Here is a 57,671-nt window from a genome sequence, read left to right as displayed (position 1 = left end):
TTCTCTTTCAGCTTCGAATAAGATAAGTTCTGCTTCTTTACGAGCGTTTTGTTTCAAGCGATCTGCTGCTTCTTGAGCGACTACAATCGAACTGTTTAATGAGTCTTGCAATTGTGCAAAGTACTCATTTTTTTCTTTTGATGCTGCTAAGTCTTTCTTAAGTTCGTTGTTCTCCGCAATCATCTTTTCAAAGTCCGCAACAATTATATCTAAATAATCATTAACCTGATCTGAGTCATATCCGCGAAACTTCGAATTAAATTCTTTATTTAATATTTCGTTAGGTGTTAATACCATGAATTTACAAATCCTTTCAAATATATTCAAGTTATGTAATTTACTTTAAAAGTACATTGACGTTTAATCGATAATTATCTTTCTTAGTCATACCCTCAATATCATTGATCCAGAAGCGTCCAAACTTACGTAATGAAATGATATCATTGATACCAATCTCAACGTCAGGTCTCTCCATTGGAACGAAATTCACTTTCACATCACCTTGTGAGACTGAATTTTTCGCACGCTGTCTAGAAAAATTATAGACTTTGCTTAATAAAGTGTCAAGCCGTAAAGAGCTAGAAATTACATGCTTTACTTCCCATTGTTCTTGTGAGGTTAATATATCATCAAATGATAACTCTTCCAATTGAACTCCAACATTCGCGATTTTAGTCACTTGAGTTTTCAAATAGTCACTAATTGATGCATCAACGAGTGCATGCCAATTCGTTCCATCTGTAATAATATCCCCAATGCGCTCTCTTTCAATTCCAGTTGAAATAAAAGTTCCAAGAATTCTACCATGCGTTAAATTTCCAAATTTTTCTGGATACTTAATGTTGAATAGAACGATCGTAAAATCTTCATCATTCGGTTCATAATACTGCGGATAAATACAGGCTTGTTTACGTTCCGCACCTTCATAACCACCTCTGAAAATAACTGAAATCTCATCTCGGCTTGCGACAAGTTGTTCAACAATCATCTTCTCTCGCGGGGTTAAAAATACAGTTGTATAAGGCGCATAAGTTAAATCTACTTGATCTATCCAACCGAATACTTTATCAATAAACGGTTGCTCTTCGGGTCGATAATGTTGATATATATCATCTGACATTTAATTCACCACATTTTTAAAATAATATTGCTGCCAATATCCAGATTAAACCATCTCGGATAAATCGTAAAACAAAAATCGCAATAATAACATTGAAACTAATGCCCCCTAATGGCGGGATGAATCGATCAAATATATCCAAATATGGTCGTGCTAATTTAACAATAAATTGTCCTAAGGCACTTTCACGGGCACCTGGTAACCATGATAGTAGTGCGTATACGACTAAAACCAGTGTATATGCCTGAAATAAATTAGAAACTAAGCTCAAAAGGCCCAACTATAACACTCCCTTAAATTCTTATCTTATGAATTATAACATAAATTTTTACTTATTGATAAATAAAAAGAGGAACCAATACTGATTCCTCTATTATTTTGATGCCTTAGCATCCTAACTCTTTATTAACGATGACGTTTACGGAAAAATGGTGGCGTATCTAATTCATCTGAATCATTTACTTCACTTTGACGACTTCCAGATCCATCCGTATTTGGACGTTCAAATTGACGTTTAGGTTTAGAGTCTGCTTCAGTTGTATCAACGTCACGTGTGTTTGTTTCTCTATTTATGTCCCAATCACTGAATAAATCACGCTTTTGTTGACGACGTGGTGTTGGTTCGTTTGATTGGCTTGGTGAATCTGGTTGTTGTAGACTTTGAGCTGGTTGAGTTGATTCTGCTGAAGATGACGGTGTATTGAATGAGCGTCTTGGTGGTGTGCTCATTTTATTACGATCAGTCTTCTCATTCTCAATACCAGTTGCGATTACAGTAACAATAACTTCGTCACCTAAATCATTATTGATTGACGTACCGAAGATAATGTTTACATCACCACTTGATGCATTGGCAACAATATCACTTGCATCTTGTGCTTCGAACAAGCTTAAGTCTTCTCCACCTGTAATGTTTAATAAGATTTGTTCTGCACCATCAATAGATACTTCTAATAATGGTGATGAGATAGCTTTCTTAGTTGCTTCAGCCGTACGGTTCTCACCTGAAGATTGGCCTACACCCATTAATGCAGTTCCTTGATCCTTCATTACAGTTTTCACGTCAGCAAAGTCTAAGTTTACGTAACCTGGTGCTGTAATTAAATCAGAGATACCTTGTACACCTTGACGTAAAACATTATCTGCTTCACTGAATGCTTCTAACATTGGAGTTTTACGGTCTACAATTTCTAATAAACGGTTGTTTGAGATAATTACTAATGTATCAACCGCGTCTTTTAAGTTTTTCAATCCTTCAGCTGCAAAGCGTCCACGTTTTGGTCCTTCAAAAGTAAATGGACGCGTTACAACACCTACAGTTAAAGCGCCTAAGTCTTTAGCAATCTTAGCCACGACCGGTGCAGCACCAGTACCAGTACCTCCACCCATACCAGCAGTAACAAACACTAAGTCTGCTCCTTCTAGTACTTCGCGAATTTGCTCTTCACTTTCTTCAGCTGCTTTAAGTCCAATTTCAGGTAATGAACCTGCACCTAACCCTTTAGTTACTTTTGGGCCTAATTGGATTTTGATTTCAGCATCTGAACCTTGTAATGCTTGAGTATCCGTATTTGCAACAATGAATTCAACACCTTGAACTTCATCTTTAATCATACGATTAACGGCATTTCCACCTGCACCACCTACACCAATTACTTTAATTACTGCGCCTTCATATCCCATTGTTGAATCGAATGATAATTCCATTTATATTCCTCCTGTTTATCTATCAAGTCTTAATCAAAAAATGTTTGGAAAAAGTCACGGACTTTTGCCGTTATGCCATTCCCATTACTTTGATCAGTAACAGGCTCTGAATAGTTATTCGCTTCTTCATCTTGCGAATAGTCATCATAGTATGCCGCATCTTCATAACGATAGTCGTCATCAAATGAATTATATTGTTGATAATCATCTTGTTGATTTGAACTAGGCATAGTGTCTGGCATCGTGCGTTGGTCGTTTGCCATTTGGTTTGTCTCGTTAGCTGGTTGACGACGTTGACCGCCGAACAAGTCACCTGATTGTTGACCTCGTGCCGCTTGCCCTTGGTTACGGCCACTAGATGGTGCCGGACGTCTTTGTCCACCTTGTGGCGGCATAGATTGTCTTGGGGCAGCTTGTGAAGGAACTGCAAAAGTTCCTTGAGCAATTCGATGCACATCATCAAGATTTGCAGCATATTCGATCATTCCAAGGCTTGTTGTATAGATTGGATTACGCATTCCCATTTCTTCAGGAATAAATAAGCGAACTTTGCTTCCAAAGTATCGTTTAGCCAAATCTAAGACCCCTGGTAAAGACACAGCTCCACCTGTCAGGACATACCCTCCAGGTAAATCAAGTCCATCGACACGATTCAATTCTTCATATAATGTTTCAAAGATTTGCACTAAACGCGCTTCGATGATTTCAGCAAGATAATGTTCATCTACCCGGACAGGTTCTTTCTTTCCAACTGTTTCAACTGGGAAGTACTCATCGTCAGTAGTTTGACTTGCGATAGCAAAGCCATATTCACGTTTGATTCGTTCAGCAGAATCAAGTGACGTGTTTAGAATAACTGAGATATCTTTTGTAACGAAATCTCCACCCTCTTGATCCACGAATGAATATTTCATTTGGCCGTCGTACATAATTGATGCACTTGATTGGCCACCACCCATATCAACAACCACTGTTCCGAACTCTCGCTCATCTGCTGATAAGGCTACGGATGCAATTGCTTCTGGTTGAACGACAAGTTCACTGATTGATAAACCTGCTTTTTGAACACAGCGTCGAATATTATGGATGATTGTTCTAGGTCCAGTAATTAAGCGCGCATAAAGTTCTAGGCGAACCCCGATCATTCCTCTTGGATCTTTAATTCCATTGAATCCATCGACGATAAATTCTTCAGGAATAATTGAAATAATCTCTCTTTCAGGAGGAACTGAACGAACTTTAGCTGCATTGATTACATTCTCAACGTCTAGGGCTGTTATTTCTCTATTATCGCTGGCAACAGCAATCATACCGTGGCAATCTTCTACCATAATTTGATTACTTGGAACACCAACGATCACTTCGTTAATTTTTACATTTGCTTTGCGTTCTGCTTGAGAAATGGCTCTTTGAATCGAGTTGACTGTATCATCTATATCGACGATAACCCCACGACTCAATCCACGTGATTTTTCATTTCCCACACCGATAATATTAATATTTCCATTAATATACTCAGCGACAACGACTTTAATTGAGGTCGTACCAATATCTAAACTAACAAAAATTTCTTGATTTCTCATTTAGGTATTAACCCCCTTCTGGCTAATTATTTTTCTATATTTTGTTTAATTTTCTTCAATTTCACATTACCTATATTAGCACAAACTTCATTTTAATAGAAGAAAAAAAGATAAATGTAAAAATAATTACATATAACTTATCTTAATTATTATCAAGTTTGACACTATTAGCAGAATTTTCTGCTGGTGTGAAGTATGCACCGACTTCAAAATTAATCACTCCGGTTTGCCCGTCTAATTGTCTTATAATATCCGGATAATATTGTACTTTTTGAGCAAAAGTCGAAATTATGGCATTTATGGTATTTCCATCTTCCATTTCAACAACTATGGCGTTCGGTTTATTTTCGTCATCAGCGGAAGTAACGGTCTCCATCATAGCTAATATATTTGGATCAATTTGACGTAAACCTTGTGCAACTTCCGTCAGTTTACCACTTGTATCGAAGCCGATTAATTCTGGTAATGCTTCATTGGCTATATTTGCTAATTCTTGGTTTCCGGATACATTCAGAATCTCACCGTTATTCAAGACTGGATGGTAACCATCTTGGTTAATTAACCCCACAAGGTCATGTTCGACGACATTAATTTCTAATTGTTTCCAATCAGGTCGATTAAATACGACACTTTCAATTAAAGGATTTTCCTCTTTAATTGTCGCTTCAATCTCTTGTCTTTGGCTCATTACTTCATCTACTTCATCGAATTTATATATTCGAGACGATCCTTTTACAAACGTTTTCGGAACAAGCTCGGTTCCCGTGACGACTAAATTATTCACTTTATTAAACGGCATTAATTTCCAACCCGTCACTAGCATTGTTAGGTATATTAATGCAAAAACCGCAAATAGTACAGTCTTACCCTCTGGCAGGGTCGCATTAGAACTCTTGTTCATCTGTCTATTGACCTTTTGGTGCAAGTTATAATACCAATTGGTTCGACTACCTTGAGGTTGGTTTCTTCGAGAAGGTTTATTGCCAGAGTAATTTCGATTAAAGTTCTGATTTCTGTTCAGATTTTGATTTCGCCTTTGATTCAAATTCTGATTTTGCTGTCTAGTTGCTCTCTCACGAGTGTTTGATTGGGGTTCGTCAAAGTTTCGACTATTTGGTTGATTCGCACGACTATTAGATTCATTCTGATCGCGTCTGTACTCATCCATTTGATATACTCGTCGCTGTTGAACAGGACCTGACTGAGGAGGTATCGGATGAATAACTTGATTCGGTTGATACTGTTCTTCTCGGTTCCGGTTCCCTTCAGCTTGTGTATGTTGAGTCCGACTGAAATAATCTTGCTCAAGTTCATCGCGATTTGTTATGCCGCTTTGCTTTGGTATAATCGGATTTCCATTACTATCGATGCGATAGTTTCCACGAATCGGTTGAGATGGTTCGTTTACCGGTCTAGATTGCCTTGTTTCAGGACTGTTTGATTTCCGATTATTTGGCGTATTTTGAGGCCCTGTTCGATAATTTCCTCGCCGCTCATTATTACTCATAGCTTTCACCTCCTCGAAAATATTTAGTCTTAATTATTTATTAAATAGATTCAACTAATTTAATAATATCATCTATTGCATGTGGCGTACCTAATTTTTTAGCATTTTCTGCCATTTCATTTAATGCTGTTTGATCTAGTATCATTCGGTCAATCGTATGAACTAATTGACTTGAGTCAAGTTGACTTTCTTTTATCATTTCAGCAGCCTGATTATTCACTAATGCTATGGCATTCATCTCTTGATGATTATTCGTAACATATGGACTAGGAATTAAAATACTAGGAAGTCCAAGTGTTGTCAATTCTGCTAAGGTCGTTGCACCACTTCTGCAAACGACTAGATCAATTCTTTGAAATAGTGCTGGCATGTTATCAATGTATGGAACTATTTTAACATTATTAGGTATTTTAATCTGGTTGTCTTCTATATAATTCATCCATTCTGAATGATGAACTGAACCTGTCCCAATAATTACCTGGTACTCTTTCTTAGCAAAGTCTTCGATGGATTCTACAGCTGCTTTATTAATAGCTGGCGCACCACGACTACCTCCAAATATTAGTACCGTTGGTAATTGATCATTAAAGCCATAATTTTTTGATAGAATATGCTCATCTTTAGCATAGTTTGTTACTTCTTGTCCTCTTGGGTTTCCAGTAAATGCCACTTTTTGACTGACTTTTGCAAAGTCATTCTCAACTTCATAAAAAGACGTCGCAACTTTATCTACAAAGCGACTTAAGAATTTATTAGTTACTCCTGCGACACTATTTTGTTCATGAATCAGTGTCGGAATACCTAATTGAGTTGCCCCATAAAGGACAGGTGCACATACGAAACCGCCAGTTCCAATGACTAATTCAGGTTGAAATTCTTTGATTAATTTCTTCGCTTTTTGTGTGCTCGTTAACATTTGCCAAGCGACTTTAATATTATCTAGCGATAAACTGCGTTTTAAACCAGATATTTCAATGGATTTAAAGTCAATATTCGCTTTTGGAACAATACTTGCTTCGAGACCTTTGTCTGTACCGATGTATAAACATTCTAAGTCCGGATTGAGTTCTTTCATTCGATTATAGATTGCAAGAGCTGGATAAATATGTCCCCCAGTCCCTCCACCAGATAAGATGATTCGATTGATTTTCATAATATGATACTCCTATTCATCCGTATATGGTTCTTCTAGTAATAATTGTTCAATGGTATCGATATAAACGTCACCACGAATTTCAAAGTTTTGATATTGATCCCAGCTCGCACAGCTTGGTGATAATAAGACGACTTCACCTTGTCTTGCTTCACGGTAAGCTTTTGATGTAGCTTCTACTAAATCATCAAAAATTTCAATCGAGTTAACGCCCGCAGCTTTAAAGGCTTTTGCCATTTTGTCTTTGGTTTCACCGTAAAGATAAGCTCCTGATACGTTCTTAAGAAAGGGTATTAACTCATCAAATTCATTACCACGATCTAAGCCACCACCAATAAATCGAATGGGTTGCTTGAAACTATTTAAAGCAGTAATCGTAGCGGTAATATTGGTAGCTTTTGAATCATTGTAGAAACTTCGTCCACTGACATTAGCTACCGGCTGAATTCTATGACGCATCCCTTTGTACTCTCTGACTATGTTAGAAATTTCTTGGTTCGAAATGCCTTTTATTTTTGCAACTGCCACAGCCGCTAGGACATTCTCGACATTATGGCTACCAGGAATTTGAATATCTGATAATGGTATAATTTGCTCTTCTTTAAAGTATATCCATTCACCTTCAACATAAGCACCATGCGATCGGACAAACTCATCGATTATTTCAATTGAGAATGGAATAAGTTGCCCTTTAAATTCTTTAACCCAATGATGTAATTCAGCATTATCATAACGATATACGATTTGGTCATCCTGTGTTTGATTGGCTAAAATCTTTAATTTGGCTTTGGCATATTCTTCACGTGTACGATGATAGTCCAAATGAGCTTCATAAATATTGGTAATGACCGCAATTTCAGCGTGAAATTGTTCAGTTCCAGCTAATTGGAAACTAGATAATTCCATGACGATGTCATCATCTTTTGTCGCTTGATCAATAACATCTAAAGTTGGGATGCCAATATTTCCAGCAAGGTAAGCATTCCCTTTTTCTCTTTCAGTTAATAATTCTCTCAGTAAACTTGTTGTCGTTGTTTTACCATTACTACCTGTAATACCTATGATCGATGCCTTACTAAATCTTGAAGCAAGCTCAACATCTGTATAAATTGGGATGTTTTTTTCAATCGCTTTTTGTAAAAAAGGAATTGAATAAGGAATCCCGGGGTTTTTGATAATCATATCAAAATACTTATCAAAGAGTTCTAAAGGATGCCCACCATCGACGATTTGGACGCCATCTTCTAAAAGCAAAGTAACCGACGGGTCTTGTGATAGATCCCCTCGGTCATTAATCGTTACATTTGCTTGTTGTTTAACTAGGAACTCAGCTACACTTTTCCCTGTTCTTGCGTAGCCTAACACTAGTATTTCTTTGTCTGATAAATTCTCGTTCGTTCCCATTCTAAAAATCGCTCCCTATTAAAAGATAAATAATGCAATCAATGCACTAATTAATCCGACAGCCCAAAATACATTTACCACTTTTGATTCACTCCAACCAAGCATTTCGAAATGGTGGTGAATTGGTGCCATCTTAAATATTCTTTTTCCTCGAGTCTTGAAGGATAATACTTGAAGCATAACACTTACTGTTTCAACTACAAAGACAAAACCAATAATTAATAAACTCCATGGATTATTAAGTACGGATGACATCACTGCCAGTCCTGCTCCTAAGGCAAGTGAACCAACGTCCCCCATAAAAATCTTCGCTGGTTTACGATTAAAGATTAAAAATCCAACTAACGATCCAACTACAATCAATGAAGCTGTTGCTACAGTTGAGTTCCCTTCAGCTGCGGCGATAAAGTAATACGCGCCATACGCAATAATATTTAAGCCGGTCGCTAAACCATCTAAACCGTCCGTTAAATTCACTGCATTTGAAAAGCCAGTAATCCAGATAAACATGAATAATCCTACTAACAGAATGTTAGAGATTTCAAAACCAAAAAATGGTATGAAAATATGTTGATTTGTTACCATGGCAATTAATGCAATAACAAAAGCAAATAATAATTGTGTTAAAAACTTCTGTTTAGCAGTTAACCCTTCATTTCTTTTTTTGAAAATACTTATAAAATCATCAATAAAACCAATGGCTCCAAATAATAAGAACGCTAGCCAAATCATCCAGAACTCACCTGAGTAAGACGTTTGGATAAAGCCAAAGATTAACATCGCAAATAAAATAGCTAGGATAAATACTGTTCCTCCCATAGTTGGTGTCCCAGTTTTTACTTCATGCCATAATGGGCCATCTTCCCGTGTTGTTTGACCTAGTTTCTTTTTATTAAAGTATTGGATGAAAAAAGGCATCGCAATGACTGTTAATAAAAAACTAGTCACGATTGGTAAGATAATATTCAATTTTTCGTTCACTCCTTAGTTTTTATAACTGTTTACGATGGATAGCATCAATAACTGTTTGCACTTCATCGTAAGGTATATTGTCGTTTCCAATGACTTGGTAAGGTTCTCCACCTTTACCCGCGAATAAGACAATATCATTTTTTTGAGCAATGTCAATGGCTTGTTGTACTGCTACTACTCTATCTTTTATAATTGAATAAGGTTTATTATCATTATGATGTAAACCAATCATTTCATTGACAATTTTTTCTACTGGCTCAAACCTTGGATTGTCAGCAGTGAATACAATTTCATCCGCATACTTAAATAAGATATCTCCTAATGGTTTCCGCATCCCACTATCGCGGTTTCCGCCACTATGTCCCATCAAGGCAATGAGTTTTTGATCATCTGTTTTATGTTCAATGAGTTCTTGCATTACTCGTTCAAGTGCATCGGGTGAATGTGCAAAGTCAACAATCACTTCGAAATCTTGTCCTTCATCAACAACTTGCATACGTCCAGTGACACCAGTAAAATCTTGAGTCGCTTTCAGAATATCATCTATTGTATATTGGTAATATTTACTCAATGTTAAAAATGCTGCCAAATAATTCGAAACGTTGTAAGATCCACGCATCGGTATTTCTACTGTAAATGACTCTTTTTTGTAATCAATAATAAATTCAGTCTTACCATTTTTCTCAGTAATTGAATGTGCATAAGCTGTAGCTTGAGGATGCTCTAAACTATATGTCACAATATCGGCACTAGTTACTTCTGCCATCGTCGTATGGTATGGATCATCCATATTTAATATTGCAAGTCTTGGTCGGTCATTATGGAAACTTTGTCCTAAATGACTAAACAAAAGACTTTTCGCATTTGCATAACCTTCCATAGTTGAATGGAAGTCCAAATGTTCTCGTGTTAAATTCGTAAAGATGGCACAATCAATATCAGTAAACGATAAGCGTCCTAAAGCTAATGCGTGAGAAGACGCCTCAATGATAGCATCTTCACAGCCTGTTTCAACCATTTCATTGAATAATCTCTGCATCTCTAAAGCATTCGGTGTTGTATTTACTGCAGGATAATATTTGTCCCCTACTTTATAATGCAAGGTTCCAATCACACCTGTCTTACGATCGAGACTTTCGAGTAATTGACTAATCATATTACTCGTTGTTGTCTTCCCATTAGTCCCAGTTACCGCAACAACATTTAGCTTTGTTGACGGTTCATTGTAATATTGGTTTGCAAGTATCGCTTGAGTACGGAAAGTTGATGTTACTTGCACGATGGTTGCATCAAGTTGCTCTGGCTCTTGGGGCAAATCTTCAACAATGATTAATTTTGCTCCCTTGTTAATTACGTCTTCAATCGCTTGATGCCCATCAAAGTTCTCGCCTTTGATAGCAATAAAGCATGAATTATTTTCTACTTTACGCGTATCATTTACTAAACTAGACACTTCAGTTTCTAAATACTGCGTATTAATTATATGTGCATCATATAATACGTTTATTAATTCTTTTTGTTCCATCGTAGTCCTACTTTCTATTCATAAACTGATACATATTCCACAAAAGGTCTAAATATCTCAGCTAATATTTGCGATCCCATTAAATTATGATCATTGGTTGGTCGTTTCATTGAGAAATACAACATATATTTCGGATCCTCGGCCGGGAAAAATGAAACAACTGAGAAATAATAATCATTGGCACCTTCTAAATAACCTAAGCCATCTGGATTGGCAATTTGTGCCGTACCTGTTTTAGCTGCTATCTGAACGCCAGGCACACTATATTCTTGAGCTGTACCATAATCTTCATTCACAGTATTAACCATTAAATCAACGATATGGTCAGCTGCTTCTTCTGAGATTGGTTGATTAACCTCAATTGGTTGAAATTCATCATTCTCTCCAATGCCGTTAAGGTATTGAATTTTCATCATTTTCCCATCGTTAGCAATCGAAGTGAATGCTTGCAATAATTGAATGGGTGTTGTCGCAAATCCTTGTCCGAAACCAGACATGGTTGCAGAAACCGGATTATCAAACTCTACTGTTCCTGTTGCTTCATTTGCCAATCCTGATCCCGTTGTTTGACCGAAACCAAATTCAGATAATTGAGTCGTCCATTTATCTATGCCGATACGGCGAATTAATTCGACAATTGTCACATTACTTGATCTAGATAATCCTTCATCAAAAGTAATCGGTCCCCAACCGTACAAGTTATAGTCTCGAACCGTCACATCTTCAATTTCTGTTGAACCGGTCTCAACTAATTCATCGGGTTTATAAACGCCCATATCATAAGCTGTTCCTTGTGTTAATATCTTCATGGTTGAACCTGGCTCATAAACTTCTTCAACCAATTGGTTGGTCCATTGCGTCTCAATTCCTTCACGAGTATTCAACTTAAATGTCGGTCTTTGAGCAGCTGTTAATAACTTACCAGTCTCAACTTCGACCAAATAAGCACTCATCTCTTCAGGTTGATACTTATTATATGAATAATCAAGTAACTCTTCCATATAATGTTGGAGTCGGCTATCTAAAGTTAGATAAATATCTTCACCCAATAATGTTCGCGTTCTTTCAACCAGGTCAGGATTATTTTCAATGGTGTTTTGCCCACTTAATTCAGCATCATAAGCTGATTCAATTCCGATTTGCCCAGTTAAGATATCCGCTGTCGGCATCCAAGAATTATTCTGTTCTTGCTTCGACGCATAGCCTATCAGATGTGAACTGAAGTAATCGTTCACGTATTGTCTGGAACTTTGACTTACAAAATAAACTCCTGGTAAATCCTCTTCTTCAATGGCATCGCGAGTTTCTTGACTCATATTACTACCCGCTGTACCAAATTCAACTTGAATCGCCTCATAGTTTAATAGTATATCCAAGACCTCATCACGGGTCATATCAATATAATTACTTAATACTTTAGCAGTGTAATCCCTGTCTTCAACTGCGTCGTAGCCATTACCCCCTTGCAATACTGCATACATGGAATAAGAAGTAGTATCAATCGCAATCGGCTGACCTTTAATGTCATAAATCGTGCCACGTTTTGCTTCGATGATACTACTTCTTGGGTCTTGTGAATCTTCGATATATTCTACTAAATCCTCACCATGCGAAGACTGTGTTACGTTTAATTGAAAGAAGCGTGCACCTAACAAAATAAATGTTATAGCTGCGACGCCTATTAATAATAATATATTTAAATTAGAATGATTGCTTTGTTTTTCGCTCATCTCTCAACAGTCCTAACTCTGTCTTTCTCAATAGTCATATTGTTGCTATCCGCTGCTTCTTTAATTTGTTGATAATTGAATTGGTCAGTAATTTGACTATTTAAAATATCAGTATTAGAACGGTATTCTGTAATAGAATCTTCTAAATTATTGATTGAACGTTGTTGCTCAATAATATCCACTCTAATAAAGAAACTAGCCATGATTGCTCCAACGGCTATTATACTACAAAGAGATAACCAGATTGTTTCAAATTTAGATAGCTTTCTTTTCTTTTTGGAAACATTATTTTCTTGTTCTTCAAATGGTTGATCACTTGCTGGTACACTATAGTTTGGCGAGGCAACAGATTGAGAATTATCATAATGATTTCCTAATTTCCGTTCAAAATATTGCTCTTCATTATAATTTGCCTTTTCTAATAGTTCTGACATCCGAGGCCTCCTAAATCCTTTAAATCTATTCTTTAATTGTCGTACGTTCGATGACTCTAAGTTTTGCACTTCGAGCTCGATTATTATGTTCTAATTCTTCAGAGTCAGCAGTAACTGGTTTTCGGTTAATAAACTTATATTCCGGTTGTTGCTCTGCTGGCAGTACTGGTAAATTAGGTGGTGTTTCTGGTGGCGTTGACTTCTCTCTATATAACTGTTTGACTAAACGGTCTTCTAAAGAGTGGAATGAGATAACACTCATACGTCCACCAACTTTTAATAATTTCAACCCTGCTTCCAGTGATTCCTCGAGTGCGCCTAATTCATCATTCACAGCGATACGAATTGCCTGAAAAGTTCGTTTAGCAGGATGTCCACCTGTTCTTCTAGTTGCAGCCGGTATAGCTAACTTCACAATTTCACTTAATTGTGTTGTCGTTTCAATCGGTGCTTTTTCTCTTTCTGATTCAATGGCTCGAGTAATTCTCTTCGCAAACTTCTCTTCCCCATAACGACTAATAATTCTTATTAAATCATTGAAATCCCACTCATTCACAACTTCGTAAGCACTAAGTTCTTGAGTTTGATCCATTCTCATATCTAAACGTGCTTCTTGATGGTAACTAAAACCACGTTCAGCAATATCTAATTGTGGAGATGAAACCCCTAAGTCATAATAAATACCGTCAACATAATCAATATTATATTCTGCTAAACCTTGCTCGATTTCTCTAAAATTACGATGAATAAAAGTTACTTTACCTACTTCTATCTCTTCTGCTAATACAACTTTTGCATTGTCAATGGCTGTCATATCCTGATCAAAGGCATATAAATGTCCGCGTTCTGATAATTGAGATAATAAATACTTAGCGTGACCTGCTCCCCCCAAGGTGCAATCTACATAAGTTCCATTCGGATTAATCTCTAACATATCAATTGTTTCATGCAATAGAACTGTCTCATGTTCAAATGACATTCATAATCCCCCCGTTTCTAAAATCCAAAATCAATCATGTCTTCTGCGATATCCTCAAAATCTTCTTCAATACTATCTGCAAATTCTTCCCAACGTTCGCTACTCCAAATCTCGATACGATCTGATACGCCGATCACACGACAGCTCTTATCGATTTTAGCGAAGTCTATAAGTGTTTTAGGTAAATTTATTCGCCCTTGCTTATCTACTTCTACTTCAGTGGCAGCTGAGTAAAAGAAACGAGTAAATTTACGTGCATCTTTTTTTGCTAAAGGTAATTGTTGTAATTTTTCTTCAATAGTTTCCCAATTTTCGAGTGGATAGCCGAATAAACATCCGTCTAAACCACGAGTAATAATAAAGTTATGACCTAAATCTGGACGGAATTTTGCTGGCATAATCAGTCGCCCTTTTACGTCAATATTATGTTGATATTCACCAATGAGCACGACTATTACACCTCCTCCATTTTAGTTAATTTCATTCTACCACATCCCTCCACTTCGTACCACTATTTACCAAATTTAAACAAAAAAAGAGCCGAAACTCTTTCGAGTAACGGCTCTAAACAGCTTATTATCAACCTTTGTTAAAGGTGTGGGCGAGTGGAAGATTAGTGGGGGTATTTTCCTACTAAAAGTATGTATAAGCTCTTAAAAGGACTAAACCAACTAAGAAAGCTGAAAACATTTTGGATATTAATTGACTAGCAGGCATATAGTATTCTTGAAAAGTAAACATATCAATGCGTTTGATATAGTCATATAATTGCAAACCTAGGGCAAATGCCGTTATAAAAAGTATGAATGCGATCAGACTAAAACCAAAGATTAATTTTGAAAAAAGATGAATTAATGTCAACCAAAGTGGTAATAGCAAAATAGCTAAATTCAATGGATACTTATCAAAAAACTTCAAATATGATTTCAAGTACTTTTGAACAACAAAAATAATGATTACTGGAACAATATATAAAAGTAATTCCGATAACACGAACTCATTTGTCATTAAAACACCTCCACTTTCAGCTTAATTTGCTTTATTTCTCAGTCCCTTAATTATACACAATTTGACAAGCAACTTTAATCATTTCTAAAAGGATAAACCGAATCTTTTAAAATAAAAAAATCGAATGAAAATCATGAGCTAACTTTTACACTGATTAGACCTAGTGTGTTAAAAACCTTTGATTTATCATTCGATCAATTCATTTGTTTATTTGAAATATTCTGTCATCTTATAAAGTCAAGAATATGTTGCCATGTATCTTGATTTAACACTTCCCAGTAATTTCCGTCACCTATAATGGAATATCCAATAAATAAACCAATAACGAAAAACAAAACGATAAATAATAAAAATAATATTACTTTACCAAGTGTTTTTAAGACGGTTAATAAAACATTGTCTTCAATATATTTATCTGACATATTTCGATCCCCTATCGTTAGTTTATCCAATGAGACGGCGTTTCAATCTTGAGAAATAGCGTGCGACTTTTTGTCGCCAAGATAGATTTGTCCGTTGTAATTTACCAGATTGAATTAAATCTAGCATAATACCTGTCCCTATCGCTACACAACTCATAGGTTGATTGGCACGAATGGCAGAGACATTTAAATACTCGGATAGAAAAACGTCTATAGAACCGATTAATGCTCCCCCGCCTGTAAGTAGTATTCCTTTTTCCATAATATCAGACGCAATTTCAGGTTGCGTGTCTTCAAGCAGTTCTTTAGCTGCTCTAGCTATCATAGCTAATTGTTCATGAATTGCTTCATATATTTGGTTCGATGTGACATTAATTGATTTTGGTAGTCCGGAAACTAAATCTCGACCTTTTAATGTTTTAGTCTCTAATTGAGCTTGATTCTCAATGAACACTGCTGAAGCTAAATCAATTTTAATTTGCTCCGCAGACCGTTCACCAATGAGCAGTTTGTATTTATCTTTGAAGTATTGAATTATACTAGCGTCAAAATCATCCCCAGCAATCTTTAATGATGTACTTTGAATAATGTCGCCACCTGAAATTATTGCAATATCAGAAGTGCCACCGCCGATATCAATAACCATATTCCCTGAGGGATCTAGTAAATCAATTCCAGCGCCAACTCCCGCCACTTTGGGCTCTTCTTCCATAAAAATCTTGCCGCCACCTGCTTTTTCAATCGCTTCAACAAGTGCTGTTTGTTCAATCTCACTTATATTCGATGGTCGACAAATAAGTACATTTGGCTTTGTAAACCATCTCTGTGAGTGGATTTTTTGAAAGAAAAGTACAAGAAGTGCTTCTGCAATATCATAATCTGCAATCACGCCACCTTTTAATGGCTTTATGATTTCAATCGAATCTGCTGTTCTACCAATCATTTCATACGCTTCATTACCAATAGCGATGACTTCTTGAGTCTGCTTATCTAAAGCAACGACTGAAGGTTCATTTAATATGACCCCTCGACCTTTAAGATGAATCAAAACATTCGCAGTACCTAAGTCGATTCCGATATCTCTGCTCATGTATTTTCACCCATCTATTTTCTGTACTTTAAGCGAGTACTTTAGTTTTATTAGATTCAGAAACAATTGGTTGAATTTCTACACGTTCAATATTAGCACCTAAGTTAGCTAATTTCTCATGGAATTTATAATATCCACGGTCTAAGTTTTTTAATTCTGAAACGCGAGTTAATCCCTTCGCTACTAAACCAGCAATAATTAATGCGGCTGCAGCTCTTAAGTCAGTTGCTTTTACACTTGCACCACTGAATTCAGTTGGTCCATACATAACAGCAGTCTGACGCTCAATTGTAAATTTAGCACTCATACGACGTAATTCTTCAAAATGCATAAAGCGATTCTCAAAGACTGTCTCTGTTAGAGCACTGCTTCCACCAGCCAATAATTGTGCAATTGACATTTGTGCTTGCATATCTGTTGGGAAACCAGGATAAGGAAGTGTCTTAACATCTGTTGCTTTTAATGTTTTTGGTCCTTTAACACGGATTCCATTTGTATATTCTTCAAACTCAACACCCATTTCAGTTAATTTACTGATTAATGGTTTGTTGTGATCGCGAATGGCACCTTCAACAAAAACATCCCCTTGTGTTACAGCGGCTGCAACAATGAATGTTCCTGCTTCAATTCGGTCAGGAATAACAGAATGCTTCACACCGTGGAGTGATTCAACACCTTTAATTTTAATCATTTCTGTTCCTGCGCCGACAATTTTAGCACCCATTTTGTTAAGGAAATTAGCTAAATCAACGATTTCTGGTTCACGAGCTACGTTTTCGATGATTGTTTCTCCTTCTGCTAAGACTGCAGCCATCATAATATTCTCAGTCGCACCCACACTTGGGAAATCTAAATAGATTCTTGCACCTTTTAATTTAGATGCTGTTGCTTCTACGTAACCAGCTTGGCTGTTAATCTTAGCACCAAGTGCTTCAAAGCCTTTTAAGTGTAAGTCAATGGGTCTAGTCCCAATGGCACACCCACCCGGCATAGCTACTTTTGCATGTCCAAAACGAGCTAATAATGGACCCATGACTACAATTGATGCTCTCATTTTACTTACGAAATCATAGTCAGCGATTGTTTTAACTTCACCAGTCGCGTCAATTTTCATTTCGTTTGCTTCTTCGTTAAATGAATTTTCTACTTGAATATTCGTTAATAATTCATTAATTGTCAAAACATCAGATAAAATAGGTACATTCGTTAGTTCAGTCACACCAGTTTCTGCCAAAATTGATGCTGCTAAAATAGGTAAAACGGCATTTTTTGCTCCCTCAACCTTTACCGTACCTTCTAGGCGATTTCCACCTTGAACAATAATTTCTTGCATTTTAAAATAATCCCCTTTAAGTATTTTGTCGCATTGGAGCTTACGACAAAAAAATATAATATTTATAGAAAGCTACTCAAAAATATATTTTGAAGTACCTCAATGATCGTCAGTACGAACGAACCTGCTACATGTCCAACTGCGATACTAACTAATATACACGCGTACTGTGCCATGTAATATTTGCGCTCAGAAAAAAACTGACGCCAATTAATATCTTTAAAGACCATATAACTCAATAGGATAAACGTAAAACGGACAACAAGTACTGCCATACCATTAAAAATCGCCATACTACGCCCACCTTTCTAGTTCGGAATTATCATAGCATAAAATCAAATTTAATTAAACAGATTTATTTTATCCAAATTCCAGACTTGTCAAAATTAAATTTTAATAAAGATAAGTGTAATAATTCAAACATTGCTCTTATAAGTTTACAACTACCCCTTTTACAAATATTACAATTTCGCCATTTAATCAAATTTAAGTAATTCTTAACTTTCTTTGACTTAAATTTTACTAACAAACAAATTTTAATATTCTTAAATTGAATCTGAATACGCTATCATATTCTTGGCTAGTTAATAATATTATTTTATACAAAAAACTAGAACAAATGATGAATTGTTCTAGTTTAATCTTAAATTATTTTGTTGTTATTTCATTATAGTATCTACGGTGATCATCAATGCGATCTAAGTAGAACCCTGGATGAAGTGTTTCTTTATTTTTGACAACTTCGATGACTCCATCTTCATTAGAAAGTGTTTTTTCGAAATTCTCTTCATAAGCTTTGATATCTAGTCTTTCTCGTCGATTTAAGTGTAATAACGTACCTTCTTTAGAAATATTTTCTTTGAAGCCTGGTTGTAAAGTACCTGTGAATAATTCTGCAACCGCACCAGATCCATAACTAAACATCCCGATTCTTTGTCCTTCTTCAAGATTGTCATCGAAGTTCAGTAAAGAAATTAAGCTTAAGTATAATGATCCTGTATAAACATTCCCAACTTGGCGACCAATAAAAGTTGAGTCTTGATAATGACTAAACCATCTTTCAACTAACTCTGGGTTAATATTCGTTTCTTCTTTGTTCTCTAAAGATTGCAGACATTTACGTCCCATCTTTGTAAATGGTAAGTGGAATGAGATGGCTTGTAAATCACTTAGGCGTTCAGGGTAACGTTTTGCATACTCTTCTATAATCGTATTGAACATTTCAATGTATAGTTCTGTCGAGTATTTACCTTGTACATATGGTACTTCGGCGTATGACGGACGCCAGAAGTCGAACTGATTTTCTGTCAGACTTAGTGTTTCGCTATCTAATGCTAAGATGCGAGGATTTGCAGTTACTAACATGGCAATTGCGCCTGCACCTTGAGTCGCTTCCCCACCCGAGTTGAGTCCATAGCGTGAGATATCTGACATTATCACTAAAACTTTTCGTTCTGGGTTCAGCTTTATGTAATTAAATGCAGATATAAGTCCTGCTGTTCCTCCGTAACAAGCATGTTTCACTTCGTAAGCTTTAGAAAAAGGTTGAATACCTAGCATTTGGTGAATGTAAGTCGCAGCTGATTTTGAGAAATCAAAACCGGATTCTGTAGCGAAGATAACTTGATCAATTAATTCTTTATCTTCTTTAGTTACAATTTTGTTGGCTGCATTTGCTGCCATAGCAACGATATCTTCTTCAATGGTTGGTACAGCCATTTTCTCTTGCCCAATACCAATTAAGAATTTATTTGGATCAATGTCTCTAGCTTTTGCTAATTCAACCATATCAACGTAGTGATTTGGTACGTGAAATGTAATTTGATCGATTCCTACCTTTACGATTTGAATCCACTCCTTCTCTATCTCTATTTCCGTATTCCGTCTAAAATCTTTCTTGCTGTATCCCGGTTCATTTGCCCAGCTTCACTTAACTGAGTCACAACAGCCGGTATTTCTTTTATTGTTGCGCCTACCTGCATGGCTAAAGCACGTGCTTGCATGCGCATATGTCCCTTTTGGATGCCTTCACTAACTAAAGCTCTCATAGCAGCAAAGTTTTGTACGAGGCCAACAGACGCGATGACATTTGATAAATCTTTAGCTGATGTGATATTGAGCATTTGTAAGGCAAGTTTTGCGGTTGGATGGGATGATAATGTACCGCCAACAGTAGCAACTTGTAACGGTATCTCAATGCTACCTTCTAACATTTCATTTTCATAATTTACTTGCCACTTAGTCAGTGAACGGTATTGCCCGTCTTTGACCGCATAGGCATGAGCGCCTGCTTCAATTGCTCTCCAATCATTTCCAGTTGCAATAACTACGGCATCAATTCCATTCATGATTCCTTTATTATGTGTTGTAGCACGGTAGGGATCTAACCAAGCATAGTCTGAAGCCATCTCAAGACGCTCTGCTAAACTAATCGCTTCGTCTTTATCATTGCTTAAGCGAGCAAATGGTACTTTGGCTGAAGCAATAGTTAATGCCTGTGCTTGGTAATTGGATAATATACTCATTAAGACTTCACCTTCAATGATGGATTCCATCGTTGGAGAAAGTGCTTCTAAGACAGTATTAATCACATTAGCACCCATAGCGTCACAGGGATCAAGTGATAAATAAATACTGATGTAATTGCGATTAGGATGCTCTTTCTCTTCAACCCAAATATCTCTTGGCCCCCCGCCACGTCTGACCATGGACGCACTTGCTTGAGAAGCAATGTCGAGAAGCTTCGCCTTATTCTCTTTAATAATCTGTTGAATTTCAGCCATAGATTGTTGAACTGTCATAATAATTTGTCCAATTAGCAGTCGCTCTTTCGTTTCCGCCTGAATATTTCCTAGTAATTTAGCTCCAAAACTGGCCGCTGCAATCACAGATGGCTCCTCTATTGCCATCGGAACTACATACTCAGCATTATTCACTTTAAGATTAACTGCTACACCTAGAGGTAAATGATAATTAAATAAATAATTTTCTATCATTTGATTCGCATAGGCTTCCGGCAACATGGTATCCGCTGAATTAATAGATAAACCCAGCCATGATTCCATTAATTCTAATCGCTTGGATATCGAATGCTTGTAAAAGCCTGAGAAAAATTGCCTTTGATCCATATTACTGCTCCTTCAAATTGATATTTTTGATTTATTTAGTCAATCATCTTTGTAGACATTAAAAAACGAATATAACTATTAAGATGGGGTACAAAGTACACTTACCGTTTCAGCCGTTTATTATACTATGAATACATTATATATTCTAGTAAATTTCTAAACTTCGTCTGTGTCCAGTCATCATGAATAGCATATTCGCTTTTTTGAATGAATTGTAAATTAATTATTTTGTTCCAAAAATTCGATCTCCAGCATCTCCTAGACCTGGGATGATATAACCATGTTCGTTTAGTTTCTCATCTAAAGCTGCAGTGTAGATATCTACATTTGGATGCGCTTCTTGTAAAGCTTTTATTCCTTCTGGTGCTGCTACTAAACAAACAAATGTAATGTTATCTTCTTTTACATTATACTTTGTTGTTAATTGGTTAAGTGCAGTGATTGCAGAAACTCCTGTCGCAAGCATTGGATCAACAACGAACACACGACGCTCGTCGATATCTTGTGGGAATTTAGCAAAATATTCAATGGCTTCTAACGTATCAGGATCACGATACACGCCGATATGTCCAACACGAGCTGCTGGAATCATGTCCATGATTCCATCTACCATACCTAAACCTGCACGTAAGATTGGGACAATTGCCAATTTTTTACCAGCGATTTGTTTTTGAGTTGTTTTCATAATCGGTGTTTCAATTTCAATATCTTCTAAGGGAAGATCTCTCGTAATTTCATAAGCCATCAACATACCAATTTCATTTGTTACTTCACGAAATACCTTTGTTGAACAATCTTTATCTCTAATAATTGTTAGTTTATGTTGAATTAATGGATGATTTACTACTTCAAACTTTGCCATTTTATTCCTCCTAAGATAATTTATTATTTGAATAATGGTCGGTCTTTCATTAGTTCATAGACCTTGTCTTTAATTTCTGACATTTCGCCCTCTTCTGCTGATAAAGCATCAAGGATAAAATCCGCTACTAATTCTACATCTGATTCTTTCAATCCACGTGTAGTAATTGCAGCTGTTCCAATTCGAATACCACTTGTTTGAACAAATGATTCTTTATCAAATGGAATTGAGTTTTTATTTACAGTGATACCTACTGCATCTAAACGCTCTTGTGCCCATTTACCTGTGATGCCAAGTGGAGTCACGTCAATTAAGAATAAGTGATTGTCTGTGCCGCCTGAAATAATTCTTAGTGGACTTAGATCAAATATTCGTGCCATTGCTTTTGCATTGAGTTTTACTTGCTTAATATAATCTTTAAAGGCTGGTTGCAATGCTTCATGAAGCGCAACAGCTTTGGCAGCAATGACATGCTCCAATGGCCCGCCTTGAATACCTGGAAATATCGCTTTGTTTAATTTCTTCGCATGCTCTTCTTTCGCAAGAATCATCCCACCACGAGGTCCTCGAAGTGTCTTATGTGTTGTTGTCGTTACAACATCCGCATAAGGAATAGGATCTGGATGCTCTCCAACCGCTACTAAACCAGCAATGTGAGCCATATCTACAAAATAGATCGCTCCCACTTTTTTAGCGATGTCACCGATGCGTTCAAAGTCGATTTCACGCGAATAAGCACTTGCACCAGCAATCAACATTTTGGGTTGGACTTCTGTAGCAATTTCTTCAAGTTTATCGTAATCAATGAGTTCTGTCGTCGGATCAACACCATAACTATACATCTCATAAGATTGTCCACTAAAGTTGACTGGCGAACCATGAGTTAGATGACCACCTTGAGATAAGTCCATACCTAAAACTTTGTCGCCTGGTTCTAAAAAGGCACGATAAACAGCTAAGTTTGCACTAGAACCAGAATGTGGTTGCACGTTTGCATACTCAGCATTAAATAATTCTTTTGCTCGATCAATCGCAATTTGTTCAATTTTATCAACAAATTCGCAACCGCCATAATATCGCCTACCAGGATACCCTTCAGCATATTTGTTAGTCAAAATGCTTCCTTGAGCCTTTAAAACACTTGGTGAAACGAAATTCTCAGACGCAATTAATTCAATCCCATTTTGTTGACGTAGTTGCTCGTTCTTAATCTGTTCAAATACAAATGTATCATCAGTAAATGTCATAGTGACACCTCCAGGTTATTTTTTTATATTATATCATACTCGACGATGCTTTAGAAAGACGGTTTAAATATGCATGTGTTTCATCAGTCTCTTCAAATGCCTGCGCAAAAATCACATCACAGTCACTACTTTCAAGGAAACGTAAGCCTGCAAATAGGCGTTGAGTTGCTTGTTCAAGCTCTTCATTGCTCCCTAATGAATAGTAACTGAAGCCAATACTATTTGTCTGTAATTCAGAAATAATATGTTCCTGTGCCAAGATTCCAATCTTTAAATCTGTTTCATTAATAAAGTCTTTCCAATCTTCAAGCGAATGAGAAGGATCAATCATCTTAACAGGTTGACTCGGACTATAATGCGTATACTTCACACCTGGACTGGCAATTGTAGTACCTTTCATTTGTTCCTCGCTCGATTTCTCTAACACTTCAATGCCTGTTGCATTGGCTAACATGGCTTGCGTAATAGCCCCTGGTCTTAAAATTTCAATGCGTTCTGCTGTCGGCCAAACGACCGTTGACTCAACACCTACTTGTGTGAACTCAGAATAATTATTCACGACGCCCGCAATCTTTCCATCAAAATCATGAATAACATGCTCAATGGACGTTGGACTCGGTTTACCAGATAAATTTGCACTTGGGCCGACTAAAGGAAAACCAACCATCTCAATTAAAAGTAAAGTTTCCAATTGATTAGGCATGCGAATCCCCACAGTCTTTTGATTCGGTGTGACACTTTCAGCAAATATACCTTTTTTCACCGGAAAGATAATTGTTAAAGGTCCCGGCCAAAAAGTTTCCATTAATTTCAGAGCTACATCGTTCACTTCATTAACATAATCATAAACTGAATCGATACTGTGAACATGCACAATTAACGGATTATCCGAAGGGCGTCCTTTAGTTTTAAATACTTGTTTGACAGCTTGGTCGTTGTTGGCTATTGCACCTAAACCAAAGACGGTTTCAGTTGGAAAAGCAACTAATTCTCCTTGCTTTAAAGAATCCGCTGCTTCGCGTAATTCCTCACGTCCAAATATTTTAGTTTTGTTTAGTTTTTCATTATTCATTCTATATACCTACTTTACAATTCAATTTGTACGTAACGATTTTTTCCACTTAAATCTAGGATAATTTCAATAGTGGAATTTGGAAAGGTCTCAGAGAAGATAGTTTTAACTGCTTCTCCTTGTTGGAAACCAATTTCCACAATGATCATGCTCGTTTCCTTTACATATGATTGTATTTGTTTAGCGAGTTGTTTGTAAATTGCCAGTCCATTATCTTCTGCAAATAAGGCTAATGACGGTTCAAACTTCTTCACGCTGTCATCCATTAAATCCAACTCATCTTCACTAATATAAGGTGGGTTGGATACGATTAAATCAAAGCTTTGTTGTGGAATGTGTTCAAATAAATTACTTTCGATAAACTCCACATTAACTTGGTGATTTAATGCATTCTCTTTAGCGACTTTGAGTGCTTCAGGTGAAATATCTGAGGCAAATACGTGTTGCTTAGTATTTAACTTCGCAATCATTATAGCTAAAATTCCCGTACCCGTTCCAATATCTAATACTTTAGCATCCACTTTGTTTTCTAAAAAGTTATTAGACAGAGTGACAATACCCGCCGTATCCTCTCTTGGGATCAGTGTGTGTTCTGTCACTTTAAATTTCTCTTCCATAAAGTAAGCATGGCCGAGTAGATATTGAATGGGTTTCCCTTCAATAATTTGTTCAAGTATCTGCATATAGTGTGTATACATTTCTTCTTTGACCGGTTTATTCAATGCTAACACAACATTTGTGAGTGTTTGTTCAAAAGTCATCATCCAATAAGTTCTGGCTAAATGCTCATCAAACCCCGAAGCTTTTAAAAAAAGTGAAGCTTTATTCAAAGCTTCACCTAATGTTAAATTAACTGTTTGGACCATTTAACTCCTCCAATAGTTGAGTTTGGTCGTAGACAATTAATGCATCAATTATGTCATCTAAATTACCACTTAAGATTGATTCTAACTGTTGAATTGTCAGTCCAATTCGGTGATCAGTCACTCGACTTTGTGGAAAGTTATATGTGCGGATTCTTTCAGAGCGATCTCCTGTTCCGATTTTTAACTTACGATCTGCATCAATCTCAGATTGTTGTTCTTCTTGCACTTTATCAAATACACGTGCACGTAAGATTTTCATTGCTTTTTCACGGTTTTTCAATTGTGAACGCTCATCTTGCATCGCAACCACTGTATTCGTTGGAATATGTGTTAATCGTACCGCTGAAGCTGTCTTGTTAACGTGCTGTCCACCCGCTCCACTCGCGTGGTAGATGTCGACACGAATATCATTGTCATCAATATCGAAATCGATTTCTTCAGCTTCAGGCATTACGATAACCGTTGCCGTTGAAGTATGGACACGTCCTTGAGATTCAGTCTCAGGAACACGTTGAACACGGTGAGCGCCGTTTTCATATTTAAGTTTTGAATACACTTTATCACCTGAAATCATTAAGGTTACTTCTTTATAACCACCGATACCTGTAATGTTTGCATCAATGACTTCTACTTTCCACCCTTGGTTCGTAGCGTAATGCGTATACATATCTAGTAAATCTCCAGCGAATAATTGTGCTTCGTCTCCACCGGCTGCCCCACGAATTTCCATAATGATATTCTTTTTATCATTTGGATCTTCAGGAATCATCATAATTTTAATTTGACTTTCTAATTCTTCACGCTCAGATTTTAAAGATGATAATTCCTCTTTCGCTAACTCAGCCATTTCATCGTCAGTATTCTCAGATAGAATTTCTTCTGTTTCACCGATTTCTTCATTAACTTGTTTATAGCGTTTGATTTTTTCGACTTTGGGTCTTAAATCACTTTCTTCAATCGTTAATTCTCGTAGACGGTTTGTATCACTAATCACACTTGGGTCACTTAGTAATTCATTAACTTCGTCATAGCGAAAAATTAGCGAATCTAGTTGTTCAAACATTATTTTTCCCCATTTCTTATAACTTGTTTACGCCGCCTGGATTGTAGTAGCAGCTTCGGCAGACTGGTAGATAGGATTCATTTCCACCAATTTGGATTTGTTCTCCTGTATATACCGGTTCTCCGTCATTGATTCTTAAGTTCATTGTCGCTTTACGGTGACAATACCAACAAATTGTCTTGAGTTCTTCAATCTTGTCAGCATAGATGAGAAGGTATTTCGAACCTTCAAAAAGCTCGTTTGAGAAATCATTTTTTAAACCGAATGCCATAACTGGAATGTTTAATTGATCTACAACACGAGCAAGCTCTAATATATGATGTTTTTTCAAGAATTGCGCTTCGTCGATTAAGATACAATATAACTCCGTATCAATTCCAGCAATCTCTTCATATAAATCCATGTCATCCGTAATCGGAGTTGCTTCACGTTCTAATCCTGTACGACTTGCAACTAAGCCTACTTTTGTACGTGTATCGACAGCACTCGTAAAAATTTTAACTGGTTTATTTTGCTCTTCATAGTTATGTGCAACCTTTACGATTTCAATTGATTTCCCACTATTCATTGCACCGAATTTGAAGTACAGTTTCGCCATGATCTAACTCCTTCTTTTCTACTCTCAACTATTAATAATAAAATACTCAAGCATCTTAGTCAATTACTTGGATGAAATATTATCATAAAATTATCTTTAGTGTTTTAGGGTATACTCTATATATTCCTAACTAAGAATATCATACCTTCATTCAACTTTGATTACAATTATGGTAAAAGTGTATTTTGGAATGACTCGCTTAAAATATAATACTTTATTTTAAAACGGATGATTGCTAAAATACTAATGTTAAAAGAGTAATCATACTCACCAAAGGAGAATTATGAATGAGCTATAGAAGTAATATTGCCACTCACGTTGGCCGCCTATCTCGTTGGGCTCTTACAAAATTTACTGGTGGCGGAAGTAGTTTGCCCGGTAAACTTGCCTTAACGATTGACCCAGATATACTAACTACATTAGGTGAAAATTATGATGTTGCTATCATCACTGGAACGAATGGTAAAACCTTAACAACGGCGTTAAGTGTCTACGCTTTGAATGAAGCTTACCCTCACGTCCTAACTAACCCGACAGGTTCAAATATGCATCAAGGGATTGTCAGTACCTTTCTAGCTGCCCCTCGCCTTGAGAAAAACAAAAAAGGCATTGCTGTGCTTGAAGTCGATGAAGGTTCCCTAAAGCACGTTGTTAAACACGTGAAGCCGAAGGTATTTGTTCACACGAACGTCTTTCGTGACCAAATGGACCGTTACGGTGAAATTTATACGATCTATAAATTAATGGCTGATGCAGCCAAAGAAGCCCCTGAAGCGACAGTAATTTCTAATGCAGACTCACCCATTTTGAATTCCATTGATTTGCCAAACCCTCGTCTTTACTTTGGTTTTGAAGATCAAATGGATGGTAATGTCGTTCCGCATCATAACACTGACGGTATCCTATGTCCGAAGTGTGACCACGTGTTAAAATATCACACTTTAACTTATGCAAATCAAGGTAAATTCTATTGTGAAAATTGTGACTTTAAACGCCCTGAGTTGGACTTTAAAGTGACAAGTTTAGATGATTTAAACATTACAGACTCAACTTTTACAATTAATGATTTCCAATTCCAAATTCCAGTCGCTGGAATGTATAATATCTACAATGCTTTAGCTGCTTATAGTTTGAGTCGCTTCTTCGAATTGACACCTGAACAAATTCATGTTGGCTTTGAGAAAGCAAAACGTGTCTTTGGTCGTCAAGAGATATTAGAGATCGAAGGCAAGCAAGTGTTAATTAATTTAGTAAAGAACCCCGTCGGCTTAAACCAAGTCATCGATTTAGTTGGACTTGATAAAAATCCGTCGACCTTTATTGCGATTTTAAACAATCAATACGCGGATGGAACAGATGTCAGCTGGATTTGGGACGGGGACTTCGAGAAGATGTCAGATTTTAATATCCAATCAGTCTACACAGCGGGAATGCGTAAAGATGATATGACGAAACGCTTAGATGTAGCAGAGTTATTCGATGGTGACATTCAAGAACTTGATTCTATTGAAGAAGTGGTTCAAGCTATGCGTGGAGCAAAGACAGACAGTGTCCATATCTTTGCAACTTATACGGCCATGTTAGATTTACGAAAAGAATTAATTCAAGCTGGCTATATTACAAAATAACTTAAAGAAAAGAGTGCCCTTTATGAAAAACATTCGAATTGGTCATCTATATGGCAACTTATTGAATACATATGGCGATAATGGAAACTTACTAATGCTTCAGCATTACGCTAAAGAAGCAGGTTATCAGGTTGAAACAACGATTGTCAGTCTAGGTGATGACTTTCTAGCTGAAGATTTTGATTTGCTTTTCTTCGGTGGTGGGCAAGATTATGAACAAAAGATTGTCTCGCAAGATTTACCTCGCATCCGCGATGAAATTGCATCGTTCATCGAGAACGACGGTGTTATGTTAACCATTTGTGGTGGCTTTCAATTACTTGGTCAATACTACATTAATGCCGCTGGTGATCGTTTAGAGGGTATGAATATCTTACCTCATTATACTGAGAGACAAATTGATTCTCGTTTTATAGGTGATATTGAAATCTATGATGAAGAAAATGATCAAACTTATTATGGCTTTGAAAACCACAACGGCGTCACTCATCTAGGATCTGAGTTAAAACCTCTGGGGCGTGTTATAAAAGGAAATGGGAATAATGGTGTGGACCAAACTGAAGGAGTTCATTACAAAAACACCTTCGGCTCTTACTTCCACGGTCCCCTACTCGTTCGAAATGAATGGCTCGCAAGACATATTGTTGAATTAGCGATTCAAAACAAATAAAAATTATCCCTGACTCATTCTTTATTGAAAAAGTCAGGGATAATTTTTTATGTTTAATTATTTTGTTGCCATTAATTTGTTTGTAATTTCTTCGAATTGATCAATATAGTTAACAAAAGTGTCTAAAGATTTTTGCCAAAATGCAACATCAGTGACATCAACGTCCATCGCTTTTGCTGTCTCTTCAACAGATGATACGGTCGTTAGTTTTAATAACTCATCATAGCGTTCAACAAAGCCTTCTGGTTGCTCTTCATAGATTGTATATAAGCCCCTAGCGAACAAACCACCAAATGCATAAGGGAAGTTATAGAAACTTAAACCTGCTGAATAGTAATGACCTTTATTTACCCACATATATGGATGTAAGTAATCTGGGTCTAACCCATCCCCATAGGCTTCTAATTGAGCTTCTTTCATTAGATCCTCAAGCTGTTGACTGAATAAGAATTTATCTTCTTTTGCTTCAAATAATTTTGTTTCAAAGTAATAACGTGAATAAATATCAACGATAATTTGAGTCGTATCTTGTAACAATGATTCGATTAAAGCAAGTTGTTCAACTTCATCGTCTGTATTATTTAACAAGTCATTCATAATTAATGTTTCATTAAATGTTGATGCTGTTTCAGCAACTGGCATAGAATAAGACCAATTCAATGGTTTATGTGCTTGGATAATTGATCCGTGATACGCATGGCCTAGTTCATGCGCCATTGTAATGACACTAGATAGTGATCCATCAAAGTTCGTCATAATACGTGATTGGCCAATAAATGGTAAGTTAGAGCAGAACGCTCCGCCTCGTTTACCTTTTCTTGGAATGAAATCCACATAGTTCTTATCGTAAAATTCTTGTACTAAATCAGCTAACTTATCTGAGAAGGGTCTAAAGTGATTGACTAAGTATTCTCCAGATTCTTCAACTGAGAATTGTTGACTCGCTTCCCCCATAGGTGCGAATAAGTCATAGAATGGTAAGCCATTTTTATGTCCTAAGTAAGTAGCTTTTTGTTTTAAATAACGTCTGAATTCTGGTAGGTATTCTTGAATTGCTGTCATTAAACTATCTAATGTTTTACGGTCCATGCGTGATTGTTGCAATGTTTCATCTAATGGTGATTCATAGCCACGTAATGATGACGTTGTTAGAACTTGTTGTTTAATATTGTTCAATGAGAAAGCAACGGGATCTTTAATTTTGTCATACATAGCTAATTCGGCTTCATAGGCTTTTTTACGTACATCTTGGTCCACATCATAAGCTAAGTTACGAATTTCACTTAACGTATAGGTTTTTCCATCTACGTCTGCTTCTACCGTAGATGTTAAGTATGTATGTAAATTTGACCAAGCACTTGCACCAGAGTTGTTTAGTTTTGAAATCACGGCTTCCGTATCTTCATCTAATAAATGCTTTGCTTCTTCTTTTAATTCATTAAAGGCAAATGTATAATCCGATAACTCACTATCTTGAGTAATATCGGTAGTAATACTTCCTAAAAAACGATCTAAGATAATTTGGTTTTTAGTCAGTTCTGACATTACTTTTGAAAACTTACCACGATAATTCGTTGACGTTTCATCAGTTGTATTTGTTGATAACGTAAGGCTGATGAATGAGCCAATACGTCTTGCTGTAATTAATAACTCTTCTTTAAATTTCACAGCCGCTTTAATATCTTCTAAATTATCTTCTAAAGTTAATTGCTTAAAATCTTCTTTGTATTGCTTTAATTTCGCCCAATCCGATTTAAATTCTTCACTTTCATAACCAACATATAAATCATCGAGTTGCCATTTGTACATTTTATAACGCCCTTTCTTTACTACATTAATTTAAATAAATAACATAATTATAACTGGTAAGATAATTGCTGGAACAAAATTCATTATCTTGAATTGAGTGACTTCGATAATATTCAAGCCTAAGCCGACTAATAATACAGATCCCACACAGATAATCTCCGTGATAACTTCTACCGGTAACCAAGGCTCTAATAAGCTAGCAAAAATGATAATACTTCCTTGAATCAATAGAACAGGAATTGATGCTAAGGCAACACCTATTCCTAGGGATGATGCAAGTAGAATCGATGTAATACCATCTAAGATACTTTTCGTATAAAGGGTCGTATTGTCTCCAATAAGACCGCTTTCTAAAGATCCAACAATAGCCATTGATCCGATACAGAAAATCATTGCGGCACTAACCATGCCATGAGAAAGGTCACCGTATTTGGCACTACCTTTACCCACTTTCTTCTCAAATTTATTAATCCCAGATAGAACGCGATGGTCGATATCAACCCATTCGCCAATCAGTGTTCCAATTACAATACTTAAAATCATAACAATGGTATTGTTCCCTTGGATTGCACCGGCAATTCCGATAGATAGAACACACAAGCCAACAGCTTGCATTAAACTTTTTTGCACTCGCACCGGGATACCTGAGCGAATTTGCAGTCCAATTAAGGAACACACAATGATGACTACTGCATTAACAATTGCTCCCATACTCCAACTCCTATTCGATTAATTTAATTCATCACTCGCTTCATCAGTTGAGCTGTCTTCTTCTTCAACTTCTTCTGACTCACTCTCATCAAGTGACTCATTATCCGATTCATATTCACTTTTACTTACAACATCTAAGTCTTCATAGATGTAATTAACCAAGTTAGGTGTCCAAGTGAAATCAAAGTAATAAATTAAATCATTGCTAACTTCAATTGTTTCTTCTCCAGTGTCCTCTTCTAAATCTTCTTCATCTTCACTTTTCACTGGCGTGTTAATCGCGATATAGAAGGGCTCCCCTTGCCAAACTTCTTGATATCTCAGTTTATCTAAGGCAAAAGTCTTAATTGTTGTGTAACTATCTCCTGGTTTGATGACTGTACCGTTGTAATCATTAATTAAGACGTAATCACTATTCAAGCTATCTTCACCAATTTGTAAAGTGGCAACCCCATCTACTGGAAGGAGTTCATGGTCGCTATTATTAGTAATTTCATATTCAATGGACACAATAATCTGACCATAATTAAAGTTTTGAAAATTTTCTTCATAAACATTTTTTGGTTCAAAATTACTGATTTCGGCTCTTAATAACTCAACTGAAACATCATCATCTTCACTCGTTTCATTCAATTGATCTTGAGCTAGGATCGTCTTTTGACCCCACCATTCTGATGATAAACGGTCTGGAATCATTTGATTATTCTCAGATAATTGCTCTTGAGTCTCCTCGTCTAAAGGTAAGTAAAGAACTCGTTCATCTCCTAGTAAACTTGCGCCCACTCCTGAGATGGCATCGGGTTCCGATTGAGGGGGTACAACAGTTAGGTAAACATTTCCCAAATCTGATGCTTCTTCCCACTCATCCTGACCAAGGCCATAGATAAGATAACCGTTAACGGTCATTCTTGGTCCTATTTCGCCGTTATTTTGTTCGAGTATTTTCGTTAAATCTCCACTTTGAGCTGGATATAAAGCAGATGATGGGTGCATTTGCATATCTGCTGATTGATAACTCATTCGTAATCCTTCAATCGGATAATAAATAGTTTCATCTGTCAAGTTTGTTATAGCAACTTCCATTAAGACGACTGAACCTGGATTGTCTTCATAGTTAAATTCGCTACTTACAAATTCATCCGCACTTTCGACTTCAAAAACCTCCATATTCTCGACACTTAATTGAAAATTATTCTGTGTTTGAGAGAAAGTTTCATTTACTTTAAAGTAAGATTCATCTGCTAGTGTTAACACATCACTGTTTCTAAATTCAGCAATCACTTGACTAAATTCTGGTACAAAGCGAGCATCAACGGGTGTTTCATTCTCAGTATTATCCGCATTTGAAGACGTGCCACCTGATTCTACTTGACTCACTTCTTGGCTAGAAACAACCTCTTCAATGTTTTTTTCAATCTTGCCACAACCGACAAGAAACAGAGTTGCAATAAATATGAGCCCTATTTTTTTATAAAATTTTATTTTGTTAATGTGTTTATTCATATACTTCAACCTTTTACTTTTATTCTTTTTCCTTTACAGGACTTACGATGACTTCGGGTGCTAATGTTTCCACTTCGTATTCTTCTTCGAATAATCCTGAAGATTCTCGGAATGTATTATACAGCTCCGTCACAATTACTTTAATGACCGCGTAGCCTGGAACCCCTATGATAACTCCTGATAAGCCGAATAAGCGTCCGGCACCGAGTAATACTAATAGGATTGTTACTGGATGTATTTTTAAATTGTTTCCTAATATTTGTGGTGATACAAATCGTCCTTCAAGCAATTGCTCGATGGCCACCACAATTAATACTTTGATAAACATGAACGGCGAGATTAATAGTCCGATAATTAATGCCGGTACAACCGCCATTATAGAACCCAAATACGGAATAATATTAAATATACCCGCAATCACAGAAAGTGATATTGCATAATCTAAACCGATGATTGAATAACCAATCGCAAAGATTATTCCTACTACGATCGCCACTAATATTTGTCCTCGAATATACTGGGAGATTTGGTGATTCGATTTCAATAAAATTCGCCCTACTTTTGGTCGGTATTTATCAGGCACATGATATAAGATATATTGCGGAATTTTATAGCCTTCCAGCAATAAATAATATAGTAACACTGGCATTGTTATTAATCCTGTTACTACTTGTGCCACCGTTCCAATTACACTTCCTAGACCGCCAAAGGTAGATGTAATAATCGTATTCAACTGATCTGTGATACTATTCCAATCAATATTGGCAAAATATTCAGTAATCTTCGGGTCAATTAAACCACTTTCAAGATCGATAGGTAAAGACTCGATTGTTTCCATTAATGATGCTTGATAATTGGGTATATTCGCAACGAATGTCGTCGCTTGTTCTCTTAGCAATGGTATTAAAGTAGAAATACCCCAACTAATTAATGCAATAATAATGATAAAAATAATCCAAATCGAAATATTTCTTGATACACCTCTTTGAATTAATCGCGCAACAAATGGCGAAAATAAATAATATAAAATCCCCGCTGCTACAATTGGAAAGGCAACTAAATTTACAAAAGTGACGATTGGTTTAAATAAGTAAGCGACACGTGTAAATATTAAAAGAATTAATAAAATTAACAGTGTATTGAATAAGAATATTACAAATTGGTTGTTCAGAAATTGACTCACAAACCAACTTTCTTTACGCTTTTCGTTCCGTTTATTATCTGTCATAAAATTCACTCCAATGACTTAAGATAATGATATTTTAACACACTACTAATAAAAAATCTCAAGAATCTAATTCATTCATGATTTTACTCATCTATGCTATACTCTATGTATTAATATACTGGGAGGATATCAAATGACTCAAACATTTATTTTAGGTGGCTATACAAAACGCGACAACAAAGGAATTCATCAAGTTGAATTCGATGTTAAGGAAGGTGCTTTTTCAGAAACAAATTTAATTAGCGAATTAAACGGGCCAACTTTTGTGGCTTTATCTAAAGCTAAGGATTTACTTTTTGCCATTCATAAAGAAAATGACCAAGGTGGAATCGTAGCTTTCAAAAAGAACGAACAAGGTACTTGGGACAAGGTAGCTAGTGGTTTTGGTGATAACGGTAGTGGTTGTCATGTAAGTTACCGCGAAAGTAGTCAAACTATTTATGTATCTAACTACCATGCAGGAGTGATTGATGTATTCAAATTAGACGGCGAAGAACTAGATGTGATTCAAACCGTTGAACATTCTGGTTCAAGTGTTCATGAAAACCAAGATTCTTCTCACGTTCACTTTGCTGGTTTTAATGATTCACAAAACTTACTATTTGTTTGTGATTTAGGTACAGATTTTGTTACAACTTACGATATTGCAGATGATGGTACTTTATCTCCTTCTAGCGAGATTAAATTGACACCTGGAACGGGGCCACGTCATTTAGTATTACATCCAACAGAACCTTACGCATATATTATTGGTGAGTTAGCAAACACAACTACGGTTGTGTCATTAGACGCCGCAGGTAAGATGGCTGCCGTTGATACGCAACTGAATATTCCTGAAGAACACGTTGAAAAATCAGCCGGCGCTGCAATCCGTATTACGAATGACGGCCGCTTCCTATATGTTTCAACTCGTTTCCATAATGTATTAACAGTCTATGAAATTTCTAAAGATGGTGGAGCACTAACGAAGATTCAAGAAATCGATACGAATGGTGAAATACCTCGTGATTTCAATCTTGATGAAACAGAAAAATTCGTTCTGGTTGCTCACCAAGATACAGATCATATTTCTGTCTTTGACCGTAACGCTGAGACAGGTCAATTAACATTTATCCAAAATGATACACAAGCACCTGAGTGTGTGTGCATCGCCTCAGCTTAATTAACAATATATTGCAATCAAAGCCAAACGATTTCAGTTTGGCTTTTTTATTCTTATTTTCCCTTGAAGAAAACGCTTAAATTCGATTTTATCATGGATACTATACTTTTTTAGTGAATTTACGTTATAATAGATTGAATAAATTTCTAGAGAGGATAGGAAACATGGATCAAATGATTGATATTATTGAACTTATAAAAATTTTTGTCCTAAGTGTGGTACAAGGGATTACAGAGTGGCTACCGATAAGTAGTACGGGACATATGATTATCTTAGAAGATTTAATTCCTTTGAATTTATCTTCAGAATTCGTTGAGGTCTTTTTAGTACTTGTACAATTAGGCTCTATTTTCGCAGTAATTTTACTTTACTTTAATAAATTAAACCCTTTTTCACCAAAGAAAACTTCAGTGGAACGTAAGGATACTTGGATTCTTTGGTTTAAAGTGGCTTTCGCAAGTATACCAGTTGCAATCTTCGGCTTTGCTTTAAAAGATTATATGGATGAATACTTTTATAATCCTATTGTTGTTGCTATTGCACTGATTGTGTACGGGGTTATCTTTATTTGGATTGAACGCACAGGCGAATCAAAACATGCAGCTACAGTAACTGATTTTAATTCTTTATCTTTTGCAACAGCCTTTAAAATTGGAATCTTCCAAGCATTGTCTATCATCCCTGGTACATCTCGTTCAGGTTCTACAATAATTGGTGGGTTATTAGTTGGAACATCTCGCCACATTGCAACAGAGTTCTCATTCTTCTTAAGTATTCCAGCGATGTTCGGTGCAAGTTTAGTTAAACTTCTAGACTTAGGTTTTTCATTTACGACAGTTGAATGGATTTATTTATTATTCGGAATGTTCATTGCGTTTATTGTTTCCGTATTTGCAATTAAATTCTTACTGAACTACTTGAAACGTAATGACTTTACTGGCTTTGGTAAATACCGTATCGTCTTAGGTGCGATCATTATACTTTACTCACTGTTCCAGTTTTAATATTTAATTTATAGACCCAGTTGATTGTTTTAATGGCAATCAACTGGGTCTTTTTTTGTAAAACTTGACCTTAAGGGGCGTCGTGAGGAGGCGCGATGGTTCTGAAATCCGAATGCGGGCCGTCGTGATGGAGCTCGATGGACCGCAAGCTAAAATTCGGAGTGTCGTGCCAGCACACAATGGACCGCAAACTAAAATGCGGAGTGTCGTGCCGGTTCACAATGCCCCATCCCATCCAAATCCCAAATCAAAATAACCGAAAACCATATCTAAGCACTCGACTCAGTTATGATTTTCGGTTATTTAACTTAATCTAATTATCCCATAGCATTTTCTTTAGTGATTTCTGTAATGCCACCCATGTAAGGAACAAGTACTTCAGGAATCTTCACAGATCCATCTGCTTGTTGGTAGTTTTCTAGAATTGCTACGACTGTACGTCCTACTGCTAATCCTGAACCGTTTAAAGTATGAACATGTTCTACTTTTTCGTATTCATTACGGTAGCGGATTTTTGCACGGCGAGCTTGGAAAGCTTCTGTGTTTGAACATGAACTAATTTCACGGTAAGTATCTTGAGCTGGAATCCATGCTTCAATATCATAAGTTTTAGCAGCAGAGAATCCCATATCACCTGTTGATAATATAATTGTGCGGTATGGAATTTTTAATGCTTCTAAGATACCTTCAGCATCTTTAGTCATACTTTCTAATTCTGCATAAGATTCATCCGGACGAGCAAGTTTAACTAACTCAACTTTGTGGAATTGGTGCATACGGATTAATCCACGCGTATCACGACCAGCGCTTCCTGCTTCTGATCTAAATGATGGTGAAAATGCTGTAAAGTGTACAGGTAATTGATCTAATGCAAGAATTTCATCAGCATAGTAGTTCGTTAATGGAACTTCAGCCGTTGGAATTAAAGTTAAATTACGGTCCCCTTCTAACTCAAATACATCTTCTTTAAATTTAGGGAATTGCCCTGTTCCGAACATTGCTTTTTCATTTACCATGTAAGGTGTGATCATTTCGCGGTAGCCATTTTTCCCGTGAGTATCTAACATAAAGTTATAAACAGCACGCTCTAAACGAGCTCCTAGGCCTACATAGTATACGAAACGCGCACCGGCAACTTTTGCTCCACGTTCAAAATCTAAGATACCTAAGTTTTCAGCAATATCCCAGTGATTTAATGCTTTAAAATCAAATTCTGAAATTTCTCCCCAACGGCGGATTTCAACATTATCGTCTTCATCTTCACCAACTGGCACATCTTCATTTGGGATGTTAGGTAATGTGAATTCAATATTATTTAAGTCAGTTTGAATCGCGACTAACTTGTCATCCATCGCTTTAATTTCTTTACCGATTTCTTGCATTGCTTTGATTTGCTCATCCACATTTTCTTTGTTGCGTTTTAGCTGAGCAATTTTTTCAGTTGTTTCGTTACGTGTTTGCTTCGCTTCCTCAGTTTGAGCAATTAATTCTCTTCTTTGCGCGTCTAAGTCGCGGTAATTTTCTAATAACTCACGCTCCACACCTCGGGTGGCAAGTTTTTCTGCGACAAATTCAAAGTCATCTCTTAACATTTTACGATCTAACATATTGTTTCCTCCTGTGATTTTAAATATTCATTAAATTAAACATAGCCATAAAAAAGAACCTTCCGTCCCTGAATAATTCATGGGACGAAAGGTTCTCATTCGCGGTGCCACCCAAGTTCAAATAAACCCAATAATAGTGAGTTTACTTGCTCTTAAATTCAATAACGGTGAGGCCGGCACTACTTAATCGCGCTTTCGTAGGCTGAATAAAACGTGGATTCTTTGATTAAACTGAGTGATTCTCACCAACCATCACTTCTCTTAACAATTATCTCAAATACTATTCGTTTCTCATTTAATCATATTATAAATTATCCCGCCATAAAGTCAAGCAATCCTACCAATTCAAGTCTTTCGCTTTGTCAGTATCGTCATAATGATGAATTGCCTCTAGCTCTTGCCATTGTTGTTGGCGTAAAGCTTCAAATATAACGATATTAGCAGTGTTTGATAAGTTAAGTGACCGTACATGTTCGTCATTCATTGGAATTCGCAAACTGTTATTTTTATGCGCTTCCATCAATTCAATCGGAAGGCCCGTTGTTTCTTTTCCAAATAGGAAGAATTGCTCATTACTTTCATTTTGAGCCAAGTCTGCCTCAGAATAAATTTGAGGTGCAAATTTAGTAATTAAATACAGTTTACGTTCACCAACGTATGAAAGAAATGCCTCTAAATTATCATGCTCGACAATATCAACATTATGCCAATAATCTAAGCCAGCACGTTTCAACATTTTATCATCGGTTGAAAATCCTAGAGGATGAATTAAATGGAGCGTTGAATTAGTTGCCGCGCAAGTTCTAGAGATGTTCCCTGTATTAGCAGGCATCAATGGTTCAAATAAAGCAATATGATTTTTCAATGGAATCCTCCCTTTCTTCACGTAATTTGGTGAATGTTTAGATAGAAAAAGACACGTATTGAACGTGTCTTTTAATAAAATTATTTGAAGATTACTCTTCTTCTGCTTCTTCTGCTTCTTCTTCAGTTGCACCAATTACTTCTGGTTCAGCTGCTTCTTCATCTGGATCTACGTCTTCTGCTTCTTCAGTAGGAATTGAGATTGAAACGATTGTTTCATCATTTTCCATCATAATTTCTACACCTTCTGGGAGAGCGATATCCGCTACAGTTAAAGTATCACCGATTTCTAAGCCTTTTACATCCACTTCAAAGTATTGAGGGATTGTATCTGGTTTAGTTTCAACAGTAATTTCGTTTTCAACGATTTCAACGATACCTTCTTCAATTGTTTCATCATTAACAACGTATAATGGAATTTCTACCGTTAATGTTTGGTCAGCAGAGATAGCTTCCAAGTCAATTGAGTACATTTCGTCTTTTAACGCTGCACGTTCATAGTCTTTTAACCATACTTTTTGAGTGCCACCGTTAAAATCTAAATTGAATACCGCGTTAGTACCTTCTTCTTTTAATAAAGCTTCGAAATCACGACGATCTACTAAAAGCGAAGTTGCTTCTACTGTTTTACCGTATAAAGATACAGGCACTTTTCCTTCAGCACGAGCTTTGCGTGAAGCACTTGAGCCAGTTGTTTCTCTAAGTTCTGCTTTTAAGTTCATAATAAAATCTCCTTATCTATAAATAATTTAATGCATTTCAAATAGTAATTTTCGCACATACGTTATAGTATCAAATTTCCCTCTAAAAAGCTAGATAAAACCATATTTTTTTTATACAATAAGTAAAGATTCATTGCTTTGCAATAGAGAGGTAGGTCCCATGAGAAAAATATTAAGCTACTTTAAACCCTTTGATTATGTATTTATTATCGTGTCAATCATCATTTCTTTTATTCCAAATGTCATTACGAATGCTCATCTCAATGATTCAGAAGATGCCGTTGCGATAGTGAAAATCCACGGTGAAGTTGTAGATGAGTTCCAATTATCAGAAGGATTAGAAGTCGAAAAGACATATTATCCAAACGATAACCAGTACAATATTATCGAAATCAATAATAACCAAGCTCGTATTAAAGAAGATAATAGTCCTGATCAAGTTGGCGTTAGAACAGGTTGGATTGAAAGACCAGGGCAAACTGCGATTTGTCTCCCCCACGGGCTCGTGTTAGAGATTACCGGCAAAATGGCTGATGATGAATTGATACTACCCTTGTAAATAACTAATCATAAAATGGAGGTTTTATAATGTCAGCAGCCAAATTTAAACCCACAGGTGAAGATGTCGTCGAATTTATTGAGTCGATTGATTCAAAACAAAAACAAATTGATTCATTTTTTTTATTAGATTTATTTAAAGAAGTGACTGGTTTTGAACCTCAAATGTGGTATCCAAATATTATCGGTTTTGGAACTTACCATTATGTCTACAATTCTGGTCGTGAAGGTGATACATCTTATTTAGCCTTTTCCCCTAGAAAAGCCAAATTTAGTTTGTACCTTGCTACCGAATTTAAAGACAAAGATAAATTATTAGCGCAACTTGGAAAACACACCACTGGTAAAATGTGTATTTACGTAAATAAATTAGCTGATATTGATTTAGATGTCTTAAAAACAATGTTAGAAAACTCAATGGAACACACTTTAAGTAAATATCCTAAATAAAAAAGCAGCCTCGATTTTCAATAAAATCGAGGCTGTCTTTATACTAACAATAAAACAAATAGAGCAATGACATACATACTTAAAAACAATATAAAACTCTGAATAGCTTCTTTAAAGGCAATTGGCTGTGGAATTCTTTCCGTATATCTCATCACACCTTGATAATGCACATAGCCAACGGCTAAAGTAACAATCGTCCACCAAGGGAATATACCGGTAATAATATAAGTCAACCACACAATCCATGGTAAGAAGCTAAGCAACTGATACAAGCGAATCGCGTTCGGTCTACCAATATAGTAAACTAACGTCCGTCGTTCGTTTTGAATATCTGTATCCAAATCTCGGGTGTTATTGGCAAGCATAATATTCGCTATTAAAAGTATTTGTGGCAAGCTGAACCAAAATATCTTAAGAATATCAAACCAACCGATATTCAATACTAAATTAGTCCAAGTCCATTCACTTGAAAGCAGTACTTCATAGCGGGTCATGAATACCGCCAGAAAAGTGATACCGAATCCCATCGTTAAACTTGAGAAAATCTCCCCGTATGGTGTACGTGAAATTGGTAACGGTCCAAATGTGTAAATTATTCCAATAAAATATAACAAAGCTCCGATCAATAAGAGCATTGGATCTGTTAACCAAACGAGATATAAACTAAGTATCAGCGAAATAGCTAAAAGGATAAATACAATGATGACCATTGTCCGGTAATTTAATTTGTATTTACCAATCACATTCTGCTCTTCCTTATAGTTATTATCTAAGGCTTTGTGATAATCCAATGTATTATTAATCGCTGTTACCGTCATATCAAAACAAGTCGCAGCTAGGAAAAATATAACTGAATTCAACCAATTAAATTCTTTGAAATAGTAACCTGTCCATAAAAAACCAACCATCATTGGAAAAAAACTTGCTATTTTTGTTCGAATTTCGACAAATTCTAAAAACATTTTTAAATTTATTTTATTCATCAGCGATGTAATACTCCTCATTCGTTAAATTAAAACTATCTTGAATACCAGCAGAAAGATGTACTCCACCTTCCTTATCGACATAAGCCACTTCAAACCCATCTTTTGAATTTATAAACTCGATACCTTCTTCAATCTCCATTAAGAATAAGGCTGTCGAATAAGAGTCACCATCAAAAGAGGTTGGTGCAAAGACAGTTACACCTGAAATCTCATTATCTAAAGGATAGCCTGTTCTAGGATCCATAATGTGATGGTATTTTGTGCCGTCCACTTCTAAATATCTTTCGTAGATACCACTTGTAACAATGGCTGCATTTATGACACGTTGAGTCCCAACTATTTCACCACGCACTTCATCAGGGTCTTGAACCCCAACATTCCAACCATCTTCATTGGATGGTGATGTCCCCATAACAACGACATTCCCTCCAAGGTTAATGATGGCTGTTGTAATATTGTTTTCCTCAAAGATCTCAACAATGCCACTACCAATATATCCCTTAGAAATACCACCTAACTCCAGTGACATGCCTTCTTCTTCAAGCATGACCGTCATATTCTCTTCATCAATGCTAATCTTTTCATAATCGATTAGATTAACTGCTTCAGTTATTTCAGAATCTTCTGGAACACGCGCATCATCACTTCCGATTTGCCATAAATCTGTGAGAACTCCAATTGAGATATCAAAGAGCCCATCACTCTCTTGGGCAATTTGAATTGAACGTTTAATGATTTCCATTGTTTCAGGTTGTACTTCAACCGGCTCAATCCCAGCATTCTCATTGATTCTATATACGTCAGATCCTTCAACGTTTGTGGAAAGGAGTGTTTCCATCTCCGCCATATAATCAATCGCTTCTTGCATCACATCTTCGACGCCTTCATGATAGACTTGCATTTGAACAACCGTATGTAACATCGTCTCCGTTATGGTTGTAGGTTCTTTAACAATCGGGAGCCCATTTTCATTTACTTCTGTCGTAGTTGTCGGACTTGCCCCTGATATAACCACTTCTGGCTCATCATCACTTGCACAACCAAATAAGATGATTGCTGTAACAAATAAGGCCACTTTTTTCATTGCATTTTTCATTAAATATGCTCCTAGCTATTCTAATTCGTAATACTTATTATACTATTCTTATAGCTTCTATAAAAGTGAAAAAGTGAGCTAATTGTATAAATTAGCTCACTTATGACATATTTTCTATTTAATTATTTTGGCTTATTCTTCAGATGATTCTTCTTCAGATGATTCTTCTTCAGTTGATTCTTCAGACTCTACTTGAGATGATTCTTCCGAAGTTTCTTCTGATGTTGACTCTTCGCTTGATTCTTCAGATGACTCTTCAGATTCTTCACTAGACTCTTCAGATTCTTCACTAGACTCTTCTGCATCAGCTGTTAAACTTGCTAATTTAGCATCATTTGTAGCTTGAGTTGCTAAAGCGATGAATGTTGTAGAAAGTTCTTCTTGACCTTCTACCGGCTCAACACCTTCAACATTTCCAGCTTCTACTAAAGCAGCTGCTAATTCATCAGCAACGTCTTGATCTTCAGCTTCAAATATTGCGTCAGTAATTTCGCCACCCTCAACAGTAATTGTTAAGTCTTCAGCTGTATATTCACCGTCTGCTAATTCTAGTTCATCAACATTAACTTCTTCAGTGTTGCCTTGTGCAGCTAACTCTAATAATACTTGCGAAGTGAATTGGAATGAAGTTGATGTTGAAGTTGCACCTGAAACAACATCTACGTCTGCTGATTGTGATTCAACTAATGCATCATTTAATTCTTGAGTTGCATCTGCCGATGATACGCCAGCTACTTCTTCCATTTGAGTATTGTACTCTTCATCTTCTGATTTTAAGTCTCCGTCTTCATTTTCGTAATCAAAGTTTGAATCAGTAATTTCTCCATCTGCAACAGTGATCGTATGAGTTACAGCCCAACCACGTTCGTCTGGGTTACCTACAACTGAGTATTCACCGTCTGTTAATGCACCAGCTTCTGCTGATTCGTCAGTTCCTACTACTGCAGCATCGTCAGCTGATTCTTCTGAATCTGCTGATGATTCTTCGTCAGTTGACCCTTCCGATTCTTCTGATGTTTCTTCTTCAGCTGACTCTTCTGATTCTTCTGATGTTTCTTCTTCAGTTGACTCTTCCGATTCTTCTGATGTTTCTTCTTCAGTTGACTCTTCCGATTCTTCTGATGTTTCTTCTTCAGTTGACTCTTCCGATTCTTCTGATGTTTCTTCTTCAGTTGACTCTTCTGATTCTTCTGATGTTTCTTCTTCAGTTGACTCTTCTGATTCTTCTGACTCTTCAGTTGTTTCTTCCGATTCTACTTCTTCTTCGACAACAGTTGATACTTCAGATTCTACGCTTTCTGGTGCTTCTTCTTCAGCGCCACAGGCAGCTAATATAAACATTGATCCTAATAATAGAGTACCCTTTAATAAATTCTTTTTCATTAATGTCATCTCCTTTTTTTGGTAAGTGTTTACCTTCGTGATACAAAGGCAAAATTACTTAAACTTAGTTTATAATAGAATCATTTATTTGTCTAGTAATGACTCTGGTGTTAGTACTGTCGATTAGATATTAGTAAGATTATTTTCTTGATTTGTGCTTTATACTCAGAATCACTTATTCTATCTAGATAAAATAAGGCTTTTTCAATATATCGTTCAATGAGTACTTCGGTGTCGTGAAAAGCGCCGGTTTCTTTCATCATTAATGACAACTTATCTAATGATGCTTCGTCCCACTCAACCGTTTCATTTACATAACGTCTTACCGAGTCACTCTTCTCCATCGCAAGTAGTAATGGCGCCGTGTAATTTCCATTTGGAACATCTTGCATACTTGGTTTTCCGGAAGTGCCTGCCGGGACTAAAAAATCAATTAAATCATCTTGTAATTGAAAAGCAATACCTAAATAGGTTCCAAGTAATCTTACATTTTGTGCTTTTCGGATGTCATTATTTGCTAGATAGTAGCCACCTGAAGCTGACAGTCCGAATAACATGGCTGTCTTTCCTCTTATTTGACGAATATAATCAATCATTGTCATCTCTTTATTAAAGGTATTAGCTAGTTGACGCAATTCACCACTCATAATATTTTCTAAAATCCACTTATTGCGGTTTTGGAACTGAACTTCATCAATTAAATCAGATACTAAACGGCCACTGTAGCTAAAGAGATAATCACCTGCATAAACCGCGATTTTATTACTTTGTGCTATGTGCATCGCTTCAATACCACGTCTTAAATCGGCGCTATCAATCACATCATCATGAATCAACGTTGCTAAATGCAGTAACTCAATCGCTGCCGCATATGTAATTATTTTTTTGTTCATACTGCCGTTTTCCATATAGAAAAACATCAAAGATAAACCTGCACGTAGATATTTACCTGGCGCATCAATGTATTCTTGTATCTTAGCTTCTATTTCGGGTATGCGAATAGAAATACCTTTACGCATGGTTTGTTTAGTTTCTTTTAAGGCTTTTTCTATCTCAGGATACTCACGCCAAATCTCATGTATCAATGTTTTTTTCTCCCATCTATAAACATTATAAAAATATAAAAAACCAGGATTTAACGAAGATAGGTCTACTTTCTATCCGTTAAAATCCTAGCTTTCGATTTAAAATAATCTATTCTTTTATCCTATATTATCTGTGTAGATATGCTTAGGTTTCCCCCATATCCAACCATCGAATAGTTTACCTAACCATGGCATTACATAGTAGTCTAATCCAAATGCTCGACCTGCCCCCATCATTAAAGCAATTGCAGCTGGGATGAACCACATGTTAACCCATACAAACATTCCTGATAAGCAGAACATTGCTACTAAGACAACAGTTAAACCACTTACTAGGAATGTGAATAATCCAGCAATTAAAGCTAAACCAATTCCTAATTCTACTAATGACATCATTTTTTGCATGAATAATGCAACATCTTGATTTGGCATCATGAATTCCATAATTGATGCGAACCAACCTGGCATTTCATCAAAGACTAACATTGGCTCTTCACCGTAAACATAGTTTAAACTAAAGATTTGTTCTGCCACTTCAACAACTTCTTCTGTTTCAGTTGCTGACGCTGCACTTGTTACTTCTTCTTGTAACCAAGGGAACGGGAAGACAACTTCATCTTCAAACCAAGATTGACCACCAAACATACCAAATGTTTTCTTCAACCCTTCAACTAACCACATAGCTCCATAGAAGAGACGTAATGGCACTGACCATAAAATATTACCATGAGCAGATAAGTGACCACGGAAAATATTACGTTTGTGTTTGATTGTAAAGAATTCGTGACGAACATACAACCATGCATAGTAGAAACTTCCAATACTTAAGAAGTAAATCACGTTAGCTGCATGTTTAATGAACATGGCGATAAAGCCTTGAACACTGTATTTATCATAGAGATAAGCTACACCATAAGTTGATCCAATAGATACCATGTTACCATCATATTTACCTTCGAATTCTTCTTTTTCAGTACCACTAATTTCTGAAATGATTGATGTTGCTGCAACATCACCTGTTAACTCTGCCGCTTGAACGATTTGAGGTGTAGGCATGTTGTTGTTTGTTGGATCTTCATAATAAACTAAATCTCCAGCTACGAATACATTGTCGTATCCTTTTGCTTGCATGTATTGGTCTGCTACTAAACGACCAGCACGTGCTTGTTCAACACCCCATTCACTAGCATCAGTATTCGCTTTAATACCTGCAGTCCAAATTGAAGTATATGTAGCAATTTTCTTACCTGAAGCAAGTTCAATATGATCTTCCGCGATTTTAGCAATTCCATCACCTAAAGTAATATCAATGCCTTTTTTACGCATATATTTCATAGCGCGCTCTTGTTCTTTTTCTGTAACAGTATTTAAAATCTTTGGAGCAGCTTCTACTAAATGGAATGAGATTTCATCTGGATTTAATTTGTGTTCTTCAGCTAAGATTGGTAACCATTCAACTAATTCACCAATCATCTCAACACCAGTAAAACCTCCACCACATACTAAGAATGATAGCAATGCACGACGTTTAACTGGGTCGTGTTCACGCGCAGCTTTATAAACCATATCAATAATATGTTCACGAACGCGTTCTGCATCTTCCATTGACCATAATGTGAATCCATTCTCTTTCACTCCGTCGATACCAAAATCATTTGGCTCAGCACCAACAGCTAATACTAAATAATCAAATTTATAATTGCTTTGTTCTCCAATAACAACATTGTTATCGTGATCAATTTCAGATACATTATCTGTTACTAATTTTACGTTGTTCAAACGATGGAAAATACGACGTAAATCATATTTAATTGCATCTGGTTCTAAACGTCCACCCGCAATTTCATGTAATTCAGTCATATATGTTAAATATGAATGACGGTCAACTAATGTAATATTGACAGTTTTGTCTTTTTTATATTTCTTACCTAATTTTCTTGCCGCTGCAACACCGGCAAAGCCAGCACCTACAATTACTATTTCTTTTGCCAATTATATTCACTTCCTATCAAATAATTTCGTTCATAGTATACCGCTAGTATTACGTTTTTACAATGTGTTTTTTACTTTAATATTTTTTTCACAAGTAATTTCGTTGTTTATCCCATAGGAACAAAACTACTAGCTCGCCATTTCACATATTATTTTTTTTATTGTATTTATAATATCAAGTGATCGATGCTATCTAAATACGAATTTTATACTAATTCAATGATTAAAAATGGTGTTTATTTTTTCACAAACACTTTTTTTGAATCACATGAATCTCGGCTTGTAGCTGAATTCACATATACAAACAATAAAATGCCGCTGTACATCAATGAGTGATATACAGTGGCGTTTGTAAGTGATTATTTATTATTTTTAACTGATTTTGGTAATATTAGTGTGGCTTCAGGATAAGTAAAACGGGAATCTTTGCGATATAGACCTCTGAAATTTTCAACGATTGCTTTTTGTGCGACATCTTTACCTTGAGTGATTCTTGAAATTATTGTTTGTGTCATTTCATAGCCTCCTGATTATGTATGTTCTTTTACCTTATCTAATTTAACATACTCATCAAATGACTTTCTTTAAAGTTCCCTAAGAAATCGCTAGTCTTTTCATGAGTTTATCTTTAACTAAATGTGAAGTTCTCACGAATAATAAGTAATTGCTCATTCATTCTCAAAAAAAGACAACCGATTTAATAATCAGCTGTCTATTATATGTTATAAATTATTCTGCAGACTCTTCAGTAGTCTCTTCAGTCGTTTCTTCTGCTGATTCTTCTGTTGTTTCCTCAGCTGTTTCTTCTGAAGTTTCTTCCGTAGATTCTTCAGTTGTCTCCTCAGTTGATTCTTCTTCTGTTGCTGCTTCATTGTTTGCATTTGCAAGATCAATTAAGTCTTGAACAGCGTTTTGTAAGTCTTCGTCATGAATTTCATATCCAGTATCTTGGAGTAATTGACCTATCACTCCATAAGCGAATTGGCTATCAGCAAAGCGTGAAGTAACGTATTGTTCTTCAACATCTTCACGAACATCTTCTAATGGTTGTTTTTCACCATTATTGATTGTGCGAATAACGTGGAAACCGTATTGTGATTCTACAGGCGTTTCTGTCATTTTACCGTTCTCTGAGTTTATTACTGCTTCTTCAAATTCTGGAACCATTTGTCCGGCCGGGAATGGTTGTAATAATCCACCGTTTTGTGCAGTTGAATCTAATGACACTTCTTGTGCTACTGCATCAAATTCTTCGCCATTATTAATGCGTTCAATCACATCTAAGGCTTCTTCTTCTGTTTCAACTAAGATATGTTGAGCTTCCATTAAAGGTGAATATTCATTTTCATAGTAGTTTGTAATAGCTTCATCTGACATGTCTATTTGGCTTTCTACAACTTCTTGGAACATATTTCTTACAAAGATTTGGTAAGTATATGTTTCGATATCACTTAAGCCTTGGTATGCTAATAATTGTTGGAAAACTTCTTCCCCACCCGCTTCGTCGATCTGAGCTTGGACTTCTTCTTCCGCTGCAGTTCTTAGTGCTTCAGCATCCGATACATTTTGTTCTAAGACAGTTTCTAGAATGATTGTTCTCAATGTTGTATCACCAGCGATAGCTTTCATTGATTCATATAATTCCTCTTTAGTAATATCCTCGCCACCTACAGTTGCAATGACCTCACCTGCTGATTCTTCTTGTGCCATTACTGAGGCAATACTACCTAGTCCTGAAAGTAATAATGTTGATGTTAAAGCAACTAATGATACTTTTTTTAGCGTTTTTTTCATAAAGTTTTTGGCTCCTAACTATTTTTAAATATGTTACAAATATATCATACTTTATCTATTTGAACTCCATGTTAATATATTAATCTAGGAAAATTCAAACAAATTGATTTAAGTTCATTTAAATTAATTAATTATTAAGATTAATTTCTTCTACTTGTTCTTCAATATCTTCGTTTAAATCCTCGATATGACGTTGAATCCGATTAATTCTTGGCGTGGTTTCTTCTTCGAAATGTTGTAACGATGTTTGAATACCATCTGTCGCAGTTTTAACACTATCCATGCCTTCTTGAGTTAATTTCTGCACTGACATTCTTAAATTGTCTACTTTATAACGAACATCATTCACATCATCCGTTGTCGTATCAATAAAGTGCTTCAAATCTTCACGCGTTTCTTTACCGCTCTTGGGCGCATTCATTAACCCTGCTAGTCCTCCAAAGAAAGCTCCCCAAAATAATCCTGATTTAAATCCAACCATATAAATACACCTCTTTAATTTTCTTTGATTTGTGACGCAATTAATGCTGCTCTTTCATTGAACTCTTCTTGTGTATAGCTGTCTTGATTATTACTAAACTCGATAGCGAATTTATCATCTTCAGTGTAACGTGGTAATAGGTGCCAATGAGTATGGAAAACGGATTGATATGCTAACTCACCATTATTATTTACGATATTCATTCCTTTAACATCAGGAAATGCTTCTTTTATTGCATTTGCAATTTTAGGTAAGCGTTTCGCGACTGCTACCGCAACGTCTTCATCATATTCAAAGATGTTCTCAACGTGTTTTTTTGGTACTACTAAAGTATGCCCTGGAGTTACTTGCGTCATATCTAAGAATGCAAATACTTCATTGTCTTCATATACCTTCGCTGAAGGTATATCACCATCTATAATCTTACAGAAAATACAATCTTTCATCTTTATCTTCCTCTCATGTAATTCTTATCTTGTTTATCATACTAGATTTTATCGGAATTACAAAAAAATAACTAGGTAATTGGAGATCAATTTCACAAATAATTCATAAAACCGAATATAATTAGTAAATTCTTCAATCTTTATTCCCCGAAATCTTTACACACATATAGTTTTGATGTGCTATACTTTTATTACACAAGAAGTAAATGGAAAGTAGGTGGCAATTTTGCGCGTCAGTTTTAATTTGAATATGCGTAAGTTTATAACTTTTGTTCTATCAATCATGTTTTTAAGCATTAGTAATGGACAGGTTATTCAAGCCCAAGAAAATAATATAAATGATTCCCAACAAGATGAATTGCCTGACTCTTCTGAGGATCAAGAAATAAATGACAATGTAGATGATGAAAGTATGAGCCAACAGATAAGCATTTCTTTTGAGGAATTTGTTCCTTATGCAAATTTTATAAATTATCAATATCAAGGTGATCAAGTTTACTTTGATGCCCAAGATATTATTATGGAATATTCGCCTGATAGTAACGGAATTTTTCAAGTGACGTCATTTTCTGGCCAAGAAGCTATCGCTTATGTGTATCAAATCCGTGATACAGGCTTTTATGAACTCGCTTCTTTCAATGATTATTATGTTGTAGACGATTTACGTTACTCACCAGAAGCAAGTGATAATGATGAATCGCTCATTTTACCGAGTGATTTAACTATTGGATCAAGCTTTTCAAGTGGATACAACAAAGAAAAAAGACGCAAGGTATCCGAATTAATAAGTTCATATGATGTAGGTGGCCAAACCTTTAATGATGTTCTTCGTATTGAAGAACAGGCGCAAGAAGATAGTGGTTCTGTTACTTATAATTACTACTTTGCCCCAACTGTCGGTATTATTGTAATTGAACGAACTGCTTCAGATGGTACAACGCAACGTGTCTTACAATTAATTTCTGCACAAGGTTCAAGTCAATAAGCAAAATACCTTCTAACGATGAGTACTTTTTCAAGTAGCTTCGTTAGAAGGTATTTTTTATTTATGATTTGATAACCAATTTTTTTGGTCTGTATTTGCGACGTGTTCTTTATGATACATCTGAAGAACTGAGATACGCTCGAGTAAAAAATTCCCAAGGAAGCCGACAACAAAGCCAGCTAAAATCCCAGAAATTGATAAAACCGGAAGATAATTCATCACGGAGAACGATCTTGCAAATAAGGCTGCTACACTTAGTTGTCCAATGTTGTGCATTACCCCTCCGAGAACAGAAATCCCAATAATACTCACCTTATTAGGTCCTAGTTTTTTCGACCATAACATTGCAAAGTAACTTAACAATCCCCCCGATAAACTATAAAAAAACGTTGACATATTACCACCAATTAAAGCAGTGAGTACAGTTCGAATTAACACGACTTGAATACTTTTTGAAAAAGGCAGTGTGAATATAGCAATCACAGATATTAAATTCGCTAAACCTAATTTAGCTCCAGGAGCAAAGGAAAGAGGTGAAGGGATCGCTCCTTCAAGAATACTTATAACTACTGCCTGTGCAGCTAGCATGGCAATGTACACCATAATTTGATAACGACTTCGTCTCATCTCATTCCTCCATTAAACAACTTATCTATATACTTCCAATTATCTCTCATAACTATTCTCACAGTATACACGTATTTATTTATATTGTTAACCGTTCATGCAAAAATAAAACAAAAGATACTTAACAATTGAATAAAATGAATTGTTAAGTATCTTATTAATTTAAACGCCGCCAGAGGGAATCGAACCCCCATCCTAAGAACCGGAATCTTATGTGATATCCATTACACTATGGCGGCTTAACTTCTCTATTATAGCCATCTTTAGGTTATATTTCAAGATACAAAAAAAGAAGCAGCGCCGTCGCACTACTTCTTTCAAAGATATTCCTTATTAAGACTATAAAGCTTTTATGACGGCATCAGTAAAGCCTATAGTAGTCATCTCTCCACCTAAATCTTTAGTAAAGTTATTTGAATCACTTAAGACGGTGTCTAATGCGTTTCTTAGGCGATTTGACGCATCTTTTTGCTCAATATGATCTAGCATCTGGCAAACCCCCAAGAGTATCGCTGTGGGGTTTGCTAGGCCTTTGCCTGCAATATCAGGGGCTGAACCATGTACTGCTTCAGAAATTGAAATATCTTCGCCAATATTTGCTCCAGGTACTAAGCCTAAACCACCTACTAAACCTGCCATTAAATCAGACAGAATATCACCATAGAGGTTCTCAGTAACTATAACATCAAACTGCTTAGGATTAATGACTAATTGCATCGCCATATTATCGACTAAAATTTCTTTGAATTCTATGGATGGGTACTCTTCAGCTACGCCTCGGGCAACATCTAGGAACAATCCATCTGTCAGCTTCATAATATTTGCTTTTGTCACAACTGTCACACTTTGACGATCATTCGCTTTTGCATATTCAAAGGCTTCGCGTACAATTCGTTCTGATGCGGATCGTGTGATGATCTTAATGCTATGAGCTTCATCATCTGAAATTTGCTTTTCGACACCTGCGTATAAATCCTCTGTGTTCTCTCTAAAGAGAATTAAGTCTAAATCTTTGGTTAAAGATGGGATGGTTCCTAAACTTTTTACAGGACGAATATTCGCGTACAAATCGTATTTCTTACGTAAGGCTACGTTAACACTACGGAAACCTTTTCCGATCGGTGTCATAATGGGTCCTTTTAACACGATCTTATTCTTTTCAATACTTTCATAAACATCATCTGGAATTAATGTACCTTGTTTATTAAAGACAGCTTCACCGCTGCAACAACTTCCCATTCAATTCCAATATCTAGCGCATCTACAATATTCCGTGTACTTTCAGTAATTTCGGGACCAATCCCGTCGCCTGGTATTAATGTAATTTTCACATCAATTGCTCCCTTCATTTTCTAAAATTGATTCTACAAAGATATTGGCATTATCCCTGTAACTGCACCAACTATAACAAAAACAATAAATATTCCTAGTGATACGAGAAGGCCTTTTTTCTGCCAGTCGCCCCACTCCACATTTGTCATACCTAATAATACATAAGCAAAAGGTACTAATGGACTGAATAAGTGGAAAGCTTGTCCCATTAAAGATGCAAAAGTTAACTCTAGGCAGTAAAGCCGTAAGCCGTTCCTGCTTCAGCAAGAATAGGCATCATTCCGTAGTAGAATGCATCATTATGTAAGAAGTATGTACCTGGAGCGGATATAATAGCAACAATGATACCAAAGAAGCCACTTAAGCTTTCTGGAATGATTGAATTCAAACTTGATGCAATCCCATCATCCATTCCAGTTGCTTGTAAAACTCCCATAAATACTCCAGCACCAAATACTGTCATAACAACTTGGTTAGCTTCACTTGCATTATTATCAATACGCTCTTTTTGCAGTGTCAACGACCCGTAGTTTACAAGTAAAGCAATAACTGTACCAACCATAAAAATGATTGCTGATGGAATGACATTGGCGATTAATAACCCTATGGCAACAAATACAGTAATCGCATTGATCCAAACATTCTTAGGTCGACGGATATCAAGCGTCTCTTGATCTTCGATAACCATTAATTTCTCAAGTTCATTATTCGATAGATTCACGACACCTAAACGTTTCCGTTCACCGCGACCAATCACATAAGCTACGATAAACATGTGAATAATTCCAGCAATCATCATTGGTGTTAAACCACGCATAACATCTGCTTCACTTACATTCATTACTGCAATCGCACGCGCTGTTGGTCCACCCCATGGTAGCAAATTAATAATTGAATGTGATGTCATTGTTAATACGGCTAAATCTAACCTCTTCATATTTAGACGTTTGTATATTGGCACAAAAGCCGTACATACAATAATCATTGTCGTGGTTCCATCACCGTTTAATGATACTGCGGCAGTCAATGCGACTGTTGCAATCATCACTTTCAGTGGATTTCCTTTTGCAAAACGAATCATAGCGTTTGAAAGCGGGTCGAATAGACCAGCATCAATCATAATTGTGAACATATATATTGCAAAGAATAGCATGATACCTGTCTGCGCTGTACCTAGTAGACCATCCATTGCAGCCTGTCCAATATCAATATTCCATAAGCCAAATAATTGACCCATAATCGCCCATACTATTGGTAGGAAAACTAAGCCAACGAAAGGAGATATCTTTTTCATCATAATTAGAATCATAAAAACAATTATTAATAAATAACCCATTAAAGCAACCATTTATACACCTCATTATTTTATGTTAATTTTAGATGAACAAAAAGTTATTTAATCATCTTTTTTTAAATATTCATTAAGTATATATAACCCAATTAATTTTGATAAGTTAACTTTTGAAATTTAGTCATAAATTTGTGGTTGGTAAGCGTTATTTTCGCCGTTTATATATATCAATATTGTTTTATCGACGTGAATATATTTTTATGTTCATTTATCTCGAATACAAAAAAGCGATTCGTAATAGAACGCTCAAACGTTCTAGTTACAAATCGCTCTCCTTAGACTTAATCTAATAGTGCTTCAAATTCAGCTAATCTTTGTTCAAATACATCTAAAGTTTGTTCGATATAATCACGTTTTGTCATATCTAAACCAGCAGTCTTCATCGTATCGATGGCATACTGACTTTTACCTGATTTCAAGAAACCTAAATAGCTATTTAATGCTTCTTTATCACCATCAGCAATACGATCTGCAAAGGCAGTTGCTGCAGCAAATCCAGTCGCATATTGGAATACGTAGTAATTCATATAGAAGTGAGGGATACGACTCCACTCATTCTTAATTTCAGAATCAGAATTCACAGATGAACCATAATATTTCGCATTTAATTTTTGATAGTTTTCTGACAGAAACTCAGCTGTTAATGGTTGACCGTTACCATCTTGATCGTGGATAAAGTGTTCAAATTCTGCGAATTGAGTTTGACGGAAGACTGTTCCTTTTAATCCATCTAAGAAATGATTTAGAACATAGCGTTGAATATCTTTATCATCATAAGTTCTCAATAAATAATTCGTTAGTAAGTTTTCATTTGTTGTAGATGCGATTTCTGCTAGGAAAATTGAGTAGCTACCGTATTCGTACGGTTGATTCGCATGGGTTAAGTAACTGTGGGCACTGTGTCCTAATTCATGGACGAGTGTATATAATGAATTTAGGCTATCTTGCCAGTTCATTAGAATATATGGTTTGCTGTCATATGTTCCTGATGAATATGCTCCACTACGTTTCCCTTTATTCTCATAAACATCAATCCATTGCTCGTCAAACGCATTGCGAATGATTTCTAAGTATTCTTCACCTAATGGTTGAAGCGCATTTAAAGTAATTTCTTTTGCCTCTTCATAAGTAAAGGCAATTGGAGGTTCACCCAGTAATGGTGTATACATGTCATACATTTCTAAATCATCGATATTTAACAATGATTTACGTAAGTCTACATAACGATGTAATAAGTTTAATCGAGATTCAACAGTTTCTAATAATGTATCGTAGACAGATTCAGGAATATTATTAGTGAATAAAGCTGCTGCTCTCGCTGATTCAAACCCTCTAACTTTAGCATTGTAATTATGTGTCTTAATTTCAGTTGTTAAAGTTTGAGCTAAAGTATTCTCAAATTGTTGATACACAGAGTAGAACCCTTCAAAAGTATCTTTTCTGACGCGTCTATATGTACTTTCTAATAATTTGCCGTATAGACCATGAGTCAATTGAACGTCATTACCTTCGCTATCTTTCACAGTTGGGAATTGGAAGTCAGCGTTATTTAGGTAGCCGAAGATACGTGTTGCTCCACCAAAAACTTCACTCGCACTGGCTAGTAATAATTCTTGTTCTGGTGGTAAAACGTGTTCGCGATTACGTGCAATATCGTCAATAAACTGATCTAATTCTTTCAGTCTATCATTGTTTGCTGTCATTTCTTCTAGTTTCTCAGCAGGAATAGCAAGTAATTCTGGTCTAAAGAATGACGTCACTTGACTATATTTAGAATATAGTTGCTCGGTTTGAGCATTCATCTTTTGGTATGTCGGATTTGTTTGATCTTGATCATTTTTCAGATGAGCATACACACCTAAGTTAGAAACTTCGCGTCCTAACTCTAATAATGTATCGATAGCTTCACTAAGCACTTCTGGGCTTTCCCCTAATCTGCCTTTGTAAGCTGTAATCTTATCAAGATTATTTTTAGCTTTAGCGTACCCACTTTCAAACTCTTCGTCGGATGCAAATAATGGTGTTAAATTCCATTGATATGTTGCATTCATTTGTTCTCTTGTTTTTACATTTGAATCTGTCATCAATATCCTCCTCATTTAAAATCATATAACTAGTGTATCACATGCACTATTTCTAAACCAATTTGAAGAATCATTATTTTGAAATCCATTCCACATTACTCACTTTTTCTAATATCCCTTTTTGAAACAGTAATATAAGTATTGCAAGACATAAAACTGGATAGATATCACTATAAATGAGCGGTGTTCGAGCTACTTTAATTTCAGAACAAGCTCGAAATTTCTCTATAAAGGCGTCAGTGGTAAATTTATAGTTAAGCTGTCTGATGATTGCCAATGACCAAGAAAAGACAAGCCAACTGGGCGATTGAGTTAATAGCACTTCCCACTGTTCTGTAAAGACCCATTCTGGCATATCAGTTAATACAGTACCTTGTTGATATAATAAGTAAATGGTATTTCTATACGCTTCATTATTCATAATGCCATTTAATTGACGATTATAATTTAAACTCGCTTTAGTTCGCTTTCGCACTGAAATTAACTCGCAATTTTCATCTTGTAAGCTATCTAGTTGATGGAACTCACGAATGGTCATTCTATTTTGTTTCAGTCTATAATTATTTTTCTGATAGATGATTGGTAGATGACGTTGAATAACAATTTCTTTCTTCTTTAAGTTAAGAAATTTCAAGTGAAAGCCCCAGTCATCATTATAATTTAACATTGTCTGCTTCCATCTTTGATTCAAGGCGGTGCTACGCGTTGTGTAATCATCCATCAGCCAGTGCACTTGATTCACTAGCTGTTTATAATTTTGATTTCTTACTATAACATCGGCAGCTGGAATGACGGATCTTTGAAATTCATAAATAACAGATTTGCTACTCTCTCTTTTTACTGTGACATAGACATCTGCAAATTGATTAATTTCTGGAAAATACAATTCAGTTTGAAGAACTAGTTTCTGTATACCTTGCAATTCTTCAATAATTATTTCTTTTCCACGTTTGTGTTCATCTGATTCAAGAGGACTCCTTCGACTCTCTACTAATTGGCACTTTGAATAATGACTAAAAAACCCTTTACCTTTATGACTATCTTTATAAAATACCTTTTGGGCACAAGTCGGGCAATAAAATTCCATTAAATTTGGATACTTAAATTTAACTTCACTAGCATAAATTAATTCGCCTTCTTTTGACATAGCAACTAACATGTAATCAATCCCCCTTATTTATAAATACGCCGATTGTAAAATTAAGCTAGACAACTAAAACAGCCATTTGTGGTACACTCAACTTGTAATTCCGACCAAAGAATACAAAGGAGTGACCACAAATGACCTACACCCATCTTACCACGGATGA

The 57,671-nt window shown here is 36.0% G+C and carries 55 protein-coding genes, 1 tRNA gene, 1 pseudogene and 1 other annotated feature (1 of these 58 running past the window's edge); of the genes and pseudogenes, 7 read left to right on the top strand and 50 right to left on the bottom strand.

The annotated features are described in order from the left end of the window. From ACEN3Z_RS04270 to ACEN3Z_RS04140, 27 genes are all read right to left on the bottom strand, one after another. Positions 1-297, bottom strand: partial view of a DivIVA domain-containing protein gene (locus tag ACEN3Z_RS04270; protein ID WP_407089768.1) — the 5' end (the start) only. It extends 591 nt beyond the left edge of the window; the window shows 297 of its 888 coding nt (coding positions 1-297); the start codon lies at positions 295-297; its stop codon lies beyond the left edge, outside the window. 40 nt (positions 298-337) lie between these two features. After that, positions 338-1,120 (bottom strand): RNA-binding protein, encoded by a 783-nt coding sequence (locus ACEN3Z_RS04265; protein ID WP_138403640.1) that lies wholly within the window; start codon positions 1,118-1,120, stop codon positions 338-340. Between the two features lie 16 nt (positions 1,121-1,136). Then, positions 1,137-1,400, bottom strand: coding sequence for a YggT family protein (locus ACEN3Z_RS04260; protein WP_197104550.1), 264 nt, complete (start codon positions 1,398-1,400; stop codon positions 1,137-1,139). A gap of 125 nt (positions 1,401-1,525) precedes the next feature. Beyond that, the gene (gene ftsZ / locus ACEN3Z_RS04255) at positions 1,526-2,827 is read right to left on the bottom strand and encodes a cell division protein FtsZ (RefSeq protein WP_407089767.1); all 1,302 of its coding nucleotides are present in this window, start codon (positions 2,825-2,827) and stop codon (positions 1,526-1,528) included. A gap of 29 nt (positions 2,828-2,856) precedes the next feature. After that, positions 2,857-4,410 carry a cell division protein FtsA gene (gene ftsA / locus ACEN3Z_RS04250; protein ID WP_407089766.1) on the bottom strand — a complete coding sequence of 518 codons (1,554 nt, stop codon included), beginning with the start codon at positions 4,408-4,410 and terminating at the stop codon, positions 2,857-2,859. 142 nt (positions 4,411-4,552) lie between these two features. Continuing rightward, complete coding sequence (locus tag ACEN3Z_RS04245) at positions 4,553-5,917, bottom strand: cell division protein FtsQ/DivIB (protein ID WP_407089765.1); 1,365 nt, start codon at positions 5,915-5,917, stop codon at positions 4,553-4,555. 40 nt (positions 5,918-5,957) lie between these two features. Further along, positions 5,958-7,070 (bottom strand): undecaprenyldiphospho-muramoylpentapeptide beta-N-acetylglucosaminyltransferase, encoded by a 1,113-nt coding sequence (gene murG, locus ACEN3Z_RS04240; protein WP_407089764.1) that lies wholly within the window; start codon positions 7,068-7,070, stop codon positions 5,958-5,960. A 12-nt stretch (positions 7,071-7,082) separates the two neighbouring features. Then, positions 7,083-8,474 (bottom strand): UDP-N-acetylmuramoyl-L-alanine--D-glutamate ligase, encoded by a 1,392-nt coding sequence (gene murD / locus ACEN3Z_RS04235; protein WP_407089763.1) that lies wholly within the window; start codon positions 8,472-8,474, stop codon positions 7,083-7,085. 18 nt (positions 8,475-8,492) lie between these two features. Then, positions 8,493-9,392 carry a phospho-N-acetylmuramoyl-pentapeptide-transferase gene (gene mraY, locus ACEN3Z_RS04230; RefSeq protein ID WP_407089776.1) on the bottom strand — a complete coding sequence of 300 codons (900 nt, stop codon included), beginning with the start codon at positions 9,390-9,392 and terminating at the stop codon, positions 8,493-8,495. A gap of 73 nt (positions 9,393-9,465) precedes the next feature. After that, positions 9,466-10,971 carry a UDP-N-acetylmuramoyl-L-alanyl-D-glutamate--2,6-diaminopimelate ligase gene (locus tag ACEN3Z_RS04225; protein WP_407089762.1) on the bottom strand — a complete coding sequence of 502 codons (1,506 nt, stop codon included), beginning with the start codon at positions 10,969-10,971 and terminating at the stop codon, positions 9,466-9,468. A gap of 14 nt (positions 10,972-10,985) precedes the next feature. Beyond that, positions 10,986-12,701, bottom strand: coding sequence for a peptidoglycan D,D-transpeptidase FtsI family protein (locus ACEN3Z_RS04220; protein WP_407089761.1), 1,716 nt, complete (start codon positions 12,699-12,701; stop codon positions 10,986-10,988). Beyond that, positions 12,698-13,135, bottom strand: a complete 438-nt coding sequence (locus tag ACEN3Z_RS04215; protein WP_407089760.1) for a hypothetical protein — start codon at positions 13,133-13,135, stop codon at positions 12,698-12,700. The genes ACEN3Z_RS04220 and ACEN3Z_RS04215 overlap by 4 nt, the downstream gene beginning before the upstream one ends. A gap of 25 nt (positions 13,136-13,160) precedes the next feature. Further along, positions 13,161-14,114, bottom strand: a complete 954-nt coding sequence (rsmH, locus tag ACEN3Z_RS04210; protein ID WP_407089759.1) for a 16S rRNA (cytosine(1402)-N(4))-methyltransferase RsmH — start codon at positions 14,112-14,114, stop codon at positions 13,161-13,163. 17 nt (positions 14,115-14,131) lie between these two features. Then, positions 14,132-14,563: a division/cell wall cluster transcriptional repressor MraZ gene (gene mraZ, locus ACEN3Z_RS04205; RefSeq protein WP_407089758.1), complete on the bottom strand. Its 432-nt coding sequence runs from the start codon at positions 14,561-14,563 to the stop codon at positions 14,132-14,134. A gap of 184 nt (positions 14,564-14,747) precedes the next feature. Continuing rightward, entirely contained in the window at positions 14,748-15,122 is a 375-nt protein-coding gene (locus tag ACEN3Z_RS04200; protein ID WP_407089757.1) for a hypothetical protein, read from the bottom strand. 224 nt (positions 15,123-15,346) lie between these two features. Then, the gene (locus tag ACEN3Z_RS04195) at positions 15,347-15,544 is read right to left on the bottom strand and encodes a DNA-directed RNA polymerase subunit beta (RefSeq protein WP_218931105.1); all 198 of its coding nucleotides are present in this window, start codon (positions 15,542-15,544) and stop codon (positions 15,347-15,349) included. A 22-nt stretch (positions 15,545-15,566) separates the two neighbouring features. Next, complete coding sequence (locus ACEN3Z_RS04190; RefSeq protein WP_407089756.1) at positions 15,567-16,634, bottom strand: rod shape-determining protein; 1,068 nt, start codon at positions 16,632-16,634, stop codon at positions 15,567-15,569. 28 nt (positions 16,635-16,662) lie between these two features. After that, a complete protein-coding gene (murA, locus tag ACEN3Z_RS04185; RefSeq protein ID WP_407089755.1) occupies positions 16,663-17,967 on the bottom strand; it encodes a UDP-N-acetylglucosamine 1-carboxyvinyltransferase in 1,305 nt (434 codons plus the stop codon). A 62-nt stretch (positions 17,968-18,029) separates the two neighbouring features. Further along, entirely contained in the window at positions 18,030-18,260 is a 231-nt protein-coding gene (locus ACEN3Z_RS04180) for a DUF1146 family protein (RefSeq protein WP_407089754.1), read from the bottom strand. A 355-nt stretch (positions 18,261-18,615) separates the two neighbouring features. Continuing rightward, positions 18,616-19,797, bottom strand: coding sequence for a hydroxymethylglutaryl-CoA synthase (locus ACEN3Z_RS04175; RefSeq protein ID WP_407089775.1), 1,182 nt, complete (start codon positions 19,795-19,797; stop codon positions 18,616-18,618). Positions 19,798-19,835: 38 nt separating this feature from the next. Then, entirely contained in the window at positions 19,836-21,095 is a 1,260-nt protein-coding gene (locus ACEN3Z_RS04170; protein ID WP_407089753.1) for a hydroxymethylglutaryl-CoA reductase, degradative, read from the bottom strand. Between the two features lie 223 nt (positions 21,096-21,318). Further along, on the bottom strand, positions 21,319-21,957 hold the full coding sequence (gene upp / locus ACEN3Z_RS04165) for a uracil phosphoribosyltransferase (RefSeq protein WP_407089752.1): 639 nt from the start codon (positions 21,955-21,957) through the stop codon (positions 21,319-21,321). Between the two features lie 23 nt (positions 21,958-21,980). Further along, the gene (gene glyA, locus ACEN3Z_RS04160) at positions 21,981-23,204 is read right to left on the bottom strand and encodes a serine hydroxymethyltransferase (RefSeq protein ID WP_407089751.1); all 1,224 of its coding nucleotides are present in this window, start codon (positions 23,202-23,204) and stop codon (positions 21,981-21,983) included. A gap of 28 nt (positions 23,205-23,232) precedes the next feature. Next, a complete protein-coding gene (locus tag ACEN3Z_RS04155) occupies positions 23,233-24,276 on the bottom strand; it encodes an L-threonylcarbamoyladenylate synthase (protein ID WP_407089750.1) in 1,044 nt (347 codons plus the stop codon). Positions 24,277-24,290: 14 nt separating this feature from the next. After that, positions 24,291-25,142 carry a peptide chain release factor N(5)-glutamine methyltransferase gene (gene prmC, locus ACEN3Z_RS04150; RefSeq protein WP_407089749.1) on the bottom strand — a complete coding sequence of 284 codons (852 nt, stop codon included), beginning with the start codon at positions 25,140-25,142 and terminating at the stop codon, positions 24,291-24,293. Continuing rightward, positions 25,126-26,205: a peptide chain release factor 1 gene (gene prfA, locus ACEN3Z_RS04145; protein WP_138405502.1), complete on the bottom strand. Its 1,080-nt coding sequence runs from the start codon at positions 26,203-26,205 to the stop codon at positions 25,126-25,128. Before prfA ends, prmC begins: the two co-directional genes overlap by 17 nt. A gap of 16 nt (positions 26,206-26,221) precedes the next feature. Continuing rightward, entirely contained in the window at positions 26,222-26,803 is a 582-nt protein-coding gene (locus ACEN3Z_RS04140; protein WP_407089748.1) for a thymidine kinase, read from the bottom strand. A gap of 287 nt (positions 26,804-27,090) precedes the next feature. Between ACEN3Z_RS04140 and ACEN3Z_RS04135 the strand changes: the two genes are divergently transcribed. Next, entirely contained in the window at positions 27,091-28,431 is a 1,341-nt protein-coding gene (locus tag ACEN3Z_RS04135) for a MurT ligase domain-containing protein (RefSeq protein ID WP_407089747.1), read from the top strand. A gap of 22 nt (positions 28,432-28,453) precedes the next feature. Beyond that, complete coding sequence (locus tag ACEN3Z_RS04130; RefSeq protein ID WP_407089746.1) at positions 28,454-29,101, top strand: type 1 glutamine amidotransferase; 648 nt, start codon at positions 28,454-28,456, stop codon at positions 29,099-29,101. Between the two features lie 57 nt (positions 29,102-29,158). Here the strand turns inward: ACEN3Z_RS04130 and ACEN3Z_RS04125 are convergent, their stop codons facing one another. Genes ACEN3Z_RS04125 through ACEN3Z_RS04110 form a run of 4 tightly spaced genes read right to left on the bottom strand, consistent with a single transcriptional unit; the run spans position 29,159 to position 34,352 of the window. Continuing rightward, positions 29,159-30,910, bottom strand: coding sequence for a M3 family oligoendopeptidase (locus ACEN3Z_RS04125; protein ID WP_407089745.1), 1,752 nt, complete (start codon positions 30,908-30,910; stop codon positions 29,159-29,161). Positions 30,911-30,940: 30 nt separating this feature from the next. Beyond that, entirely contained in the window at positions 30,941-31,621 is a 681-nt protein-coding gene (locus ACEN3Z_RS04120; protein WP_407089744.1) for a DUF554 domain-containing protein, read from the bottom strand. A gap of 18 nt (positions 31,622-31,639) precedes the next feature. Continuing rightward, complete coding sequence (locus tag ACEN3Z_RS04115; protein WP_407089743.1) at positions 31,640-33,124, bottom strand: hypothetical protein; 1,485 nt, start codon at positions 33,122-33,124, stop codon at positions 31,640-31,642. A gap of 19 nt (positions 33,125-33,143) precedes the next feature. Beyond that, positions 33,144-34,352: an AI-2E family transporter gene (locus tag ACEN3Z_RS04110; RefSeq protein WP_407089742.1), complete on the bottom strand. Its 1,209-nt coding sequence runs from the start codon at positions 34,350-34,352 to the stop codon at positions 33,144-33,146. Between the two features lie 133 nt (positions 34,353-34,485). Here ACEN3Z_RS04110 and ACEN3Z_RS04105 point away from each other — a divergent pair, with 133 nt between their 5' ends. Further along, positions 34,486-35,514 carry a lactonase family protein gene (locus tag ACEN3Z_RS04105; RefSeq protein ID WP_407089741.1) on the top strand — a complete coding sequence of 343 codons (1,029 nt, stop codon included), beginning with the start codon at positions 34,486-34,488 and terminating at the stop codon, positions 35,512-35,514. A gap of 164 nt (positions 35,515-35,678) precedes the next feature. Then, complete coding sequence (locus ACEN3Z_RS04100) at positions 35,679-36,518, top strand: undecaprenyl-diphosphate phosphatase (RefSeq protein WP_407089740.1); 840 nt, start codon at positions 35,679-35,681, stop codon at positions 36,516-36,518. A gap of 317 nt (positions 36,519-36,835) precedes the next feature. Here the strand turns inward: ACEN3Z_RS04100 and serS are convergent, their stop codons facing one another. The 3 genes from serS to ACEN3Z_RS04085 form a co-directional block, all read right to left on the bottom strand. Next, positions 36,836-38,125, bottom strand: coding sequence for a serine--tRNA ligase (gene serS, locus ACEN3Z_RS04095; RefSeq protein WP_407089739.1), 1,290 nt, complete (start codon positions 38,123-38,125; stop codon positions 36,836-36,838). Between the two features lie 77 nt (positions 38,126-38,202). Continuing rightward, positions 38,203-38,428, bottom strand: a binding site (T-box leader). 34 nt (positions 38,429-38,462) lie between these two features. Beyond that, the gene (locus ACEN3Z_RS04090; protein WP_407089738.1) at positions 38,463-38,990 is read right to left on the bottom strand and encodes a tRNA (cytidine(34)-2'-O)-methyltransferase; all 528 of its coding nucleotides are present in this window, start codon (positions 38,988-38,990) and stop codon (positions 38,463-38,465) included. 91 nt (positions 38,991-39,081) lie between these two features. Beyond that, positions 39,082-39,711 (bottom strand): 50S ribosomal protein L25, encoded by a 630-nt coding sequence (locus ACEN3Z_RS04085; RefSeq protein ID WP_407089737.1) that lies wholly within the window; start codon positions 39,709-39,711, stop codon positions 39,082-39,084. 160 nt (positions 39,712-39,871) lie between these two features. Between ACEN3Z_RS04085 and ACEN3Z_RS04080 the strand changes: the two genes are divergently transcribed. Both ACEN3Z_RS04080 and ACEN3Z_RS04075 read left to right on the top strand, forming a co-directional pair. Next, positions 39,872-40,270 carry a NusG domain II-containing protein gene (locus ACEN3Z_RS04080; RefSeq protein WP_407089736.1) on the top strand — a complete coding sequence of 133 codons (399 nt, stop codon included), beginning with the start codon at positions 39,872-39,874 and terminating at the stop codon, positions 40,268-40,270. 29 nt (positions 40,271-40,299) lie between these two features. Next, the gene (locus ACEN3Z_RS04075; RefSeq protein ID WP_407089735.1) at positions 40,300-40,719 is read left to right on the top strand and encodes a DUF1801 domain-containing protein; all 420 of its coding nucleotides are present in this window, start codon (positions 40,300-40,302) and stop codon (positions 40,717-40,719) included. A gap of 38 nt (positions 40,720-40,757) precedes the next feature. Here ACEN3Z_RS04075 and ACEN3Z_RS04070 read toward each other — a convergent pair whose 3' ends face one another. The 9 genes from ACEN3Z_RS04070 to ACEN3Z_RS04030 form a co-directional block, all read right to left on the bottom strand. Next, a complete protein-coding gene (locus ACEN3Z_RS04070) occupies positions 40,758-41,702 on the bottom strand; it encodes a UbiA family prenyltransferase (protein ID WP_407089734.1) in 945 nt (314 codons plus the stop codon). After that, positions 41,695-42,801 (bottom strand): FAD:protein FMN transferase, encoded by a 1,107-nt coding sequence (locus ACEN3Z_RS04065; protein ID WP_407089733.1) that lies wholly within the window; start codon positions 42,799-42,801, stop codon positions 41,695-41,697. The genes ACEN3Z_RS04070 and ACEN3Z_RS04065 overlap by 8 nt, the downstream gene beginning before the upstream one ends. 132 nt (positions 42,802-42,933) lie before the next feature. Next, positions 42,934-44,184, bottom strand: a complete 1,251-nt coding sequence (locus ACEN3Z_RS04060) for an FMN-binding protein (RefSeq protein ID WP_407089732.1) — start codon at positions 44,182-44,184, stop codon at positions 42,934-42,936. Positions 44,185-44,294: 110 nt separating this feature from the next. After that, positions 44,295-45,269, bottom strand: coding sequence for a polyprenyl synthetase family protein (locus tag ACEN3Z_RS04055; protein ID WP_407089731.1), 975 nt, complete (start codon positions 45,267-45,269; stop codon positions 44,295-44,297). A 117-nt stretch (positions 45,270-45,386) separates the two neighbouring features. Continuing rightward, positions 45,387-47,261, bottom strand: coding sequence for an FAD-dependent oxidoreductase (locus ACEN3Z_RS04050; protein WP_407089730.1), 1,875 nt, complete (start codon positions 47,259-47,261; stop codon positions 45,387-45,389). Between the two features lie 359 nt (positions 47,262-47,620). Further along, positions 47,621-47,776: a hypothetical protein gene (locus ACEN3Z_RS04045; RefSeq protein WP_218931869.1), complete on the bottom strand. Its 156-nt coding sequence runs from the start codon at positions 47,774-47,776 to the stop codon at positions 47,621-47,623. Between the two features lie 214 nt (positions 47,777-47,990). Next, on the bottom strand, positions 47,991-49,055 hold the full coding sequence (locus ACEN3Z_RS04040; protein WP_407089729.1) for a peptidylprolyl isomerase: 1,065 nt from the start codon (positions 49,053-49,055) through the stop codon (positions 47,991-47,993). A 127-nt stretch (positions 49,056-49,182) separates the two neighbouring features. Continuing rightward, positions 49,183-49,536: a YtxH domain-containing protein gene (locus tag ACEN3Z_RS04035; RefSeq protein WP_138405069.1), complete on the bottom strand. Its 354-nt coding sequence runs from the start codon at positions 49,534-49,536 to the stop codon at positions 49,183-49,185. Between the two features lie 14 nt (positions 49,537-49,550). Continuing rightward, positions 49,551-49,982, bottom strand: coding sequence for an HIT family protein (locus ACEN3Z_RS04030; RefSeq protein ID WP_407089728.1), 432 nt, complete (start codon positions 49,980-49,982; stop codon positions 49,551-49,553). Positions 49,983-50,232: 250 nt separating this feature from the next. Between ACEN3Z_RS04030 and ACEN3Z_RS04025 the strand changes: the two genes are divergently transcribed. Beyond that, a complete protein-coding gene (locus ACEN3Z_RS04025; protein ID WP_407089727.1) occupies positions 50,233-50,967 on the top strand; it encodes a hypothetical protein in 735 nt (244 codons plus the stop codon). A gap of 57 nt (positions 50,968-51,024) precedes the next feature. Here the strand turns inward: ACEN3Z_RS04025 and ACEN3Z_RS04020 are convergent, their stop codons facing one another. The 7 genes and pseudogenes from ACEN3Z_RS04020 to ACEN3Z_RS03990 all read right to left on the bottom strand — a co-directional run bounded on the left by ACEN3Z_RS04020 (position 51,025) and on the right by ACEN3Z_RS03990 (position 57,520). Continuing rightward, a complete protein-coding gene (locus ACEN3Z_RS04020; protein ID WP_138405072.1) occupies positions 51,025-51,594 on the bottom strand; it encodes a Gx transporter family protein in 570 nt (189 codons plus the stop codon). A 167-nt stretch (positions 51,595-51,761) separates the two neighbouring features. Continuing rightward, positions 51,762-51,833, bottom strand: a tRNA-Arg gene (locus ACEN3Z_RS04015). A 100-nt stretch (positions 51,834-51,933) separates the two neighbouring features. Continuing rightward, positions 51,934-52,833: an isocitrate/isopropylmalate dehydrogenase family protein gene (locus ACEN3Z_RS04010; RefSeq protein WP_235888846.1), complete on the bottom strand. Its 900-nt coding sequence runs from the start codon at positions 52,831-52,833 to the stop codon at positions 51,934-51,936. Continuing rightward, a complete protein-coding gene (locus ACEN3Z_RS04005; RefSeq protein ID WP_235888845.1) occupies positions 52,782-52,925 on the bottom strand; it encodes an isocitrate/isopropylmalate family dehydrogenase in 144 nt (47 codons plus the stop codon). The genes ACEN3Z_RS04010 and ACEN3Z_RS04005 overlap by 52 nt, the downstream gene beginning before the upstream one ends. A gap of 33 nt (positions 52,926-52,958) precedes the next feature. Then, positions 52,959-54,274, bottom strand: a pseudogene (locus tag ACEN3Z_RS04000) (CitMHS family transporter). Positions 54,275-54,558: 284 nt separating this feature from the next. Beyond that, positions 54,559-56,361, bottom strand: coding sequence for an oligoendopeptidase F (gene pepF / locus ACEN3Z_RS03995; RefSeq protein ID WP_407089726.1), 1,803 nt, complete (start codon positions 56,359-56,361; stop codon positions 54,559-54,561). Between the two features lie 73 nt (positions 56,362-56,434). Further along, a complete protein-coding gene (locus ACEN3Z_RS03990) occupies positions 56,435-57,520 on the bottom strand; it encodes a competence protein CoiA (RefSeq protein ID WP_138405562.1) in 1,086 nt (361 codons plus the stop codon). Positions 57,521-57,671 lie beyond the last annotated feature (151 nt).

Source organism: Ruoffia sp. FAM 26254, from assembly GCF_045528545.1.
Lineage (GTDB): Bacteria > Bacillota > Bacilli > Lactobacillales > Aerococcaceae > Ruoffia > Ruoffia halotolerans.
This window is presented reverse-complemented; position numbering and strand designations above follow the sequence as displayed.

What these genes read in the sequence shown, in the direction of transcription:
- ACEN3Z_RS04265 (WP_138403640.1), bottom strand. Translation starts at nt 1,120, where the DNA reads ATGTCAGATGATATATATCAACATTATCGACCCGAAGAGCAACCGTTT.
- ftsZ (WP_407089767.1), bottom strand. Translation starts at nt 2,827, where the DNA reads ATGGAATTATCATTCGATTCAACAATGGGATATGAAGGCGCAGTAATT.
- ftsA (WP_407089766.1), bottom strand. Translation starts at nt 4,410, where the DNA reads ATGAGAAATCAAGAAATTTTTGTTAGTTTAGATATTGGTACGACCTCA.
- ACEN3Z_RS04245 (WP_407089765.1), bottom strand. Translation starts at nt 5,917, where the DNA reads ATGAGTAATAATGAGCGGCGAGGAAATTATCGAACAGGGCCTCAAAAT.
- murG (WP_407089764.1), bottom strand. Translation starts at nt 7,070, where the DNA reads ATGAAAATCAATCGAATCATCTTATCTGGTGGAGGGACTGGGGGACAT.
- murD (WP_407089763.1), bottom strand. Translation starts at nt 8,474, where the DNA reads ATGGGAACGAACGAGAATTTATCAGACAAAGAAATACTAGTGTTAGGC.
- mraY (WP_407089776.1), bottom strand. Translation starts at nt 9,392, where the DNA reads ATGCCTTTTTTCATCCAATACTTTAATAAAAAGAAACTAGGTCAAACA.
- ACEN3Z_RS04225 (WP_407089762.1), bottom strand. Translation starts at nt 10,971, where the DNA reads ATGGAACAAAAAGAATTAATAAACGTATTATATGATGCACATATAATT.
- ACEN3Z_RS04220 (WP_407089761.1), bottom strand. Translation starts at nt 12,701, where the DNA reads ATGAGCGAAAAACAAAGCAATCATTCTAATTTAAATATATTATTATTA.
- ACEN3Z_RS04215 (WP_407089760.1), bottom strand. Translation starts at nt 13,135, where the DNA reads ATGTCAGAACTATTAGAAAAGGCAAATTATAATGAAGAGCAATATTTT.
- rsmH (WP_407089759.1), bottom strand. Translation starts at nt 14,114, where the DNA reads ATGTCATTTGAACATGAGACAGTTCTATTGCATGAAACAATTGATATG.
- ACEN3Z_RS04200 (WP_407089757.1), bottom strand. Translation starts at nt 15,122, where the DNA reads ATGACAAATGAGTTCGTGTTATCGGAATTACTTTTATATATTGTTCCA.
- ACEN3Z_RS04195 (WP_218931105.1), bottom strand. Translation starts at nt 15,544, where the DNA reads ATGTCAGATAAATATATTGAAGACAATGTTTTATTAACCGTCTTAAAA.
- ACEN3Z_RS04190 (WP_407089756.1), bottom strand. Translation starts at nt 16,634, where the DNA reads ATGAGCAGAGATATCGGAATCGACTTAGGTACTGCGAATGTTTTGATT.
- murA (WP_407089755.1), bottom strand. Translation starts at nt 17,967, where the DNA reads ATGCAAGAAATTATTGTTCAAGGTGGAAATCGCCTAGAAGGTACGGTA.
- ACEN3Z_RS04180 (WP_407089754.1), bottom strand. Translation starts at nt 18,260, where the DNA reads ATGGCGATTTTTAATGGTATGGCAGTACTTGTTGTCCGTTTTACGTTT.
- ACEN3Z_RS04170 (WP_407089753.1), bottom strand. Translation starts at nt 21,095, where the DNA reads ATGGATCAAAGGCAATTTTTCTCAGGCTTTTACAAGCATTCGATATCC.
- upp (WP_407089752.1), bottom strand. Translation starts at nt 21,957, where the DNA reads ATGGCAAAGTTTGAAGTAGTAAATCATCCATTAATTCAACATAAACTA.
- glyA (WP_407089751.1), bottom strand. Translation starts at nt 23,204, where the DNA reads ATGACATTTACTGATGATACATTTGTATTTGAACAGATTAAGAACGAG.
- ACEN3Z_RS04155 (WP_407089750.1), bottom strand. Translation starts at nt 24,276, where the DNA reads ATGAATAATGAAAAACTAAACAAAACTAAAATATTTGGACGTGAGGAA.
- prmC (WP_407089749.1), bottom strand. Translation starts at nt 25,142, where the DNA reads ATGGTCCAAACAGTTAATTTAACATTAGGTGAAGCTTTGAATAAAGCT.
- prfA (WP_138405502.1), bottom strand. Translation starts at nt 26,205, where the DNA reads ATGTTTGAACAACTAGATTCGCTAATTTTTCGCTATGACGAAGTTAAT.
- ACEN3Z_RS04140 (WP_407089748.1), bottom strand. Translation starts at nt 26,803, where the DNA reads ATGGCGAAACTGTACTTCAAATTCGGTGCAATGAATAGTGGGAAATCA.
- ACEN3Z_RS04135 (WP_407089747.1), top strand. Translation starts at nt 27,091, where the DNA reads ATGAGCTATAGAAGTAATATTGCCACTCACGTTGGCCGCCTATCTCGT.
- ACEN3Z_RS04130 (WP_407089746.1), top strand. Translation starts at nt 28,454, where the DNA reads ATGAAAAACATTCGAATTGGTCATCTATATGGCAACTTATTGAATACA.
- ACEN3Z_RS04125 (WP_407089745.1), bottom strand. Translation starts at nt 30,910, where the DNA reads ATGTACAAATGGCAACTCGATGATTTATATGTTGGTTATGAAAGTGAA.
- ACEN3Z_RS04120 (WP_407089744.1), bottom strand. Translation starts at nt 31,621, where the DNA reads ATGGGAGCAATTGTTAATGCAGTAGTCATCATTGTGTGTTCCTTAATT.
- ACEN3Z_RS04115 (WP_407089743.1), bottom strand. Translation starts at nt 33,124, where the DNA reads ATGAATAAACACATTAACAAAATAAAATTTTATAAAAAAATAGGGCTC.
- ACEN3Z_RS04110 (WP_407089742.1), bottom strand. Translation starts at nt 34,352, where the DNA reads ATGACAGATAATAAACGGAACGAAAAGCGTAAAGAAAGTTGGTTTGTG.
- ACEN3Z_RS04105 (WP_407089741.1), top strand. Translation starts at nt 34,486, where the DNA reads ATGACTCAAACATTTATTTTAGGTGGCTATACAAAACGCGACAACAAA.
- ACEN3Z_RS04100 (WP_407089740.1), top strand. Translation starts at nt 35,679, where the DNA reads ATGGATCAAATGATTGATATTATTGAACTTATAAAAATTTTTGTCCTA.
- serS (WP_407089739.1), bottom strand. Translation starts at nt 38,125, where the DNA reads ATGTTAGATCGTAAAATGTTAAGAGATGACTTTGAATTTGTCGCAGAA.
- ACEN3Z_RS04085 (WP_407089737.1), bottom strand. Translation starts at nt 39,711, where the DNA reads ATGAACTTAAAAGCAGAACTTAGAGAAACAACTGGCTCAAGTGCTTCA.
- ACEN3Z_RS04080 (WP_407089736.1), top strand. Translation starts at nt 39,872, where the DNA reads ATGAGAAAAATATTAAGCTACTTTAAACCCTTTGATTATGTATTTATT.
- ACEN3Z_RS04075 (WP_407089735.1), top strand. Translation starts at nt 40,300, where the DNA reads ATGTCAGCAGCCAAATTTAAACCCACAGGTGAAGATGTCGTCGAATTT.
- ACEN3Z_RS04070 (WP_407089734.1), bottom strand. Translation starts at nt 41,702, where the DNA reads ATGAATAAAATAAATTTAAAAATGTTTTTAGAATTTGTCGAAATTCGA.
- ACEN3Z_RS04065 (WP_407089733.1), bottom strand. Translation starts at nt 42,801, where the DNA reads ATGAAAAATGCAATGAAAAAAGTGGCCTTATTTGTTACAGCAATCATC.
- ACEN3Z_RS04060 (WP_407089732.1), bottom strand. Translation starts at nt 44,184, where the DNA reads ATGAAAAAGAATTTATTAAAGGGTACTCTATTATTAGGATCAATGTTT.
- ACEN3Z_RS04045 (WP_218931869.1), bottom strand. Translation starts at nt 47,776, where the DNA reads ATGACACAAACAATAATTTCAAGAATCACTCAAGGTAAAGATGTCGCA.
- ACEN3Z_RS04040 (WP_407089729.1), bottom strand. Translation starts at nt 49,055, where the DNA reads ATGAAAAAAACGCTAAAAAAAGTATCATTAGTTGCTTTAACATCAACA.
- ACEN3Z_RS04035 (WP_138405069.1), bottom strand. Translation starts at nt 49,536, where the DNA reads ATGGTTGGATTTAAATCAGGATTATTTTGGGGAGCTTTCTTTGGAGGA.
- ACEN3Z_RS04030 (WP_407089728.1), bottom strand. Translation starts at nt 49,982, where the DNA reads ATGAAAGATTGTATTTTCTGTAAGATTATAGATGGTGATATACCTTCA.
- ACEN3Z_RS04025 (WP_407089727.1), top strand. Translation starts at nt 50,233, where the DNA reads ATGCGTAAGTTTATAACTTTTGTTCTATCAATCATGTTTTTAAGCATT.
- ACEN3Z_RS04020 (WP_138405072.1), bottom strand. Translation starts at nt 51,594, where the DNA reads ATGAGACGAAGTCGTTATCAAATTATGGTGTACATTGCCATGCTAGCT.
- ACEN3Z_RS04010 (WP_235888846.1), bottom strand. Translation starts at nt 52,833, where the DNA reads ATGGGAAGTTGTTGCAGCGGTGAAGCTGTCTTTAATAAACAAGGTACA.
- pepF (WP_407089726.1), bottom strand. Translation starts at nt 56,361, where the DNA reads ATGACAGATTCAAATGTAAAAACAAGAGAACAAATGAATGCAACATAT.
- ACEN3Z_RS03990 (WP_138405562.1), bottom strand. Translation starts at nt 57,520, where the DNA reads ATGTTAGTTGCTATGTCAAAAGAAGGCGAATTAATTTATGCTAGTGAA.